Origin of the sequence: Acinetobacter sp. TGL-Y2, assembly GCF_001612555.1 — a bacterium.
GTDB lineage: Bacteria > Pseudomonadota > Gammaproteobacteria > Pseudomonadales > Moraxellaceae > Acinetobacter.
In genome coordinates this window covers 1-57,671 of record NZ_CP015110.1, presented here as the reverse complement: position 1 = coordinate 57,671, position 57,671 = coordinate 1, and the positions used below count along the sequence as shown (strand labels likewise).

28 protein-coding genes, 2 tRNA genes, 3 rRNA genes and 1 pseudogene (1 of these 34 running past the window's edge) are annotated in these 57,671 nt (G+C 44.6%); 8 read left to right on the top strand and 26 right to left on the bottom strand.

The annotated features are described in order from the left end of the window. Both AMD27_RS00170 and AMD27_RS18945 read right to left on the bottom strand, forming a co-directional pair. On the bottom strand, positions 1 to 6,526 hold the 5' portion of the coding sequence (locus AMD27_RS00170) for a YadA-like family protein (RefSeq protein WP_322843240.1). It extends 2,615 nt beyond the left edge of the window; the window shows 6,526 of its 9,141 coding nt (coding positions 1–6,526); it begins with the start codon at positions 6,524 to 6,526; the stop codon falls past the left edge of the window. Positions 6,527 to 6,577: 51 nt separating this feature from the next. After that, entirely contained in the window at positions 6,578 to 18,121 is an 11,544-nt protein-coding gene (locus tag AMD27_RS18945; RefSeq protein ID WP_067654711.1) for an ESPR-type extended signal peptide-containing protein, read from the bottom strand. A 458-nt stretch (positions 18,122 to 18,579) separates the two neighbouring features. Between AMD27_RS18945 and fmt the strand changes: the two genes are divergently transcribed. Both fmt and rsmB read left to right on the top strand, forming a co-directional pair. Continuing rightward, a complete protein-coding gene (gene fmt / locus AMD27_RS00160; RefSeq protein WP_067654708.1) occupies positions 18,580 to 19,542 on the top strand; it encodes a methionyl-tRNA formyltransferase in 963 nt (320 codons plus the stop codon). Next, a complete protein-coding gene (gene rsmB / locus AMD27_RS00155; RefSeq protein ID WP_067654705.1) occupies positions 19,539 to 20,840 on the top strand; it encodes a 16S rRNA (cytosine(967)-C(5))-methyltransferase RsmB in 1,302 nt (433 codons plus the stop codon). The genes fmt and rsmB overlap by 4 nt, the downstream gene beginning before the upstream one ends. Positions 20,841 to 20,972: 132 nt before the next feature. Here rsmB and zupT read toward each other — a convergent pair. From zupT to AMD27_RS00095, 13 genes and pseudogenes are all read right to left on the bottom strand, one after another. After that, positions 20,973 to 21,790, bottom strand: a pseudogene (zupT, locus tag AMD27_RS00150) (zinc transporter ZupT). A gap of 96 nt (positions 21,791 to 21,886) precedes the next feature. Then, on the bottom strand, positions 21,887 to 21,997 hold the full coding sequence (locus AMD27_RS17910) for a methionine/alanine import family NSS transporter small subunit (RefSeq protein ID WP_081405892.1): 111 nt from the start codon (positions 21,995 to 21,997) through the stop codon (positions 21,887 to 21,889). Positions 21,998 to 22,008: 11 nt separating this feature from the next. Then, positions 22,009 to 23,487: a sodium-dependent transporter gene (locus AMD27_RS00145; RefSeq protein ID WP_067654702.1), complete on the bottom strand. Its 1,479-nt coding sequence runs from the start codon at positions 23,485 to 23,487 to the stop codon at positions 22,009 to 22,011. A gap of 383 nt (positions 23,488 to 23,870) precedes the next feature. Continuing rightward, positions 23,871 to 24,428 (bottom strand): DUF1287 domain-containing protein, encoded by a 558-nt coding sequence (locus tag AMD27_RS00140; RefSeq protein WP_228140730.1) that lies wholly within the window; start codon positions 24,426 to 24,428, stop codon positions 23,871 to 23,873. Positions 24,429 to 24,549: 121 nt separating this feature from the next. Beyond that, the gene (locus tag AMD27_RS00135) at positions 24,550 to 26,001 is read right to left on the bottom strand and encodes an aldehyde dehydrogenase family protein (protein WP_067654697.1); all 1,452 of its coding nucleotides are present in this window, start codon (positions 25,999 to 26,001) and stop codon (positions 24,550 to 24,552) included. Between the two features lie 370 nt (positions 26,002 to 26,371). Then, the gene (locus AMD27_RS00130) at positions 26,372 to 27,721 is read right to left on the bottom strand and encodes an aromatic acid/H+ symport family MFS transporter (protein WP_067654693.1); all 1,350 of its coding nucleotides are present in this window, start codon (positions 27,719 to 27,721) and stop codon (positions 26,372 to 26,374) included. A gap of 354 nt (positions 27,722 to 28,075) precedes the next feature. After that, a 5S ribosomal RNA gene (gene rrf / locus AMD27_RS00125) occupies positions 28,076 to 28,190 on the bottom strand. Between the two features lie 165 nt (positions 28,191 to 28,355). Then, positions 28,356 to 31,250 (bottom strand): 23S ribosomal RNA (locus tag AMD27_RS00120). A gap of 479 nt (positions 31,251 to 31,729) precedes the next feature. Then, positions 31,730 to 31,805: transfer RNA gene (locus AMD27_RS00115), tRNA-Ala, on the bottom strand. Between the two features lie 73 nt (positions 31,806 to 31,878). After that, a tRNA-Ile gene (locus AMD27_RS00110) sits at positions 31,879 to 31,955 on the bottom strand. Positions 31,956 to 32,016: 61 nt separating this feature from the next. Then, positions 32,017 to 33,554, bottom strand: a 16S ribosomal RNA gene (locus AMD27_RS00105). Together the 16S, 23S and 5S rRNA genes with 2 tRNA genes alongside form the textbook arrangement of a ribosomal RNA operon. A gap of 432 nt (positions 33,555 to 33,986) precedes the next feature. Beyond that, entirely contained in the window at positions 33,987 to 34,553 is a 567-nt protein-coding gene (locus AMD27_RS00100) for a peptidylprolyl isomerase (protein WP_067654690.1), read from the bottom strand. A 265-nt stretch (positions 34,554 to 34,818) separates the two neighbouring features. Then, positions 34,819 to 35,889 carry an alpha/beta hydrolase gene (locus tag AMD27_RS00095; RefSeq protein ID WP_067654687.1) on the bottom strand — a complete coding sequence of 357 codons (1,071 nt, stop codon included), beginning with the start codon at positions 35,887 to 35,889 and terminating at the stop codon, positions 34,819 to 34,821. A gap of 198 nt (positions 35,890 to 36,087) precedes the next feature. Here AMD27_RS00095 and AMD27_RS00090 point away from each other — a divergent pair, with 198 nt between their 5' ends. Then, a complete protein-coding gene (locus AMD27_RS00090; RefSeq protein WP_067654684.1) occupies positions 36,088 to 36,564 on the top strand; it encodes a hypothetical protein in 477 nt (158 codons plus the stop codon). Positions 36,565 to 36,790: 226 nt separating this feature from the next. Here AMD27_RS00090 and AMD27_RS00085 read toward each other — a convergent pair whose 3' ends face one another. After that, positions 36,791 to 37,054: a hypothetical protein gene (locus AMD27_RS00085; RefSeq protein WP_067654681.1), complete on the bottom strand. Its 264-nt coding sequence runs from the start codon at positions 37,052 to 37,054 to the stop codon at positions 36,791 to 36,793. Between the two features lie 801 nt (positions 37,055 to 37,855). Between AMD27_RS00085 and grpE the strand changes: the two genes are divergently transcribed. The 3 genes from grpE (at position 37,856) to AMD27_RS00070 (ending at position 40,973) form a co-directional block, all read left to right on the top strand. Continuing rightward, the gene (gene grpE, locus AMD27_RS00080) at positions 37,856 to 38,404 is read left to right on the top strand and encodes a nucleotide exchange factor GrpE (RefSeq protein WP_067654678.1); all 549 of its coding nucleotides are present in this window, start codon (positions 37,856 to 37,858) and stop codon (positions 38,402 to 38,404) included. A 152-nt stretch (positions 38,405 to 38,556) separates the two neighbouring features. Then, positions 38,557 to 40,497, top strand: coding sequence for a molecular chaperone DnaK (dnaK, locus tag AMD27_RS00075; RefSeq protein ID WP_067654675.1), 1,941 nt, complete (start codon positions 38,557 to 38,559; stop codon positions 40,495 to 40,497). A 113-nt stretch (positions 40,498 to 40,610) separates the two neighbouring features. Next, entirely contained in the window at positions 40,611 to 40,973 is a 363-nt protein-coding gene (locus AMD27_RS00070; RefSeq protein ID WP_067654672.1) for a MerR family transcriptional regulator, read from the top strand. Positions 40,974 to 41,396: 423 nt separating this feature from the next. Here the strand turns inward: AMD27_RS00070 and AMD27_RS00060 are convergent, their stop codons facing one another. Continuing rightward, on the bottom strand, positions 41,397 to 43,334 hold the full coding sequence (locus AMD27_RS00060) for an ATP-binding cassette domain-containing protein (protein ID WP_067654669.1): 1,938 nt from the start codon (positions 43,332 to 43,334) through the stop codon (positions 41,397 to 41,399). A 157-nt stretch (positions 43,335 to 43,491) separates the two neighbouring features. Then, on the bottom strand, positions 43,492 to 44,724 hold the full coding sequence (gene tyrS / locus AMD27_RS00055; protein WP_171254760.1) for a tyrosine--tRNA ligase: 1,233 nt from the start codon (positions 44,722 to 44,724) through the stop codon (positions 43,492 to 43,494). A gap of 63 nt (positions 44,725 to 44,787) precedes the next feature. On the opposite strand from tyrS, the gene AMD27_RS00050 reads away from it, so the two are divergent. Both AMD27_RS00050 and AMD27_RS00045 read left to right on the top strand, forming a co-directional pair. Continuing rightward, entirely contained in the window at positions 44,788 to 45,915 is a 1,128-nt protein-coding gene (locus AMD27_RS00050) for an anhydro-N-acetylmuramic acid kinase (protein WP_067654666.1), read from the top strand. Between the two features lie 248 nt (positions 45,916 to 46,163). After that, positions 46,164 to 47,015: an alpha/beta fold hydrolase gene (locus AMD27_RS00045; RefSeq protein WP_067654664.1), complete on the top strand. Its 852-nt coding sequence runs from the start codon at positions 46,164 to 46,166 to the stop codon at positions 47,013 to 47,015. Between the two features lie 67 nt (positions 47,016 to 47,082). On the opposite strand, the gene erpA is transcribed toward AMD27_RS00045, so the two are convergent. The 8 genes from erpA to dnaA all read right to left on the bottom strand — a co-directional run bounded on the left by erpA (position 47,083) and on the right by dnaA (position 57,571). Then, positions 47,083 to 47,418: an iron-sulfur cluster insertion protein ErpA gene (gene erpA / locus AMD27_RS00040; protein WP_067654660.1), complete on the bottom strand. Its 336-nt coding sequence runs from the start codon at positions 47,416 to 47,418 to the stop codon at positions 47,083 to 47,085. 141 nt (positions 47,419 to 47,559) lie between these two features. After that, positions 47,560 to 48,564, bottom strand: coding sequence for a putative solute-binding protein (locus AMD27_RS00035; protein WP_067654657.1), 1,005 nt, complete (start codon positions 48,562 to 48,564; stop codon positions 47,560 to 47,562). Between the two features lie 289 nt (positions 48,565 to 48,853). After that, positions 48,854 to 49,861 carry a putative solute-binding protein gene (locus tag AMD27_RS00030; protein ID WP_067654654.1) on the bottom strand — a complete coding sequence of 336 codons (1,008 nt, stop codon included), beginning with the start codon at positions 49,859 to 49,861 and terminating at the stop codon, positions 48,854 to 48,856. A 155-nt stretch (positions 49,862 to 50,016) separates the two neighbouring features. Then, positions 50,017 to 51,036, bottom strand: a complete 1,020-nt coding sequence (locus AMD27_RS00025) for a putative solute-binding protein (RefSeq protein WP_067654651.1) — start codon at positions 51,034 to 51,036, stop codon at positions 50,017 to 50,019. Between the two features lie 257 nt (positions 51,037 to 51,293). Beyond that, positions 51,294 to 53,765 carry a DNA topoisomerase (ATP-hydrolyzing) subunit B gene (gene gyrB / locus AMD27_RS00020; protein ID WP_067654648.1) on the bottom strand — a complete coding sequence of 824 codons (2,472 nt, stop codon included), beginning with the start codon at positions 53,763 to 53,765 and terminating at the stop codon, positions 51,294 to 51,296. 51 nt (positions 53,766 to 53,816) lie between these two features. Further along, complete coding sequence (gene recF, locus AMD27_RS00015; protein WP_067654645.1) at positions 53,817 to 54,899, bottom strand: DNA replication/repair protein RecF; 1,083 nt, start codon at positions 54,897 to 54,899, stop codon at positions 53,817 to 53,819. A gap of 27 nt (positions 54,900 to 54,926) precedes the next feature. Continuing rightward, complete coding sequence (gene dnaN / locus AMD27_RS00010) at positions 54,927 to 56,075, bottom strand: DNA polymerase III subunit beta (protein WP_067654642.1); 1,149 nt, start codon at positions 56,073 to 56,075, stop codon at positions 54,927 to 54,929. A 107-nt stretch (positions 56,076 to 56,182) separates the two neighbouring features. Then, positions 56,183 to 57,571 (bottom strand): chromosomal replication initiator protein DnaA, encoded by a 1,389-nt coding sequence (gene dnaA / locus AMD27_RS00005; RefSeq protein WP_067654639.1) that lies wholly within the window; start codon positions 57,569 to 57,571, stop codon positions 56,183 to 56,185. Positions 57,572 to 57,671: the final 100 nt, after the last annotated feature.

Here is a 57,671-nt window from a genome sequence, read left to right as displayed (position 1 = left end):
GTCCACCCACAATCGTTAAGCCATCGGTATTGAGAAGGCTATCGCCTGCAGTCACGCTGTCTAAACTGATGTCTTTGTTCAGTGCAATCGCTGCTTGGCCTTGGCTCACGGTGGTGGTGATGTTGCTGTCCCCCACAATCGCCAATTCGCTGCCCAATGGATTGATCGAACTGCCGCTCGCTGCATCTTTAAAGGTCAGTGGTTTGTTCACCGCTGTGTTTAAGCTGTCCAGCGCATCGCCAACATTGCTCGCCGTGTTCGCAGTACCTGTGGTTGGATCGTTGGTGATGTAGCTTGGTGCACTGAGCGCACCTGTGCTTGAGTCGTATGTCGCACCACCGCCTAAGTTCGCAGCCGTGCTGTTGCCCAAGGCATCGGTGTTTTGTGTTGCGCCCGCTTGTACGCTATCCAATTGGTCTTTGTTGACCGCATCTTTGCCCGCCACACCATCTTTGACATTGCTAATGGTGTTGCCTGCCGCATCAATGCCCGTTTTGGTAATGCTTGGTCCACCCACAATCGTTAAGCCATCGGTATTGAGAAGGCTATCGCCTGCAGTCACGCTGTCTAAACTGATGTCTTTGTTCAGTGCAATCGCTGCTTGGCCCTGGCTCACGGTGGTGGTGATGTTGCTGTCACCCACAATCGCCAATTCGCTGCCCAGTGGATTGGTTGAACTGCCGCTCGCTGCATCTTTGAAGGTCAGTGGTTTGTTCACCGCTGTGTTTAAGCTGTCCAGCGCATCGCCAACATTGCTCGCCGTGTTCGCAGCACCTGTGGTTGGATCATTGGTGATGTAGCTTGGTGCACTGAGCGCACCTGTGCTTGAGTCGTATGTCGCACCACCGCCTAAGTTCGCAGCCGTGCTGTTGCCCAAGGCATCGGTGTTTTGTGTTGCACCCGCTTGTACGCTATCCAATTGGTCTTTGTTGACCGCATCTTTGCCCGCCACACCATCTTTGACATTGCTAATGGTGTTGCCTGCCGCATCAATGCCCGTTTTGGTAATGCTTGGTCCACCCACAATCGTTAAGCCATCGGTATTGAGAAGGCTATTGCCTGCAGTCACGCTGTCTAAACTGATGTCTTTGTTCAGTGCAATTGCTGCTTGGCCCTGGCTCACGGTGGTGGTGATGTTGCTGTCCCCCACAATCGCCAATTCGCTGCCCAGTGGATTGGTTGAACTACCGCTCGCTGCATCTTTAAAGGTCAGTGGTTTGTTCACCGCTGTGTTTAAGCTGTCCAGCGCATCGCCAACATTGCTCGCCGTGTTCGCAGTACCTGTGGTTGGATCGTTGGTGATGTAGCTTGGTGCACTGAGCGCACCTGTGCTTGAGTCGTATGTCGCACCACCGCCTAAGTTCGCAGCCGTGCTGTTGCCCAAGGCATCGGTGTTTTGTGTTGCACCCGCTTGTACGCTATCCAATTGGTCTTTGTTGACCGCATCTTTGCCCGCCACACCATCTTTGACATTGCTAATGGTGTTGCCTGCCGCATCAATGCCCGTTTTGGTAATGCTTGGTCCACCCACAATCGTTAAGCCATCGGTATTGAGAAGGCTATCGCCTGCAGTCACGCTGTCTAAACTGATGTCTTTGTTCAGTGCAATCGCTGCTTGGCCTTGGCTCACGGTGGTGGTGATGTTGCTGTCCCCCACGATCGCCAATTCGCTGCCCAGTGGATTGATCGAACTACCGCTCGCTGCATCTTTAAAGGTCAGTGGTTTGTTCACCGCTGTGTTTAAGCTGTCCAGCGCATCGCCAACATTGCTCGCCGTGTTCGCAGTACCTGTGGTTGGATCGTTGGTGATGTAGCTTGGTGCACTGAGCGCACCTGTGCTTGAGTCGTATGTCGCACCACCGCCTAAGTTGGCTGCGGTGCTGTTGCCCAAGGCATCGGTGTTTTGTGTTGCACCCGCTTGTACGCTGTCCAATTGGTCTTTGTTGACCGCATCTTTGCCCGCTGTGCCTGCTTCTAATCCGCTGATTTTATTGGTACTGCTGTCAACCGTCACATTGCCTACAGTGACTTTATCTGTTGTCACTCCAGCCCCATTGATGACGGTATTGCCTGCAGTCACGCTGTCTAAACTGATGTCTTTGTTCAGTGCAATCACTGCTTGGCCTTGGCTCACGGTGGTGGTGATGTTGCTGTCCCCCACGATCGCCAATTCGCTGCCCAGTGGATTGATCGAACTACCGCTCGCTGCATCTTTAAAGGTCAGTGGTTTGTTCACCGCTGTGTTTAAGCTGTCCAGCGCATCGCCAACATTGCTCGCCGTGTTCGCAGTACCTGTGGTTGGATCGTTGGTGATGTAGCTTGGTGCACTGAGCGCACCTGTGCTTGAGTCGTATGTCGCACCACCGCCTAAGTTCGCAGCCGTGCTGTTGCCCAAGGCATCGGTGTTTTGTGTTGCACCCGCTTGTACGCTGTCCAATTGGTCTTTGTTGACCGCATCTTTGCCCGCTGTGCCTGCTTCTAATCCGCTGATTTTATTGGTACTGCTGTCAACCGTCACATTGCCTACAGTGACTTTATCTGTTGTCACTCCAGCCCCATTGATGACGGTATTGCCTGCAGTCACGCTGTCTAAACTGATGTCTTTGTTCAGTGCAATCGCTGCTTGGCCTTGGCTCACGGTGGTGGTGATGTTGCTGTCCCCCACGATCGCCAATTCGCTGCCCAGTGGATTGATCGAACTACCGCTCGCTGCATCTTTAAAGGTCAGTGGTTTGTTCACCGCTGTGTTTAAGCTGTCCAGCGCATCGCCAACATTGCTCGCCGTGTTCGCAGTACCTGTGGTTGGATCGTTGGTGATGTAGCTTGGTGCACTGAGCGCACCTGTGCTTGAGTCGTATGTCGCACCACCGCCTAAGTTCGCAGCCGTGCTGTTGCCCAAGGCATCGGTGTTTTGTGTTGCACCCGCTTGTACGCTGTCCAATTGGTCTTTGTTGACCGCATCTTTGCCCGCTGTGCCTGCTTCTAATCCGCTGATTTTATTGGTACTGCTGTCAACCGTCACATTGCCTACAGTGACTTTATCTGTTGTCACTCCAGCCCCATTGATGACGGTATTGCCTGCAGTCACGCTGTCTAAACTGATGTCTTTGTTCAGTGCAATCACTGCTTGGCCTTGGCTCACGGTGGTGGTGATGTTGCTGTCCCCCACGATCGCCAATTCGCTGCCCAGTGGATTGATCGAACTACCGCTCGCTGCATCTTTAAAGGTCAGTGGTTTGTTCACCGCTGTGTTTAAGCTGTCCAGCGCATCGCCAACATTGCTCGCCGTGTTCGCAGTACCTGTGGTTGGATCGTTGGTGATGTAGCTTGGTGCACTGAGCGCACCTGTGCTTGAGTCGTATGTCGCACCACCGCCTAAGTTGGCTGCGGTGCTGTTGCCCAAGGCATCGGTGTTTTGTGTTGCACCCGCTTGTACGCTGTCCAATTGGTCTTTGTTGACCGCATCTTTGCCCGCTGTGCCTGCTTCTAATCCGCTGATTTTATTGGTACTGCTGTCAACCGTCACATTGCCTACAGTGACTTTATCTGTTGTCACTCCAGCCCCATTGATGACGGTATTGCCTGCAGTCACGCTGTCTAAACTGATGTCTTTGTTCAGTGCAATTGCTGCTTGGCCCTGGCTCACGGTGGTGGTGATGTTGCTGTCCCCCACAATCGCCAATTCGCTGCCCAGTGGATTGGTTGAACTACCGCTCGCTGCATCTTTAAAGGTCAGTGGTTTGTTCACCGCTGTGTTTAAGCTGTCCAGCGCATCGCCAACATTGCTCGCCGTGTTCGCAGTACCTGTGGTTGGATCGTTGGTGATGTAGCTTGGTGCACTGAGCGCACCTGTGCTTGAGTCGTATGTCGCACCACCGCCTAAGTTCGCAGCCGTGCTGTTGCCCAAGGCATCGGTGTTTTGTGTTGCACCCGCTTGTACGCTGTCCAATTGGTCTTTGTTGACCGCATCTTTGCCCGCTGTGCCTGCTTCTAATCCGCTGATTTTATTGGTACTGCTGTCAACCGTCACATTGCCTACAGTGACTTTATCTGTTGTCACTCCAGCCCCATTGATGACGGTATTGCCTGCAGTCACGCTGTCTAAACTGATGTCTTTGTTCAGTGCAATCACTGCTTGGCCTTGGCTCACGGTGGTGGTGATGTTGCTGTCCCCCACGATCGCCAATTCGCTGCCCAGTGGATTGATCGAACTACCGCTCGCTGCATCTTTAAAGGTCAGTGGTTTGTTCACCGCTGTGTTTAAGCTGTCCAGCGCATCGCCAACATTGCTCGCCGTGTTCGCAGTACCTGTGGTTGGATCGTTGGTGATGTAGCTTGGTGCACTGAGCGCACCTGTGCTTGAGTCGTATGTCGCACCACCGCCTAAGTTCGCAGCCGTGCTGTTGCCCAAGGCATCGGTGTTTTGTGTTGCACCCGCTTGTACGCTATCCAATTGGTCTTTGTTGACCGCATCTTTGCCCGCCACACCATCTTTGACATTGCTAATGGTGTTGCCTGCCGCATCAATGCCCGTTTTGGTAATGCTTGGTCCACCCACAATCGTTAAGCCATCGGTATTGAGAAGGCTATCGCCTGCAGTCACGCTGTCTAAACTGATGTCTTTGTTCAGTGCAATCGCTGCTTGGCCTTGGCTCACGGTGGTGGTGATGTTGCTGTCCCCCACGATCGCCAATTCGCTGCCCAGTGGATTGATCGAACTACCGCTCGCTGCATCTTTAAAGGTCAGTGGTTTGTTCACCGCTGTGTTTAAGCTGTCCAGCGCATCGCCAACATTGCTCGCCGTGTTCGCAGTACCTGTGGTTGGATCGTTGGTGATGTAGCTTGGTGCACTGAGCGCACCTGTGCTTGAGTCGTATGTCGCACCACCGCCTAAGTTCGCAGCCGTGCTGTTGCCCAAGGCATCGGTGTTTTGTGTTGCACCCGCTTGTACGCTGTCCAATTGGTCTTTGTTGACCGCATCTTTGCCCGCTGTGCCTGCTTCTAATCCGCTGATTTTATTGGTACTGCTGTCAACCGTCACATTGCCTACAGTGACTTTATCTGTTGTCACTCCAGCCCCATTGATGACGGTATTGCCTGCAGTCACGCTGTCTAAACTGATGTCTTTGTTCAGTGCAATCACTGCTTGGCCTTGGCTCACGGTGGTGGTGATGTTGCTGTCCCCCACGATCGCCAATTCGCTGCCCAGTGGATTGATCGAACTACCGCTCGCTGCATCTTTAAAGGTCAGTGGTTTGTTCACCGCTGTGTTTAAGCTGTCCAGCGCATCGCCAACATTGCTCGCCGTGTTCGCAGTACCTGTGGTTGGATCGTTGGTGATGTAGCTTGGTGCACTGAGCGCACCTGTGCTTGAGTCGTATGTCGCACCACCGCCTAAGTTGGCTGCGGTGCTGTTGCCCAAGGCATCGGTGTTTTGTGTTGCACCCGCTTGTACGCTGTCCAATTGGTCTTTGTTGACCGCATCTTTGCCCGCTGTGCCTGCTTCTAATCCGCTGATTTTATTGGTACTGCTGTCAACCGTCACATTGCCTACAGTGACTTTATCTGTTGTCACTCCAGCCCCATTGATGACGGTATTGCCTGCAGTCACGCTGTCTAAACTGATGTCTTTGTTCAGTGCAATCGCTGCTTGGCCTTGGCTCACGGTGGTGGTGATGTTGCTGTCCCCCACGATCGCCAATTCGCTGCCCAGTGGATTGATCGAACTACCGCTCGCTGCATCTTTAAAGGTCAGTGGTTTGTTCACCGCTGTGTTTAAGCTGTCCAGCGCATCGCCAACATTGCTCGCCGTGTTCGCAGTACCTGTGGTTGGATCGTTGGTGATGTAGCTTGGTGCACTGAGCGCACCTGTGCTTGAGTCGTATGTCGCACCACCGCCTAAGTTGGCTGCGGTGCTGTTGCCCAAGGCATCGGTGTTTTGTGTTGCACCCGCTTGTACGCTATCCAATTGGTCTTTGTTGACCGCATCTTTGCCCGCTGTGCCTGCTTCTAATCCGCTGATTTTATTGGTACTGCTGTCAACCGTCACATTGCCTACAGTGACTTTATCTGTTGTCACTCCAGCCCCATTGATGACGGTATTGCCTGCAGTCACGCTGTCTAAACTGATGTCTTTGTTCAGTGCAATCACTGCTTGGCCTTGGCTCACGGTGGTGGTGATGTTGCTGTCCCCCACGATCGCCAATTCGCTGCCCAGTGGATTGATCGAACTACCGCTCGCTGCATCTTTAAAGGTCAGTGGTTTGTTCACCGCTGTGTTTAAGCTGTCCAGCGCATCGCCAACATTGCTCGCCGTGTTCGCAGTACCTGTGGTTGGATCGTTGGTGATGTAGCTTGGTGCACTGAGCGCACCTGTGCTTGAGTCGTATGTCGCACCACCGCCTAAGTTGGCTGCGGTGCTGTTGCCCAAGGCATCGGTGTTTTGTGTTGCACCCGCTTGTACGCTGTCCAATTGGTCTTTGTTGACCGCATCTTTGCCCGCTGTGCCTGCTTCTAATCCGCTGATTTATGGTACTGCTGTCAACCGTCACATTGCCTACAGTGACTTTATCTGTTGTCACTCCAGCCCATTGATGACGGTATTGCCTGCAGTCACGCTGTCTAAACTGATGTCTTTGTTCAGTGCAATTGCTGCTTGGCCCTGGCTCACGGTGGTGGTGATGTTGCTGTCCCCCACAATCGCCAATTCGCTGCCCAGTGGATTGGTTGAACTACCGCTCGCTGCATCTTTAAAGGTCAGTGGTTTGTTCACCGCTGTGTTTAAGCTGTCCAGCGCATCGCCAACATTGCTCGCCGTGTTCGCAGTACCTGTGGTTGGATCGTTGGTGATGTAGCTTGGTGCACTGAGCGCACCTGTGCTTGAGTCGTATGTCGCACCACCGCCTAAGTTCGCAGCCGTGCTGTTGCCCAAGGCATCGGTGTTTTGTGTTGCACCCGCTTGTACGCTGTCCAATTGGTCTTTGTTGACCGCATCTTTGCCCGCTGTGCCTGCTTCTAATCCGCTGATTTTATTGGTACTGCTGTCAACCGTCACATTGCCTACAGTGACTTTATCTGTTGTCACTCCAGCCCCATTGATGACGGTATTGCCTGCAGTCACGCTGTCTAAACTGATGTCTTTGTTCAGTGCAATCACTGCTTGGCCTTGGCTCACGGTGGTGGTGATGTTGCTGTCCCCCACGATCGCCAATTCGCTGCCCAGTGGATTGATCGAACTACCGCTCGCTGCATCTTTAAAGGTCAGTGGTTTGTTCACCGCTGTGTTTAAGCTGTCCAGCGCATCGCCAACATTGCTCGCCGTGTTCGCAGTACCTGTGGTTGGATCGTTGGTGATGTAGCTTGGTGCACTGAGCGCACCTGTGCTTGAGTCGTATGTCGCACCACCGCCTAAGTTCGCAGCCGTGCTGTTGCCCAAGGCATCGGTGTTTTGTGTTGCACCCGCTTGTACGCTATCCAATTGGTCTTTGTTGACCGCATCTTTGCCCGCCACACCATCTTTGACATTGCTAATGGTGTTGCCTGCCGCATCAATGCCCGTTTTGGTAATGCTTGGTCCACCCACAATCGTTAAGCCATCGGTATTGAGAAGGCTATCGCCTGCAGTCACGCTGTCTAAACTGATGTCTTTGTTCAGTGCAATCGCTGCTTGGCCTTGGCTCACGGTGGTGGTGATGTTGCTGTCCCCCACGATCGCCAATTCGCTGCCCAGTGGATTGATCGAACTACCGCTCGCTGCATCTTTAAAGGTCAGTGGTTTGTTCACCGCTGTGTTTAAGCTGTCCAGCGCATCGCCAACATTGCTCGCCGTGTTCGCAGTACCTGTGGTTGGATCGTTGGTGATGTAGCTTGGTGCACTGAGCGCACCTGTGCTTGAGTCGTATGTCGCACCACCGCCTAAGTTCGCAGCCGTGCTGTTGCCCAAGGCATCGGTGTTTTGTGTTGCACCCGCTTGTACGCTGTCCAATTGGTCTTTGTTGACCGCATCTTTGCCCGCTGTGCCTGCTTCTAATCCGCTGATTTTATTGGTACTGCTGTCAACCGTCACATTGCCTACAGTGACTTTATCTGTTGTCACTCCAGCCCCATTGATGACGGTATTGCCTGCAGTCACGCTGTCTAAACTGATGTCTTTGTTCAGTGCAATCACTGCTTGGCCTTGGCTCACGGTGGTGGTGATGTTGCTGTCCCCCACGATCGCCAATTCGCTGCCCAGTGGATTGATCGAACTACCGCTCGCTGCATCTTTAAAGGTCAGTGGTTTGTTCACCGCTGTGTTTAAGCTGTCCAGCGCATCGCCAACATTGCTCGCCGTGTTCGCAGTACCTGTGGTTGGATCGTTGGTGATGTAGCTTGGTGCACTGAGCGCACCTGTGCTTGAGTCGTATGTCGCACCACCGCCTAAGTTGGCTGCGGTGCTGTTGCCCAAGGCATCGGTGTTTTGTGTTGCACCCGCTTGTACGCTGTCCAATTGGTCTTTGTTGACCGCATCTTTGCCCGCTGTGCCTGCTTCTAATCCGCTGATTTTATTGGTACTGCTGTCAACCGTCACATTGCCTACAGTGACTTTATCTGTTGTCACTCCAGCCCCATTGATGACGGTATTGCCTGCAGTCACGCTGTCTAAACTGATGTCTTTGTTCAGTGCAATCGCTGCTTGGCCTTGGCTCACGGTGGTGGTGATGTTGCTGTCCCCCACGATCGCCAATTCGCTGCCCAGTGGATTGATCGAACTACCGCTCGCTGCATCTTTAAAGGTCAGTGGTTTGTTCACCGCTGTGTTTAAGCTGTCCAGCGCATCGCCAACATTGCTCGCCGTGTTCGCAGTACCTGTGGTTGGATCGTTGGTGATGTAGCTTGGTGCACTGAGCGCACCTGTGCTTGAGTCGTATGTCGCACCACCGCCTAAGTTGGCTGCGGTGCTGTTGCCCAAGGCATCGGTGTTTTGTGTTGCACCCGCTTGTACGCTATCCAATTGGTCTTTGTTGACCGCATCTTTGCCCGCTGTGCCTGCTTCTAATCCGCTGATTTTATTGGTACTGCTGTCAACCGTCACATTGCCTACAGTGACTTTATCTGTTGTCACTCCAGCCCCATTGATGACGGTATTGCCTGCAGTCACGCTGTCTAAACTGATGTCTTTGTTCAGTGCAATTGCTGCTTGGCCCTGGCTCACGGTGGTGGTGATGTTGCTGTCCCCCACAATCGCCAATTCGCTGCCCAGTGGATTGGTTGAACTGCCGCTCGCTGCATCTTTGAAGGTCAGTGGTTTGTTCACCGCTGTGTTTAAGCTGTCCAGCGCATCGCCAACATTGCTCGCCGTGTTCGCAGCACCTGTGGTTGGATCGTTGGTGATGTAGCTTGGTGCACTGAGCGCACCTGTGCTTGAGTCGTATGTCGCACCACCGCCTAAGTTGGCTGCGGTGCTGTTGCCCAAGGCATCGGTGTTTTGTGTTGCACCCGCTTGTACGCTATCCAATTGGTCTTTGTTGACCGCATCTTTGCCCGCCACACCATCTTTGACATTGCTAATGGTGTTGCCTGCCGCATCAATGCCCGTTTTGGTAATGCTTGGTCCACCCACAATCGTTAAGCCATCGGTATTGAGAAGGCTATCGCCTGCAGTCACGCTGTCTAAACTGATGTCTTTGTTCAGTGCAATTGCTGCTTGGCCCTGGCTCACGGTGGTGGTGATGTTGCTGTCCCCCACAATCGCCAATTCGCTGCCCAGTGGATTGGTTGAACTACCGCTCGCTGCATCTTTAAAGGTCAGTGGTTTGTTCACCGCTGTGTTTAAGCTGTCCAGCGCATCGCCAACATTGCTCGCCGTGTTCGCAGTACCTGTGGTTGGATCGTTGGTGATGTAGCTTGGTGCACTGAGCGCACCTGTGCTTGAGTCGTATGTCGCACCACCGCCTAAGTTCGCAGCCGTGCTGTTGCCCAAGGCATCGGTGTTTTGTGTTGCACCCGCTTGTACGCTGTCCAATTGGTCTTTGTTGACCGCATCTTTGCCCGCTGTGCCTGCTTCTAATCCGCTGATTTTATTGGTACTGCTGTCAACCGTCACATTGCCTACAGTGACTTTATCTGTTGTCACTCCAGCCCCATTGATGACGGTATTGCCTGCAGTCACGCTGTCTAAACTGATGTCTTTGTTCAGTGCAATTGCTGCTTGGCCCTGGCTCACGGTGGTGGTGATGTTGCTGTCCCCCACAATCGCCAATTCGCTGCCCAGTGGATTGGTTGAACTACCGCTCGCTGCATCTTTAAAGGTCAGTGGTTTGTTCACCGCTGTGTTTAAGCTGTCCAGCGCATCGCCAACATTGCTCGCCGTGTTCGCAGTACCTGTGGTTGGATCGTTGGTGATGTAGCTTGGTGCACTGAGCGCACCTGTGCTTGAGTCGTATGTCGCACCACCGCCTAAGTTCGCAGCCGTGCTGTTGCCCAAGGCATCGGTGTTTTGTGTTGCACCCGCTTGTACGCTATCCAATTGGTCTTTGTTGACCGCATCTTTGCCCGCCACACCATCTTTGACATTGCTAATGGTGTTGCCTGCCGCATCAATGCCCGTTTTGGTAATGCTTGGTCCACCCACAATCGTTAAGCCATCGGTATTGAGAAGGCTATCGCCTGCAGTCACGCTGTCTAAACTGATGTCTTTGTTCAGTGCAATCGCTGCTTGGCCTTGGCTCACGGTGGTGGTGATGTTGCTGTCCCCCACGATCGCCAATTCGCTGCCCAGTGGATTGATCGAACTACCGCTCGCTGCATCTTTAAAGGTCAGTGGTTTGTTCACCGCTGTGTTTAAGCTGTCCAGCGCATCGCCAACATTGCTCGCCGTGTTCGCAGTACCTGTGGTTGGATCGTTGGTGATGTAGCTTGGTGCACTGAGCGCACCTGTGCTTGAGTCGTATGTCGCACCACCGCCTAAGTTCGCAGCCGTGCTGTTGCCCAAGGCATCGGTGTTTTGTGTTGCACCCGCTTGTACGCTGTCCAATTGGTCTTTGTTGACCGCATCTTTGCCCGCTGTGCCTGCTTCTAATCCGCTGATTTTATTGGTACTGCTGTCAACCGTCACATTGCCTACAGTGACTTTATCTGTTGTCACTCCAGCCCCATTGATGACGGTATTGCCTGCAGTCACGCTGTCTAAACTGATGTCTTTGTTCAGTGCAATCACTGCTTGGCCTTGGCTCACGGTGGTGGTGATGTTGCTGTCCCCCACGATCGCCAATTCGCTGCCCAGTGGATTGATCGAACTACCGCTCGCTGCATCTTTAAAGGTCAGTGGTTTGTTCACCGCTGTGTTTAAGCTGTCCAGCGCATCGCCAACATTGCTCGCCGTGTTCGCAGTACCTGTGGTTGGATCGTTGGTGATGTAGCTTGGTGCACTGAGCGCACCTGTGCTTGAGTCGTATGTCGCACCACCGCCTAAGTTGGCTGCGGTGCTGTTGCCCAAGGCATCGGTGTTTTGTGTTGCACCCGCTTGTACGCTGTCCAATTGGTCTTTGTTGACCGCATCTTTGCCCGCTGTGCCTGCTTCTAATCCGCTGATTTTATTGGTACTGCTGTCAACCGTCACATTGCCTACAGTGACTTTATCTGTTGTCACTCCAGCCCCATTGATGACGGTATTGCCTGCAGTCACGCTGTCTAAACTGATGTCTTTGTTCAGTGCAATCGCTGCTTGGCCTTGGCTCACGGTGGTGGTGATGTTGCTGTCCCCCACGATCGCCAATTCGCTGCCCAGTGGATTGATCGAACTACCGCTCGCTGCATCTTTAAAGGTCAGTGGTTTGTTCACCGCTGTGTTTAAGCTGTCCAGCGCATCGCCAACATTGCTCGCCGTGTTCGCAGTACCTGTGGTTGGATCGTTGGTGATGTAGCTTGGTGCACTGAGCGCACCTGTGCTTGAGTCGTATGTCGCACCACCGCCTAAGTTGGCTGCGGTGCTGTTGCCCAAGGCATCGGTGTTTTGTGTTGCACCCGCTTGTACGCTATCCAATTGGTCTTTGTTGACCGCATCTTTGCCCGCTGTGCCTGCTTCTAATCCGCTGATTTTATTGGTACTGCTGTCAACCGTCACATTGCCTACAGTGACTTTATCTGTTGTCACTCCAGCCCCATTGATGACGGTATTGCCTGCAGTCACGCTGTCTAAACTGATGTCTTTGTTCAGTGCAATTGCTGCTTGGCCCTGGCTCACGGTGGTGGTGATGTTGCTGTCCCCCACAATCGCCAATTCGCTGCCCAGTGGATTGGTTGAACTGCCGCTCGCTGCATCTTTGAAGGTCAGTGGTTTGTTCACCGCTGTGTTTAAGCTGTCCAGCGCATCGCCAACATTGCTCGCCGTGTTCGCAGCACCTGTGGTTGGATCGTTGGTGATGTAGCTTGGTGCACTGAGCGCACCTGTGCTTGAGTCGTATGTCGCACCACCGCCTAAGTTGGCTGCGGTGCTGTTGCCCAAGGCATCGGTGTTTTGTGTTGCACCCGCTTGTACGCTATCCAATTGGTCTTTGTTGACCGCATCTTTGCCCGCCACACCATCTTTGACATTGCTAATGGTGTTGCCTGCCGCATCAATGCCCGTTTTGGTAATGCTTGGTCCACCCACAATCGTTAAGCCATCGGTATTGAGAAGGCTATCGCCTGCAGTCACGCTGTCTAAACTGATGTCTTTGTTCAGTGCAATTGCTGCTTGGCCCTGGCTCACGGTGGTGGTGATGTTGCTGTCCCCCACAATCGCCAATTCGCTGCCCAGTGGATTGATCGAACTACCGCTCGCTGCATCTTTAAAGGTCAGTGGTTTGTTCACCGCTGTGTTTAAGCTGTCCAGCGCATCGCCAACATTGCTCGCCGTGTTCGCAGTACCTGTGGTTGGATCGTTGGTGATGTAGCTTGGTGCACTGAGCGCACCTGTGCTTGAGTCGTATGTCGCACCACCGCCTAAGTTGGCTGCGGTGCTGTTGCCCAAGGCATCGGTGTTTTGTGTTGCACCCGCTTGTACGCTGTCCAATTGGTCTTTGTTGACCGCATCTTTGCCCGCTGTGCCTGCTTCTAATCCGCTGATTTTATTGGTACTGCTGTCAACCGTCACATTGCCTACAGTGACTTTATCTGTTGTCACTCCAGCCCCATTGATGACGGTATTGCCTGCAGTCACGCTGTCTAAACTGATGTCTTTGTTCAGTGCAATTGCTGCTTGGCCCTGGCTCACGGTGGTGGTGATGTTGCTGTCCCCCACAATCGCCAATTCGCTGCCCAGTGGATTGGTTGAACTACCGCTCGCTGCATCTTTAAAGGTCAGTGGTTTGTTCACCGCTGTGTTTAAGCTGTCCAGCGCATCGCCAACATTGCTCGCCGTGTTCGCAGTACCTGTGGTTGGATCGTTGGTGATGTAGCTTGGTGCACTGAGCGCACCTGTGCTTGAGTCGTATGTCGCACCACCGCCTAAGTTCGCAGCCGTGCTGTTGCCCAAGGCATCGGTGTTTTGTGTTGCACCCGCTTGTACGCTGTCCAATTGGTCTTTGTTGACCGCATCTTTGCCCGCTGTGCCTGCTTCTAATCCGCTGATTTTATTGGTACTGCTGTCAACCGTCACATTGCCTACAGTGACTTTATCTGTTGTCACTCCAGCCCCATTGATGACGGTATTGCCTGCAGTCACGCTGTCTAAACTGATGTCTTTGTTCAGTGCAATCGCTGCTTGGCCTTGGCTCACGGTGGTGGTGATGTTGCTGTCCCCCACGATCGCCAATTCGCTGCCCAGTGGATTGATCGAACTACCGCTCGCTGCATCTTTAAAGGTCAGTGGTTTGTTCACCGCTGTGTTTAAGCTGTCCAGCGCATCGCCAACATTGCTCGCCGTGTTCGCAGTACCTGTGGTTGGATCATTGGTGATGTAGCTTGGTGCACTGAGCGCACCTGTGCTTGAGTCGTATGTCGCACCACCGCCTAAGTTCGCAGCCGTGCTGTTGCCCAAGGCATCGGTGTTTTGTGTTGCACCCGCTTGGACGCTGTCCAATTGGTCTTTGTTGACCGCATCTTTGCCCGCTGTGCCTGCTTCTAATCCGCTGATTTTATTGGTACTGCTGTCAACCGTCACATTGCCTACAGTGACTTTATCTGTTGTCACTCCAGCCCCATTGATGACGGTATTGCCTGCAGTCACGCTGTCTAGATCCAAGTTACGGTTTAAGCTTACTGCTACGCCATCAACCGTTGCAGCTGTTACAATGTTTGTATCACCAGTGATCGCAACCGCATCACCCAACTTTTTAATGCCAGTCGTACCACTGTCTCCATTAAAAGTCAGACCTTTGGTCGCAATGTCTGTACTCGCTGTCACGCCTTGTTGAATTTGATTTTTGGTTGCCGTCGAAAGGTCTAGATCATAAGCAGTATTGCCATTACTATCTTTTGTTCCTTTGCTTACTGCAAGTGTACCTGAGCTCGTGGTCACACTCGCTGAGTCAGCATCAATGGTATAGCTATCACTTCCCGTTGTTGGATCTGTTGTTTTGGTAACGGTCGTATTTTTGCCTTGTACAACGGTAGTTTTCGAAGCTACCGCCGCCGCTTGCACATCGCCTATATTTGCTGCATTCGTCACAGTCGAACCACCACTAGCTACGTTGCTGATGGTCTGACCACTAGCATCAAAACCATTGGCTTTTACTTGTCCAGCGAAAACAGGTGCATCGATGACATTATATTTATAAGTGTTTGTCGCTGGATCATAAACAGCTGTGGTATTTGTACCATTTGCAAAGTTAACCGTTTCTCCAAGTCCAACTTTATCTGCTGGCGCTGTACCATTTACAGTAAAATTTAAACCTTTTTGTGCTTCAGTTAGTGCACTATTTGCTGTGGTATTTGCTGTATTTGCTGTAGTATTTGCTGTATTCGCTGTATTTTGTGCTGCTACCGCTTTGCCATCTGCTGTCGCAGCATTCGCTAGGGCATTATTTGCTGTCGTTTGTGCCGTACTTACATTTGTATTCGTTGTAAATAACTGACCACCATTTACTGCTTCTTTTGACCCCGATGCAACTGTCCCATCCTGAAGACCTGTAATTTTTTGATTATTTAAATTCGCCCCACCATTTAAATTACTCATGCCTGTAACTGTCTGAGTACCAGTAACAGTACTGTTGCCATTTACTTGCAAACCTGTAGATGTCACTGTTCCTGCAAATGTAGGCGCATCAACCACATTATATTTATAAGTGTTTGTCGCTGGATCATAAACAGCTGTGGTATTTGTGCCATTTGCAAAGTTAACCGTTTCTCCAAGTCCAACTTTATCTGCTGGCGCTGTACCATTTACAGTAAAATTTAAACCTTTTTGTGCTTCAGTTAGTGCACTATTTGCTGTGGTATTTGCTGTATTCGCTGTATTTTGTGCTGCTACCGCTTTGCCATCTGCTGTCGCAGCATTCGCTAGGGCATTATTTGCTGTCGTTTGTGCCGTACTTACATTTGTATTCGTTGTAAATAACTGACCACCATTTACTGCTTCTTTTGACCCCGATGCAACTGTCCCATCCTGAAGACCTGTAATTTTTTGATTATTTAAATTCGCCCCACCATTTAAATTACTCATGCCTGTAACTGTCTGAGTACCAGTAACAGTACTGTTGCCATTTACTTGCAAACCTGTAGATGTCACTGTTCCTGCAAATGTAGGCGCATCAACCACATTATATTTATAAGTGTTTGTCGCTGGATCATAAACAGCTGTGGTATTTGTGCCATTTGCAAAATTAACAGTTTCTCCAAGTCCAACTTTATCTGCTGGCGCTGTACCATTTACAGTAAAATTTAAACCTTTTTGTGCTTCAGTTAGTGCACTATTTGCTGTGGTATTTGCTGTATTTGCTGTAGTATTTGCTGTATTCGCTGTATTTTGTGCTGCTACCGCTTTGCCATCTGCTGTCGCAGCATTCGCTAGGGCATTATTTGCTGTCGTTTGTGCCGTACTTACATTTGTATTCGTTGTAAATAACTGACCACCATTTACTGCTTCTTTTGACCCCGATGCAACTGTCCCATCCTGAAGACCTGTAATTTTTTGATTATTTAAATTCGCCCCACCATTTAAATTACTCATGCCTGTAACTGTCTGAGTACCAGTAACAGTACTGTTGCCATTTACTTGCAAACCTGTAGATGTCACTGTTCCTGCAAATGTAGGCGCATCAACCACATTATATTTATAAGTGTTTGTCGCTGGATCATAAACAGCTGTGGTATTTGTGCCATTTGCAAAATTAACAGTTTCTCCAAGTCCAACTTTATCTGCTGGCGCTGTACCATTTACAGTAAAATTTAAACCTTTTTGTGCTTCAGTTAGTGCACTATTTGCTGTGGTATTTGCTGTATTTGCTGTAGTATTTGCTGTATTCGCTGTATTTTGTGCTGCTACCGCTTTGCCATCTGCTGTCGCAGCATTCGCTAGGGCATTATTTGCTGTCGTTTGTGCCGTACTTACATTTGTATTCGTTGTAAATAACTGACCACCATTTACTGCTTCTTTTGACCCCGATGCAACTGTCCCATCCTGAAGACCTGTAATTTTTTGATTATTTAAATTCGCCCCACCATTTAAATTACTCATGCCTGTAACTGTCTGAGTACCAGTAACAGTACTGTTGCCATTTACTTGCAAACCTGTAGATGTCACTGTTCCTGCAAATGTAGGCGCATCAACAATTTGAATATCAACATTATCGTTCGTCACAACTGTTTTAACATTTGCATTTGAACTAGCCGCTGTAGCCCCACCCTTAATATTTAATGCCGATCCTAGTTTCTGCGCACTTGTACCTGAATTTCCAGCAAAGGTTATCGGTTGGTTAATTGCTGTATCCAAACCAATTAAAGCAGCTGCAACTGTATTTACATCACCTGTTTTTGTAGCCGCTGATGGATTCGTGGTTACATTATATTTAGGTGCAATATACGTATCTGTTGCAGGATCATAAGCTGCTCCTCCACCTAATGCAGTCGTATTTCCAACCGCTCGATTATTTACATCTTTTAATTGTGCAATAGTCACGGCATCTGAGTCTTCAGCACCATCTGCTAAATTTTGAATACGACGTTTTTGCGTGTCAGAACCCACAGAAACTACGCCTACAGCAGCCGATGTTGCCTGATTTGTTAGATATGCCGCTTTTGACATCGCTATTGTTTTTGAGTTATTTCCTAACGCAACTGAATTATTTAAACTCGCGTTTGCACTATTACCAACTGCTATGCCGCTTTGGATAGTACCAACTGTTGCATCATTACCAATTGCAATACCGCCATCTGTACGTAAATATCCAGCATTATCAGCGTTTGCTCCAGTACCTAGTGCAATACTATACGCATACGCTTTTGTATCTTTACCTATCGCTGTTGCATTAACATCCAAGATTCCACCTGACCGACCTGCATCAGCATTTGCTCCAAGTGCAATGCTGTTATTAGAAATAGCACCGGCATTCGTTCCAATTGCAATTGAATCAGTTGCACTAGAAATTGATCCCGCCATCAACGCCAATGCATGGTTTCCTGTAGCCACAGCACCATTTAAGCTATTACTACTCGTAGTACCATCACCACTCGAACCAATCGCTACAGAACCTATACCATTAGCCATAGGACTCTTTAAGGTAGTAGTTAAACCACTCCCCACTGCAACACCACCTAGCCCCGTGGAAGTCGTGATATTCACATTGTAATTTGAACCAATAATTACAGATTGATCACCATTACCTGTAATATCATTACCAATAACTGTCGACTGAAATCCATTTGCACGTGTAGTTGCACCTATTGCAATTGCTTCTCCCCCATTTGCACCAACAGTAGCAGAACCGACATTACCATTCCCTATTGCAATACCTGAACTTCCAGCCCCAAAAAGCGGTGTTGTTCCACCACCAGCAGTATAAGCCGCCCCCACACCTGAGCTAAACGTCACCATCAATCCAATCGTCGCAGTTCCAACAATGGCTTTTATTTTAGAAGACTTTGTTTTACCTTTTGCGAGTTCTGAAACAGCCACCCACGTTCCTAAAGCAGCATTCCAAATCACCTTATAGATTTTGTTCATTTTTTATTCCCGTGGTGCTGTTTATTTGTATGCTTTTATTGCTTTTTATTCTTAAAAATCAATAAAAGAGGCTGTTTAAATTTCATCTAAGAATATTTAACATTAACCATACATTTTTATCAATCAAAAAAATGTAATGCAGTTCACACTCTAAAAAAACAATAGCCAGGTATATCTCCATTACTGCAAGTAATGTGATTTTTATTAAATATCATATGTTTGAATTATGTAGAATAGATTCACAATTTTTGAAGAAAAATAAACAAACCAAAAAGTGTCACATCTGATCATTATTTGTACGTTAAATTATTTTTTTAAGCTGAATTTACATGAAATAGACCTCATTTAATTACATAAATACTCTTTTAAAATGAACTTAACAATGAAGTCATCGAATTGTTAAACAGTCAGGTAGAGCTTTGCTATAATGGCGGGTTAAATGTTAAAGAGTTCCAATATTGAAAATCATCTTTGCGGGTACACCTGAATTTGCAGCAAGTGCTTTAGCCGCATTGCTCAGCACTACACATGAAATTGTCGCTGTGTATACTCAGCCAGACCGTAAAGCTGGACGCGGACAAAAACTGAGTGCCTCTGCGGTTAAACAATTGGCACTTGAGCATAACCTTCCTGTTTATCAACCCCTGCACTTTAAAGCATCGACTGAAGAGGGTTTGGCTGCACAGAAGGAGCTAGCGGCTTTGCAGGCAGATGTCATGGTGGTGGCAGCTTATGGTTTAATTCTCCCTCAAACTGTTTTAGATATGTCGAAGTATGGTTGTCTAAATATCCATGGTTCACTGCTTCCTCGCTGGCGCGGTGCAGCACCGATTCAACGTGCGATTAGTTCAGGTGATTCTGAAACGGGCATCACCATTATGAGAATGGCGGCAGGACTCGATACTGGCGACATGATGTTTAAAACCATTTGCCCGATTGAAGCTACAGATACCTCAGCCACTTTGCATGATAAATTGGCGATCCAAGGTGCTCAGGCATTGCTTCAAGTTTTGGAAACCGAGCAAACACTACAACAGTATTTAGACACCCGTGAAGTACAAGATGAGCACTTCACAGTGTACGCCCACAAACTATCGAAAGCGGAAGCGCAGATTAACTGGCAGCTTCCTGCTGTAGAGATCGATCGTAATATTCGTGCGTTTAACCCTTGGCCTGTCGCTTTCACAGCCCTAAATGACATTGAAAATTTACGTATTTGGCAGTCATCCTTGTCTGAATTGAATTCCGAGACCGCTACTCCCGGTGAAATCATTGCTTTAGATAAACACGGCGTCCATGTCGTCTGTGGTGATCAAAAAGCGGTCTGCTTGTCATTATTACAGTGGCCTGGCGCTAAGCCCTTAAACCCAGTTCAAATTTATCAAACTCAAAAATTGCATGTAGGACATATTTTCGCATGAGTCATAGCCCATCTTCGAAAAATCTAAATTTACGTGCACAAGTGGTGAAAACACTTTTGGCTGTACAAAACGGTCAATCTCTTGCTTCTGTATTAAATCAACACATCAATATTGTCTCTGAGCGTGATCGTGGTTTGTACCATGAACTGACTTTGGGCTGTTTACGTCAATGGCATGCACTTAAAGCAATTACTTTGCCCTTGCTGACCAAGCCCCTTGAAAATGGCACAGTAGAAAGCTGTTTGTATTTGGGTCTTTACCAAATTTTATGTACCCGTGTACCTGCGCATGCGGCGATTTCAGAAACTGTGACTGCTGCAAAGCAACTCGGTTTTGAACCCTTAAGTGGTTTGGTGAATGCCATCCTGCGCCGTGTTTCACGTGAAACTGAAGAATTCAGCCTTGCTCTTGAACATGCCCATGGTTTACCCAGCTGGTTGTTTAAACGTTTGAAAAAAGATTGGGCAGATCAGCTTCCTGAAATTTCGTACAATTTAAAGCAAATTGCGCCACTGACTTTACGTGTCAACGTCAATCAAGTCAGCCGCGCTGAATACCTTGAGATTCTAGAAGAAGAAGGTTTTGAAGCACGTCCTTGTGAAATATCGGATGTCGGTATTGTACTTGAACAAAATGTACATATTCCGAACTTACCCGGTTTTGAAGAAGGCGGTTTCTCAGTTCAAGACGAACACGCTCAGTTATGCGCAACCCTTGTACCGAATTTAGAAGGCAAAGTGGTGGTCGATGCCTGTGCAGCTCCTGGTGGAAAAACAGCGCATATTTTAGAAAAATATAGCCCGAAAAAACTGTATGCTCTCGATCATGATGCCAAACGCTTGGTTCGCGTGGCGGAAAACTTAGAGCGTTTAGGCTTGAATGAATATGCAGATGTGGAAATTCTCACCGCAGATGCAACAACTTGGACGGCGCCTGAACCGATCGATTGTATTGTGCTGGATGCGCCATGTTCAGCGATCGGTGTAATGCGTCGTCATCCTGATATTCGCCTGCTGCGTCACTCGACTGACATTGCCAAAACAGTTACATTGCAAAAAGAAATTTTAAGCAACATGTGGCAGCAGCTTAAAGTGGGCGGGACTCTACTTTACATTACCTGTTCGATTTTAAAAGTTGAAAATGAACAGCAAATGATTCAATTCTTTGCTGAACATGCCGATGCAACCGAAGTGAAAATTGATGCTGAATGGGGCATTGAACAAATTCATGGTCGTCAGTTATTCCCTGAAAATGACCGTGGTGATGGTTTCTACTACTGCCGTATTCAAAAGAGCTAAGTTGTTTTCTGGTTAAAAAAGTGGCTTCGGCCACTTTTTTTGTTTATGGATATTGATTCCCTATTTTATTGGCATATTGTATTGAAATAATTTCTTTAAATGGTCAAGTGAAAGAGTGAACTGGAGGTTGATCTAAACGGTTGAACTGGCAAATTTAAACATGACTAAACTGCTAGCCAAAATCGCCATACCAGACACCAAGCCATAGAGCGTTTCATGTCCTTGGGCGTAACGCTTCGCAGTCGGTAATAATTCATCCAGTGCCAAATACACCATGACCCCACCAATGATTCCAAACACGATGCCGTAGACATTTGCTCCCATATACGGCTGCAAAATGAAGTAACCCAGTGCAGCACCAAACGGTTCAGCCAAACCTGAAATTAAACTTGCGCTCATCGCAAGCTTCTTACTGCCTGTGGCCATATATACGGGTAAGGCAATCGCTACCCCTTCTGGAATATTATGAATGGCAATCGCAACTGCAAGTGGTGCACCTAAAGTTGGACTGGACAATGTTGCAAAAAAAGTCGCTAAACCTTCAGGCATATTGTGGGCTGTGATGGCAAATAAAGTCAGAAGTGCGGTACGCCTGAGTTGCTGCTGACTCATGTCTTTTCCAATCTGTTGTTCTATTTTTTCATGCGGATTGGGAATAAAACGGTCAAGCAATAAAACCAATACCACACCCGCTAAAAAGGAAAATGTGCCATACGCATAAGCATATTGTTCGATGTAGATTTCTGCAAAGGATGATATGGATTTATTTACAATCTCAGTTAAAGAAATATAAATCATTGCACCTGCGGAAAATGCCAAACCAAAGGCCAGCATTCGTGCACTGGGTTTTCTTAAAAAAAAATCAAAGCACCACCCAGCACCGTGGCAAGCCCAGCCAAAAAGGTCACTGTAAATGCAAGCCAAACACTATTTTGAGCAAAGCTTTCCATGATTTTGCGTCATTTCAAAACAAGAAAGTCATTATCACAAATGATAATGACTTTCATTTGCATATTCTTTTACGAATATTTCCAATTTTTTATAGATTAGTCATCAAGTGATTCGGGATGCTTCATCAAATGTAAAATGGCTAAAATCAGTCCACCCCATAAGAATACAATGGAGATAATCATCATGATAATTGCAGATGTATTCATAGCGAATTCCCCTATCGGTCTTTAAGTCTAGAAAATAAAATAGCGCCGAGTACGCAAAAAATAATACTGCCCCAACCGAACCACATTTGTAGACCAAATGAATAGTCACCATAGCCTTTGGTCAGTAATGCATACACAGTTAAAAGCAAAGTACTGAGCAGAACTCCTGGGGTGATAATGGTTAAGGTCAATTCCCACGTACGGCCCAATTGAACTGTTGAAATCCCATTAATATGTAATTCCAACTCTTTCATGATCGAACGTTTGAACCATGACACCATGATAATTGAGATCAATGCACCTGTTACGATACCAATGTTATTGATGAAGTGATCAATGATATCAACCAATTTAATGGCATTGGTGGTTGAAAATAGGAAGATAGATACAAGACCTGTTCCCCCGCCCACAGCACTCACTGCCTTTTTACGGCTCCATTTTAATTTGTCCTGTAGGCCTGCAATTGGCACTTCCAGAATACTGACCATGGAGGTAATACCAGCAACAAAAAGCGAGGTGAAGAACAAGATACCAAATAAATCTGCACCTGCACCTAAACTTGAGATCAGTTTCGGGAAGGCAATAAATGCCAGACCAATACCACCACTGACCACTTCCTCTACAGTGCTGCCCGCTGAATGTGCCATAAAGCCCAATGCAGCAAATACGCCAATACCCGCTAAAATTTCAAATGATGAATTGGCAAATCCAACAATTAAACCTGAACCCGTTAAGTTGGTTTTCGGTTTAAGATAAGATGCGTAGGTCACCATGATGCCGAAGCCCACAGATAAACTGAAGAAGATATGCCCATAGGCAGCCAACCAGACTTTATAGTCCATCATGGCTGTCCAGTTCGGGGTAAAGAAGGCATTTAAGCCATCGGCTGCACCGGGTAAACGTAACGCCTGAATCACCAAAATAGAAAATAAAACAATCAATAACGGCATAAAGATTTTGTTGGAAAGCTCAACGCCTTTTTTAACACCACCGTACAAAATGAACAGTACTCCAGCCCAAACGGCAACCAGTGGCCAGAACAAATGACTGACAAAAGTCATGTCAAAGCCAGCTTCCGATGAGGTCTGTAGATACTGTTTAAAGAAGAAGGCTTCTGGGTCTGAGCCCCACATTTGACCCATAGAGAAGTAAACATAACTTCCCGCCCAAGTTAGAACGCCTGCGTAGTACAAACCAATAATTAAACAAACACAGACTTGCCACCAGCCGAGTGTTTCGGCTTTCTTCATGAGTCGTTTATAGGCTTTTGGTGGTGAACCACTACTGCGATGACCCACGGCATAATCTAAAAACAGCAGCGGTAAACCTGCGGTCAATAAGGCAATTAAATACGGAATTAAAAATGCGCCACCGCCGTTTTCATAGGCCACGTATGGAAAACGCCAAATATTTCCCAAGCCCACAGCAGAACCAATTGCGGCGATAATAAAGCCTGATCGGGCAGACCAGTTTTCACGAGTATCTGTCATAAAACACCTAATTCGAAATAGGGAAAATCATTACGGCTGTTGTGTTTGTTGTCTTGCGCGTAAAAATTACCGTTAAAATATTGTTGTTTGAATAGGAATAATGCCTTTTGGGCATATTTTTTCGAATCACAAACCAATTATTGTTAAAGTCTCTTGGTTAAAGATTTACTTAAAAATAACTGTTTAATGACATAACAATAACGCTTTTAAATCGCTTTTTCTTTAATTAATTCTCGAAAAATCTATTTTAAAGCTAAGCTTTACATCTTTTGATTACTTTTAGTACAACTTATCCTTCAATATCCATCACCTAGCTGTCAAATGAACACCTTTGTAAGCTTAATTTAACCTTCACTCATCTCACTCATATTATGCTGAACGTGTTATCTCACATGCTGAGGAATTCGATAATGTCCAATCATTTTAAACTGATGCAAAATATTATTTTCTTGCGTACCTTGACCTATGTTATGAATCACCAATGGCGTATTTGAGCCAACTGATTTTCGATCTGACAATATACCAATATGCACCAAACCTTTGCCCAAATCCCAAGTCACAATATCACCAGCTAAATACTGCTGATTTTTTACCGTATAATTTTGGCGTTTAAAATAGGTCATGATATTGGGTACACGACGATGATCAATATTCCGATCCGTGGTTTTTAAGCCCCATTTTTTCGGATAAGCACTAAAATTCTTCTTCATATCCTCATGAATGCGCTGTTGCAGATCTATACCTTGCAAACGCAGTGCGCGAATAATCACATCGGTACACACGCCTTTGACCAAAGGCACATCACCCATTGGATATTTGAGTGAGGTATAGGCAGGATCATAATATAAGGTCTTTCCGATTTGTTGCCGTGCATCTGTTACCAATTTTTGCGGTTCTAAAGCCCAACTTTGTTGAACCAGTACAAACATGGCTACGATCATACTCAAATGTTTTAAAATCAGTTTGATCAAGTTTTTCATCGTTTAATGGCTCAATTTTTAGTTATTATTTTGAAACATGGGATGAGGAAGAGCATAGGCTCTCCCCCCCAATCGAATCACATTATTGCTTGATCGCAAGTAATCGCTCCTCTTGCATATCACGAATTGCTGACTGGATGCCTTCACGACCTAGACCTGAATCTTTCACGCCACCATACGGCATGTTGTCGACTCTAAAAGACGGAATATCATTAATGATTACCCCACCTACATGCAAATGATCCCATGCATAGAGCATTTTATTGAGGTTTTGCGTGTACAGCCCCGCCTGTAAACCAAAGCGACTGCTATTAATCTTCGCGATGCCTTTTTCAAAGTCTTTATATTTTTCTATGATTGCTACTGGACCGAATACTTCGTCTTTATACACTTCTAATTTTTCATCAACATTTTCAAGTAAAGTTGGTTCAAATAGTACGCCATTGACAGTGCCGCCAGCTAAAACCTTAGCACCTTTTTTGACTGCTTTATCAACCCATTTTTTTAAACGAAGTGCCTCATCCTGTTTAATCATGGGGCCGACCAAAGTGCTGTCCAAACTCGGATCTGCGGCGTTAAGACCTTTGAGTTTAGCCACGAGTTTTTTCTTAAATTCGCTATATAGATCCGCATGAATCAAAATTCGTTGCACACTAATACAGACCTGACCTGCATGCCCATAAGCCCCACCAATCAGGCGATCAAATAAAGCATCCGTCAGCACCGTATCAGGCTCGATCATCACCGCTGCATTTCCGCCCAGCTCTAAGGTGACTTTCTTACGTCCTGCACGCGCTTTCATGTCCCAACCCACCACATCAGAGCCGGTAAAACTGAGTAATTTAAAGCGATCATCGGTGACCAAAATATCCGCTTGTTCTCGTGGGCACGGCAGCACCGAAAATGCCCCTTTAGGTAAATCTGTTTCCGCAAGCACTTGCGCAATTTTTAAGGCTGAAATAGGGGTTAAGCTCGCCGGTTTTAAGACAAAAGGACAACCCGCCGCTATTGCAGGGGCAATTTTATGTGCCGTTAAATTTAAGGGGAAATTAAACGGACTAATCAGCGAGACCGCCCCTATCGGCACATGTTTTACCATACCCCGGTACGCCGCGGCGGCTTCCGTGACCGCCAGCGGCATCATGCGACCTTCATCCATTTGGGTCACTGCATCTGCTGCTATTTGGAAGGTATTAATTAAACGTTCAACTTCAGCTGCCGCAGCTTTACGCGGTTTACCTCCTTCTGCTATTAAGATTTCAGTCATTTCTTCACGCATTTCATTGAAACGTCTAACGCAGTGCAGCAGTATTTTTTGTTTTTGAAAAGGTTTAAGTGCAGCCATTTCGGACTCAGCCTTCACCGCAGCTTGAATCGCTTTTTCTAAAGTCTTGGCATCGGCTAAAGCGACCCGTGCATATACCTCTTGGCTAAACTTATGCTTCACCTCAAGCCATTGCCCAGTAAATGTCGCTTTTGACGCCACATAAAGTGGATAATCTTGTCCATTTGCAGCTGCTGTTGCTACCACCATGATTGAGTCCTTTTGATTGTCTACCCATACTTTTGAATATTTATATCATGCCCAGATGTGAAGACGTGCATTTGCATATTTAACGATACAAAACAAAAATTGAAGCCAATAGAGCGATTTACATTTTAGGTTTTTGAAATGTATATGTACTTCAACGTTATTAAAGTGATTCTATATTTGCGATCTATGCGTAAAGCTTAGAATTATGAGGAGCTACACAGAAGCTTAAGCAGGCTATTTAGGCCGAAGTATTCAGATATTTCAATTTGGAACTTATTCTGAAATGTCTCTTTGAAATCAGTAATCAGAATCAAATCTAGAAGACATAAAAAAGCCCCCAATGATTGGAGGCTTTAACCAACTGCTAAAACTAAGCTTTAACTGCAACATGTGTACTGGTTTTAATCTTATCTGCTTCATCGTTACTCATAATGAAAGCCACAGCAAGTGCAGTAATCAGTACCGGAAAACCGACAGCAATAAAGTTAAAATATGCGGGGAAATTCATGCCCAGTAGCGCACCAATTAAGATTGGACCCACAATCGCACCCATACGACCAATCGCTGAAGCCCAACCAATGCCTGTCGAACGTACAGCAAGGGGATAGAACTGCGCAACATAACTATAGAGTAACATTTGTGAACCAATAGACGCAGCACCAGCCAAAAACACCAAAATATAGAGCAGGAATTGATTCGATTGGAAGCCCATTAAGCTCATGACAATCGCACCCATAATACCAAGGCACATCAGCACAGGTTTTAAATGGAAACGATCCGCTAAAATCCCTCCCCCTACAATGCCGACCACAGCACCGACGTTCATCACCATCATAAACATCAAGCTGTTATCCATTGAGTACCCTGCAGCCATCATGAGCTTCGGTAACCAACTGCTCAGCGCATACATGGTCAATAAACAGCTAAAGAATGCAATCCAAAACAAGATTGTATTTACAGCACGACCACGACGGAACAGGCTCACCACATTAGCAGCTTCAGGAACATCAACTTTATTCAGTTGAAATATAGTTTCTTTTGTCACTGTCATTTCAGGCGCTAAACGACGCACGATTTGACGTGCTTGATCTTGCTGCCCTGCTTTGACAATAAAACTTAAAGATTCAGGTAAAAATTTCCAAATCACAGGTAACAACAACAAAGGAATACCTGCAATAAAGAACATGATTTCCCAACCAAAATTTGGCGTAAACCATGAACCCAATAGTGCGGCCATTACACCACCTACAGCATAACCACTGAACATAGTGGTTACCAAGGTGCTACGTTTACGTAAGGGTGCATATTCCGAAGTCAGTGCAACAAGGTTCGGCATTACCCCACCAATCCCAAGACCAGCCAAAAAACGCAAAATACCAAACTCTGTTGGGTTAGAGGCAAAACCACCTGCAGCGGTGAGACCACTAAACAACACAATACAAATCATGATGACTTTTTTACGACCAATTTTATCAGCCAAAGAGCCAAAAATCATTGCGCCGAACATCATGCCAGCAAGCGCTGTACTTGCGAGCATACCTGCTTGAACTGCTGACAGTCCCCATTCATCCATAAGCAAGGGTAAAACCACACCATTGATGGCTAAATCATAACCATCAAATAGAATGATCAGTAAACACCATGCAACCACATTAAAATGAAAGGGTGTAAATTTTGCGTGATCAATGACATCATTGACGTTCACTGCTTGATGTGTCATTCCTCACCTCCTGTGAGCTTGTATTTCGGGTAAATTGAATAGCGATCCATCAAGTGAAGAATTTAATTTTCATTACTTACTCATCTAAACTTGGATACTGAAGTAGATGATGTAACTTTCACACAATTAATCAGAAATAAAAATTAAACATTAGTATAAAAAATGATAAATATTAGCTACTTATATATAAAAAACATAACTCTTATACACAAAATATATTAATAAAATTAAGTCTTAGATCATTAGGGTTATTCAATATACCTAATCACTGTTTTAAATGATTAAGGCTTATAACATAAGCAAAAAAACACCCCCTTCATCATTAAGATGAAGGGGGTGTTTTAGGAATTAATGAGCTGGCGATGACTTACTCTCACATGGGTAACCCCACACTACCATCAGCGCGAAGAGGTTTCACTTCTGAGTTCGGGAAGGGATCAGGTGGTTCACTCTTGCTATTGTCGCCAGCACAACTGTTTATGGATACTTGCATTGGTCTTATTTAGATGCCAAGGCGTTCTACCAAAAGAGTTATTAACAGAATAATATTTGAGTTGCAGTTTAGGTACTTGCGATTACTAAATCAAGGTTTTTGTATCAATTAGATCAACAACACCAACTGTTTGGGTGTTGTATAGTCAAGCCTCACGAGTAATTAGTATTGGTCAGCTTCACATATCACTATGCTTCCACATCCAACCTATCAACGTTGTAGTCTTCAACGGCTCTTTAGAGGACATATAGTCCTAGGGAAATCTAATCTTGAGGTAGGCTTCCCGCTTAGATGCTTTCAGCGGTTATCCCTTCCGAACATAGCTACCCGGCGATGCGACTGGCGTCACAACCGGTACACCAGAGGTTCGTCCACTCTGGTCCTCTCGTACTAGGAGCAGATCCTCTCAAATTTCCAACGCCCACGGTAGATAGGGACCGAACTGTCTCACGACGTTCTAAACCCAGCTCGCGTACCTCTTTAAATGGCGAACAGCCATACCCTTGGGACCTGCTTCAGCCCCAGGATGAGATGAGCCGACATCGAGGTGCCAAACACCGCCGTCGATATGAACTCTTGGGCGGTATCAGCCTGTTATCCCCAGAGTACCTTTTATCCGTTGAGCGATGGCCCTTCCATACAGAACCACCGGATCACTAAGACCTACTTTCGTACCTGCTCGACTTGTGGGTCTCGCAGTTAAGCGCGCTTTTGCCTTTATACTCTACGCGTGATTTCCGACCACGCTGAGCGCACCTTCGTACTCCTCCGTTACTCTTTAGGAGGAGACCGCCCCAGTCAAACTACCCACCAGACATGGTCCTCGCTCCAGATTATGGAGCAGAGTTAGAACCTCAATATTACCAGGGTGGTATTTCAAGATTGGCTCCACTTGAACTAGCGTCCAAGTTTCAAAGCCTCCCACCTATCCTACACAAGTAAGATCAAAGTTCAATGTCAAGCTGCAGTAAAGGTTCACGGGGTCTTTCCGTCTAGCCGCGGGTACACCGCATCTTCACGGCGAATTCGATTTCACTGAGTCTCTGCTGGAGACAGCGCCCCCATCATTATGCCATTCGTGCAGGTCGGAACTTACCCGACAAGGAATTTCGCTACCTTAGGACCGTTATAGTTACGGCCGCCGTTTACTGGGGCTTCGATCAAGAGCTTCGCTTACGCTAACCCCATCAATTAACCTTCCAGCACCGGGCAGGCATCACACCCTATACGTCCACTTTCGTGTTTGCAGAGTGCTATGTTTTTAATAAACAGTTGCAGGGGCCTGGTTTCTGTGGCTATCAATAGCTCAGGAAGTAAATTCCATCACCGTCGACAGCGTACCTTCTCCCGAAGTTACGGTACCATTTTGCCTAGTTCCTTCAGCAGAGTTCTCTCAAGCGCTTTGGTCTACTCGACCTGACCACCTGTGTCGGTTTAGGGTACGATTCCTGTGTAACTGAAGCTTAGAGACTTTTCCTGGAAGTATGGTATCAGCCACTTCGCTAATAAATTAGCTTGCTATCAGTTCTCAGCATAGAGCACCCCGGATTTGCCTAAGATGCATGCCTACTACCTTTCACCTGGACAACCAACGCCAGGCTGACTTAACCTTCTCCGTCCTCTCATCGCATTACACAGAAGTATTGGAATATTAACCAATTTCCCATCGACTACGCCTCTCGGCCTCGCCTTAGGGGTCGACTCACCCAGCCCCGATTAACGTTGGACTGGAACCCTTGGTCTTTCAGCGAACGAGTTTTTCACTCGTTTTGTCGTTACTCACGTCAGCATTCGCACTTCTGATACCTCCAGCAGACTTCTCAATCCACCTTCATCGGCTTACAGAACGCTCCCCTACCACTTGCAATAAATTGCAAATCCGCAGCTTCGGCATATAGTTTTAGCCCCGTTACATCTTCCGCGCAGGCCGACTCGACTAGTGAGCTATTACGCTTTCTTTAAAGGATGGCTGCTTCTAAGCCAACCTCCTAGCTGTCTATGCCTTCCCACATCGTTTCCCACTTAACTATAATTTTGGGGCCTTAGCTGGCGGTCTGGATTGTTTTCCTCTTGACTACGGACGTTAGCACCCGCAGTCTGTCTCCCGGATAGTACTCATTGGTATTCGGAGTTTGCATCGGTTTGGTAAGTCGGGATGACCCCCTAGCCGAAACAGTGCTCTACCCCCAATGGTATTCGTCCGAGGCGCTACCTAAATAGCTTTCGGGGAGAACCAGCTATCACCAGGCTTGATTAGCCTTTCACCCCTATCCACAAGTCATCCCCTGGCTTTTCAACGACAGTGGGTTCGGTCCTCCAGTTAGTGTTACCCAACCTTCAACCTGCTCATGGATAGATCGCCTGGTTTCGGGTCTACACCCAGCAACTAAACGCCCTATTAAGACTCGATTTCTCTACGGCTCCCCTATTCGGTTAACCTTGCTACTGAATGTAAGTCGCTGACCCATTATACAAAAGGTACGCAGTCACCGGACTCAATGCCGGCTCCCACTGCTTGTATGCATGCGGTTTCAGGATCTATTTCACTCCCCTCACAGGGGTTCTTTTCGCCTTTCCCTCACGGTACTGGTTCACTATCGGTCAGTCAGGAGTATTTAGCCTTGGAGGATGGTCCCCCCATATTCAGACAAGGTTTCACGTGCCCCGCCCTACTCGACATCATCATATAAGCCCTTTCGTGTACAGGACTATCACCCACTACGGTTGCACTTCCCAGAGCATTCCACTAGAACTTATATGACTTAATGGGCTTTTCCCCGTTCGCTCGCCGCTACTAAGGGAATCTCAATTGATTTCTTTTCCTAAGGGTACTGAGATGTTTCACTTCCCCTCGTTCGCCTTGCAACACTATGTATTCATGTTGCAATACCTACCTTATGGTAAGTGGGTTTCCCCATTCAGAAATCTCCGGATCACAGGATATTTGCCGCCTCCCCGGAGCTTATCGCAGGCTATTACGTCTTTCATCGCCTCTGACTGCCAAGGCATCCACCACATGCACTTAATTACTTGACTATACAACCCCAAACAGTCGTAGTACTTTACAAGCAGTACTAGGACAGAAGTCACTTACGTTACTTCATACAGTTCGTTGTTTCGTGTATTTAAACACTATATAGCTTCAATCTAATTCATATACCAAAACGCTTGATTCAGTTAATCGCTAGTTTCTCATCACTTCACTTTCATTCAATCGTTTCACTTGCGTGTAACAATTCAATGTCAATTTAGTTCTGAGCCTTAAACAATTTATTTCAACTCAAATATATTCTGTTAATGATTGCTCTAGCCTTCGTCAGGTCTAGAAACTGTGATAAATCACAGAGATTACCAAGTCCGCATATCTTAATGCTTGTACTTGTTAATCTCTATAAGCTATCTAGCTGTTTGCTTGTTTTGCATTCGAACATCGCTTCGTTTGATTAAAGCCTGCGCGAAGCATAGCTTCTTGCTTTAAATTTCAAGGAAAAGCATGCTTTTCTTGTCTTGAAATTTGGTGGAGACTAACGGAGTCGAACCGTTGACCTCCTGCGTGCAAAGCAGGCGCTCTACCAACTAAGCTAAGTCCCCAGCTTATCATATAGATTCGATATATCTTCTTATCCTTCACTCCGATGAATTGCTTCATCTTCGTTCGTTAGATTGGTGGGTCTGACAAGATTTGAACTTGTGACCCCACGCTTATCAAGCGTGTGCTCTAACCAACTGAGCTACAGACCCTCAGATACATCTTCATGAAGAACAACTTGTTGTGGATTCTTACCGATCGTCAATCTTTCGTTAAGGAGGTGATCCAGCCGCAGGTTCCCCTACGGCTACCTTGTTACGACTTCACCCCAGTCATCGGCCACACCGTGGTAAGCGTCCCCCCTAAGGTTAGACTACCTACTTCTGGTGCAACAAACTCCCATGGTGTGACGGGCGGTGTGTACAAGGCCCGGGAACGTATTCACCGCGGCATTCTGATCCGCGATTACTAGCGATTCCGACTTCATGGAGTCGAGTTGCAGACTCCAATCCGGACTACGATCGGCTTTTTGAGATTAGCATCCTATCGCTAGGTAGCAACCCTTTGTACCGACCATTGTAGCACGTGTGTAGCCCTGGTCGTAAGGGCCATGATGACTTGACGTCGTCCCCGCCTTCCTCCAGTTTGTCACTGGCAGTATCCTTAAAGTTCCCGGCTTAACCCGCTGGCAAATAAGGAAAAGGGTTGCGCTCGTTGCGGGACTTAACCCAACATCTCACGACACGAGCTGACGACAGCCATGCAGCACCTGTATCAGAGTTCCCGAAGGCACCAATCCATCTCTGGAAAGTTCTCTGTATGTCAAGACCAGGTAAGGTTCTTCGCGTTGCATCGAATTAAACCACATGCTCCACCGCTTGTGCGGGCCCCCGTCAATTCATTTGAGTTTTAGTCTTGCGACCGTACTCCCCAGGCGGTCTACTTATCGCGTTAGCTGCGCCACTAAAGTCTCAAAGACCCCAACGGCTAGTAGACATCGTTTACGGCATGGACTACCAGGGTATCTAATCCTGTTTGCTCCCCATGCTTTCGTACCTCAGTGTCAGTATTAGGCCAGATGGCTGCCTTCGCCATCGGTATTCCTCCAGATCTCTACGCATTTCACCGCTACACCTGGAATTCTACCATCCTCTCCCATACTCTAGCCAACCAGTATCGAATGCAATTCCTAAGTTAAGCTCAGGGATTTCACATTTGACTTAATTGGCCACCTACGCACGCTTTACGCCCAGTAAATCCGATTAACGCTTGCACCCTCTGTATTACCGCGGCTGCTGGCACAGAGTTAGCCGGTGCTTATTCTGCGAGTAACGTCCACTATCTCAGAGTATTAATCCAAGTAGCCTCCTCCTCGCTTAAAGTGCTTTACAACCAAAAGGCCTTCTTCACACACGCGGCATGGCTGGATCAGGGTTCCCCCCATTGTCCAATATTCCCCACTGCTGCCTCCCGTAGGAGTCTGGGCCGTGTCTCAGTCCCAGTGTGGCGGATCATCCTCTCAGACCCGCTACAGATCGTCGCCTTGGTAGGCCTTTACCCCACCAACTAGCTAATCCGACTTAGGCTCATCTATTAGCGCAAGGTCCGAAGATCCCCTGCTTTCCCCCGTAGGGCGTATGCGGTATTAGCAGTCGTTTCCAACTGTTGTCCCCCACTAATAGGCAGATTCCTAAGTATTACTCACCCGTCCGCCGCTAAGTTAGGTAGCAAGCTACCTTCCCCCGCTCGACTTGCATGTGTTAAGCCTGCCGCCAGCGTTCAATCTGAGCCATGATCAAACTCTTCAGTTTAATATTGCTTAGTACCTTAAAGGGTACCAATCTTGGCTCATCAATCTTCTGACAAATATTTCTCAAATAAACTTCGAGTAATTTCTACCAGTAAATCAATGAAAATAATTTCGATCGATCAATCAGTAAAAATCCACACAAGTTGTTCTTCATAATCTCTTAATGATCTTTCTAACACCTCGTCAGTGCTAGAAGCTGGACTTCAATAAACTTAACAACTCAGCCAATCAGCTTCGTTCGCTTCCGTCTATCTCGTCGGTATGGGTGCATTCTAGAGGATTTCAGAATCATTGCAAGCGCTTTTAACTGATTGTTTTATTGAGTGTTCTATTTTTATGCACCATAATGGTTCATTATTATACTAAGATTAAGCTAAACCTATAATTATAAAGCAGAAATATGACAAAAATATTTCTGCTTTATTTTCCAATTTTATTTCTTCACGGGTGCATTCATGGTCACACGTAGGATTTTTACTGGATTTTTGGGTACATCTTGATGCATTCCATAACGACCAGTCGGGACTTTCACGATTTTATCCACCACATCCATACCCTTTGTCACTTTTGCAAATACTGCATACCCTGCATTTCCAGGTGCTTTATTTAAAAAGTCATTGTTTGCCACATTAATAAAGAACTGACTGCTTGCAGAGTTTGGGTTATTGGTACGTGCCATGGCCAAAGTACCACGCTCATTCTTCAAACCGTTATTTGATTCATTTTGAATAGGTGCTTTGGTTTGCTTCTCAATCATTTTCGCATCCATTCCCCCACCCTGCACCATAAAACCAGGAATCACACGATGAAAGATCGTGCCATTATAGAAGTTGGATTGAACATAGCTTTTAAAGTTCTTCACAGAAATCGGCGCTTTGTCATCCAACAGTTCAATGTCGATGTTGCCCATGGTGGTTTTAATTTGCATCTGCGTATTGGCAGCCATCAGCATTGAACTACTGATGGCTACGGTCAGCCCTAAAGCCAGTTTATTTAACATATACATTGCCTATTCAAATTTTAAGATTTTCTTATCTTATCGATTTAGCTTTGAAAATAAAGCGTGCTTTTGTTTTCATCACTATTTTTATCATTTTGTTCATCATCATTGTTTTCTTTATTTAGTATTCGACAGATCAAAGCTATATAGATAAAAAAGACGCACGTGGGGTCATCCATGTGCGTCTTTAAAATCGCATACCTTTATAACACCGACATCAGAAATTTAAGGTTTGATCTTACTAACCATTGAGTCTCTATATACCTTAACTCACCTTGTCCCAAAATTTTCTAAACTCACGACCGATTTCAATGACATTCTTTTTGGCCTTACTTGAAATCAAGGTCATATTGATAAAGCCATGGGTTTGATCTTCGTAATCTTGATAAATCACTTTAGTGCCGTTCTGACGCAATTTATACGCGTATATTTTGCCTTCATCATGCAGAACATCATGTCCTGCAGTAATCACATAAGCTGGTGGCTGTTTTTTCAAATTGCCATTGATTGGAGAAATCAGCGGATCATCTAAAGCCACCTGATGACGTGTAACATAGTAGTCAGTAACAAAGTCGATATCTGTACCCGTGAGCACCAAACCATCTTTATAAGCATAAAAAGAAGGATGACGACTTTTAAAATCCACAGCCGGATAAATCAATAATTGCGCTTGCGGTGCATAACTGGCAGAGGCAGCTCTTTGAGACACTACAGCACTAATATTACCCCCCGCACTGTCACCTGCAACCGCAATTCTATTTTTTAGAATTTTGAATTGACGGCGATTTTGATAGACCCATGCCAGCGCATCTTCACACGATTGGATCAACGCTTTAGGTGAAACTTCGGGAGCAAGTGGATACTCAATACTCAAGACTTGGGCTTTCGCATGAACAGCAAGTAGGCGACAGACCTCGTCATGGGTATTAACGCTACCCACAACAAAACCACCGCCATGATAAAACACGATCATAGGTAATTTTTTAGTAGGTGCAGGATGATAATGCCGGGCAAAAATACTACCGCTTTGCAAAGGTAAACGCAGATCTTCGATATACGCCACGTCCGTTGACTGATGTGTGAGCGATTTGATCTGAGCTTCGAAGGCTTTACGTGAATAATCAACATTTTCACCAATAAAACCAGATTTGCCTTGTTTGAGTTGGGCTGCCATCAAACATTTGGTAAAACTGTCTAATTCTGGATATTGATAAGGGTAGCCGAGTAGTTTCACCAAAGACTCTTGAGCCAATTGTGGTAGTCGATCGAGTGCGCGTCCTGCAGCCCCCTGTCCATTTTCTAATAAGTGTTGTAGTTTTTTATTGATTGAACCCATGTTGACCCTACCCTTACTCTTCATATTTTCTACATGATCAGGATTTGACTGACTATATTGTTATATAAGTCTATATATGAATATACAAACACAAAACTAAGATACGCTAATCTGACCCTAGCAGTCTTGTCATTGACTATATATTTAAATATCAGGTTTTTTTTGTTATTCCTGATCATCCATATAAAGGTGAACGCTATGGCGATTAAAGCACTATTTATTTCGTTAGCAACAGCTGTCCTTGCGGTGGGATGTGTCGCATTCCCTGATGATGGTCCTTATTATTCAGATGGTTATGATCGCTCCGACCGAAATTATGATCGTAACTACGATAGAGATAATGACCGCAATCGTTATGAACGTGAGCGTGCGCAACGTCTTCATCAAGCGCGGTTAGAACAAGAACGTCGCCAACGTGAATACAACCAAACCCGAAATCAGCGTGATCAAGCTGAACGTCGTAAACAAGCTCAACGTGAGCAAGATCGTCGTAAACAAATTGAGCAACGTCAACGTGAGCTTCAAAAAGAGCGCCAACAAGGACAAAACCGTTGGAATCAAAATGACCGAGCAAAACCAGCTGCGGATAACGACAGAAAACGTTGGGAACAAAATCGTGAAAAACGCAATGATCAGCGTAAAAAACAGCGCGACCGTGACCGTAAAGACGATTAAGCTGGTCTAAAGTTTGATACGTAAAGCCTAGTATCATGACTGGGCTTTTTTAGCTCTGAACTTTATGTCTACTCGGTTAAAACATTGAAAGAGACTAATAGTTTCAAATTAAAACTTTAGATGATTGATAAATAAAAATAGACAGTAGAGGCATCCAACCTACTGTCTATGCTTTAAGTTCAATCACTTAGATTAAACATTATTCTTCCAGCATCGCTTAAAAGCGTTATTGAACAGGTTGTGTTGACTCAGGAACATCGCCCATAGGACTCACTTGCACCGGTTCAGCCTGTTCTAAGCTTGGATCTGCTTGTACAGCAACGCCATTTTGAGTATTAGATTCAATTGAAGAACTTTGTGCCGCAGAATGATCTAGGCTTTCTGTCTGTGGCGTTGATTGTGCTGATTCAGGAGACTGGGTTGATGCACAGCCCACCATGGTTAAACTTGCACTGGCTAATACTAAAGATAAAAGACCAAATTTATTCATCGCAATATTCCTTTAATCAATACATCAAAATAAATACATCAAAGCTTGCTTCAGCTTCGAGTGCCTATCATTACTAAGTTTGTTTTTTTTTGCGTGTAGAATTGGTCCGTCTTTTAACGTGATCCCGTTAAGAAACCCTCAAAAATGTAAAATAGGAATTTTGAGATCAAATCAATTCAAAGCATTCTGGTAAACGTTTATTTAAACTTGAAATAATAGAGAAATTTGTAGAGTTTATGGTAGATAAAATAGTCCGAATGGCACTGATAGCAATAACATTGGTAATATTTCACCCCTATATGCTTACAATGTAATCTTAAAAACCATAGACAAAAAAAGCTCATCCAAGGAGGTCGGACGAGCTATGAAAATGCAAAAGCAAAAAATAAATAGAAACTACAGCGTGAGTATCTGGTTAAAGATAATACAGCTGCTCATCATTTAACTGAAAGACTTGTTTTATCTGTTTTTATATTTTTTTTATATACATAATCTGCTTTTCACTTTGAACAATGAAATTATGTGATACACATCACGTAAATCAAACAGATTCAGCTATTTATCGTTTTAACATATTACTCTGATCGTATTAAACACTAAAACACCTATAAAAGGTTTTTAGGTCGGCTTGTGCATTCTATTTATGAAATAAACCGTTTATTAACTTGAATTATTCTGAGTCGCCCACATTTCTTGTGTATTGATGAATTAAACACTCATGGCAGTTCAGCATTAACTTGGTTAACACTGATGCCTTAAGGACTGTACATGTTTAAAAACCCATTTAAGCGGAGATCTTCCATGGCAAATGAGCAAACCGATCAGACTCAAGATATTCAAGCTCAAGACATTCAAGCGGATAACGTAGAACATCAATCTACTACAGAACAACCTGAAGTGAATGTTGAAGATTTACAAGCTCAAATTACAACATTGACTGAAAATCTGAAATACGAAAAAGCGGTTGCTGCAAATGCTAAATATGAAGCAGAAAAAACCAAAGAGCGTTTAGAGCGTGAAGCAGATACATCGAAAAAATTTGCTTTAGAGAAAATTGCAAAAGAGCTTTTGGATACAGTCGACAACCTTGAACGCGCAATTGCTGCAACGGGCGGCGAAAAAACAGCACTTTCCGAAGGTGTTGAACTGACATTGAAATCACTAATTACCACTTTAGAGAAGTTTGGTGTAGTCGTAGTCGATACTGACCATGGTTTTAATGCAGATTTTCATCAAGCCGTAGGGATTGCTCCTGATGCAAAAGCGGGTGAAGTCGGCACTGTATTGCAAAAAGGCTATACCCTAGCGGGTCGTTTACTTCGTCCTGCCATGGTTTTAGTGGGTCAATAAATTGTGTTTAGCCAAGTTAAACTTGGCTAAATGCTAAAGAATTCGAGAGTTTTTCATTTTTTTTAACAATTTTACTTGAAAAATTTTGAATGGCTCTCATATCGGATAACAAGCATAAACAATTGCAAAAATATTTTTGAGGAAACATCCAAATGGCTAAAATCATTGGTATCGATTTAGGTACAACAAACTCTTGTGTTGCTGTTCTTGAAGGCGACAAAGTTAAAGTCATCGACAACGCTGAAGGCGCACGTACAACCCCTTCTATTGTTGCGTATAAAGATGGTGAAATCCTTGTAGGTCAATCTGCGAAGCGTCAAGCAGTGACCAACCCGAAAAACACACTATTCGCAATCAAGCGTTTGATCGGTCGTAAGTACCAAGACCAAGCTGTTCAAAAAGATATCGGTCTTGTGCCTTATAAAATCATCAAAGCTGACAATGGCGATGCTTGGGTTGATGTTAACGATAAAAAATTCGCGCCACAGCAAATCTCTGCTGAAATCTTGAAAAAGATGAAAAAGACAGCTGAAGATTATTTAGGCGAAACAGTGACAGAAGCCGTGATTACTGTTCCGGCTTACTTTAACGATGCTCAACGTCAAGCAACTAAGGATGCAGGTAAAATTGCAGGCTTAGAAGTTAAACGTATCATTAACGAACCAACTGCTGCGGCGTTAGCGTTCGGTATGGACAAAAAAGAAGGCGACCGTAAAATCGCGGTTTACGACTTGGGTGGTGGTACTTTTGACGTATCCATCATTGAAATCGCTGACCTTGATGGCGACCAACAAATCGAAGTATTGTCAACCAACGGTGATACATTCCTAGGTGGTGAAGATTTCGATAACACGTTAATCGAGTACTTGGTTGAAGAGTTCAAGAAAGAGCAAGGCTTTAACTTAAAGCAAGATCCACTGGCACTTCAACGTTTAAAAGAAGCGGCTGAAAAAGCGAAGATCGAACTTTCTTCTTCGAATGCAACTGAAATCAACCTACCTTACATCACGGCTGATGCGACGGGTCCTAAGCATTTAGTGATCAACGTTACTCGTTCTAAGCTTGAAGGTTTGGTTGCTGATTTGGTTGCTCGTACCATTGAACCATGTAAGATTGCGCTTAAAGATGCTGGTCTTTCGACTTCAGACATCTCTGACGTGATTTTGGTGGGTGGTCAATCACGTATGCCACTTGTACAACAAAAAGTACAAGAATTCTTTGGTCGTGAACCACGTAAAGACGTGAACCCTGACGAAGCTGTAGCTGTAGGCGCTGCGATTCAAGGTGCTGTATTGTCTGGCGACAAAACTGACGTACTTCTTCTTGACGTGACTCCGCTTACACTTGGTATCGAAACCATGGGCGGCGTGTTAACTGCAATCATTGAGAAAAACACCACGATTCCTGCGAAGAAATCTCAAGTGTTCTCAACTGCTGCTGACAACCAACCTGCTGTAGACATTTCTGTGTTCCAAGGTGAACGTAAAATGGCTCAGCAAAACAAATTGCTCGGTAACTTCCAATTGGGTGACATCCCACCTGCTCCACGTGGCGTGCCACAAATTGAAGTGTCTTTCGACATCAACGCTGATGGTATCTTGAAAGTATCTGCGAAAGACAAGAGCACAGGTAAAGAGCAATCGATTCAAATTAAAGCAAACTCAGGTTTGTCTGATGCTGAAATCGAAGCGATGATCAAAGATGCTGAAGCGAATGCTGAAGAAGATCGTAAATTTGAAGAGCTTGCAAAAGCACGTAACGAAGCTGATGCTTTAGTTTCATCTTCACAAAAAGCGATTAAGGATCTTGGCGAACAAGTGACTGCTGACGAAAAAACAGCGATTGAAACTGCGGTTGCTGAGCTTGAAGCGTCGACTAAAGAAAATGACGTTGATGCAATCAAAGCGAAAACTGAAGCGCTGCAAAACATCATCATGCCAATTAGCCAACGTGCGTATGAAGCTGCACAAGGTCAAGGTGGTGCTGAAGGTTTTGATCCTAACGCTTTCCAAGGCGGTGAAGGTCAAGCTCAGAAAGCAGACGATGGCGTTGTAGATGCTGAGTTCACTGAAGTTAAAGATGACAAAAAATAATTTGTTGCTTTAACCTAACTCGAAAGAGTTAACAAAAGACCGCGCGAAAGCGCGGTTTTTTTGTAATAGTATTTTTATAAGACTAAAACAATGCTATTACAGAGGATGACTCCATGCTCATTTCAGATGTTGCCAAGCAAACGGGCTTATCTATTCATACACTTCGCTATTATGAAAAAGAAGGCTTACTCAAAAATATCTACCGTAATCCATCAGGAAGACGCGAATATGATCATCGTGATTTAGAATGGTTAACTTGGATTAAGCGGCTCAAATCTACTGGAATGCCATTGAATCAAATCAAAAAGTTTTCATCCTTTAGACAACAAGGTAATCAAACACTGCATTTAAGAAAGCAAATTTTAGTTGAACATTCTAAAATTTTGAATGAGGAAATAAAGCGACTTAATACAGAACTAGAAATTGTGAAATACAAAATTGAGCTTTATGAAGAAAAAAAGCTTGAGCTAGAGTGAACTCTACTTGATAGCATTTTTATTCACTGATCAATAAGGAACATAAAAATGCTAACTTCTGGCTTTTATATTACAGCCGAATTAAAAATTACGGACCAAAATAAAATTGATGAAACAATTCAAGCTTTGAAAAACCTATGTAAACAAACTATTTCGGAATCTGGATGTACCCTCTTTCAACTACATTATTGTTTAGATCAACCAACTCGACTATTACTTTAGGAGAGATATAATACAGAGTTTGATTATCAATACCATTTTGAGCAAGCATATACGAAAGCATATTTAGCACTTAATCTGACCGAAGTAGTTCAATATTTTAAATCAGACATTCTTCAATAAAACTATTCGTATTAATTAAAAATACCAAGATAAAAAGAAGCCCAATTTTCATTGGGCTTCTTTTTACGTTCGTTTAAAAGATTAATCTTCTAAAGAAGCCTCTAGCTCTTCGAGTTCCATCATCAGTTCAAGCATTTTCTCTTCAGCTTTCTCTAACTTGGCTTTCAGTTCAGTTTGCTCAGTCATCAGCTTTAATAAATCATTTTTACGAGATGCTTCATACAATCCCGAATCACCGAGTAAAACTTCGATTTCAGCCAAGCGCGGTTGAATTTTCGCAATTTCAGCATCTAATTTTTCAATATTTTTGCGTACAGGACGACTGAGTTCACGGCGACGCGCCGCTTCTTTACGTTGCGCTTCCTTGTCACCTTTTGAGGCCACAGGCTTTGTCACAACTTGAGATTTGACTGGTGCAGCAGGTTGTTGACCATTTTTCATCATATCAATACGTGCTTGGCGTAACCAATCTGCATACGCGCTCAAGTCACCATCAAATTCACGGCTTTGACCACCATGAACCAGAATCAACTCATCACATACACTGGCAATCAGTTGACGTTCATGCGATACCAGAACCACTGCTCCTTCAAAATCGGTCAATGCCATGGTTAAGGCATGACGCATATCCAAGTCCAAATGGTTGGTTGGCTCATCGAGAATGAGTACGTTTGGACGTTGCCATACAATTAAAGCCAAGGCTAAACGGGCACGCTCACCACCGGAGAAGCTTTCACTTGGGGTATCCATACGTTCGCCACTAAACCCAAAGCTACCCAAGAATGAACGTAGGCTTGCTTCACTAATTTTCTTGTCTGCGATACGTGCCAATTGCAACATTGGGCTGGCATTACCATCCAAAGCATCCATCTGATGCTGTGCAAAGTAACCGATGTTTAAAAGCTCTGAATCGTTGCGTGTACCTTGAATAAGCTGTAAATCACCGACTAAAGATTTAATCAGGGTCGATTTACCCGCACCATTCATCCCCAATAAACCAATACGGCTGGTCGGGGTGATCTGTAAACTCACATTGGTCACGATCAGCTTGTCGCCATAACCGATGTCAGCATGCTCAAGTTCAAGTAATGGCGAACTCATTTTGGTCGGTTCACGGAAACTAAAGGTAAACGGCGTATCGACATGCGCAGCAGAAAGTTCCTGCATACGTTCAAGTTGTTTAATACGACTTTGCGCTTGTTTCGCTTTGGTCGCTTGTGCTTTAAAACGGTCAATATACTTTTGCAAATGCGCACGAGTTTCCAACTGCTTTTCATAGGCTTGTTGTTGCTGTGCTAAGCGTTCACTACGGGTACGTTCAAAAGTCGAATAGTTACCCGTATACATGATTAATTCTTGGTTTTCGATATGTAGAATATGATCGGTAATGGCATCTAAGAAGTCACGGTCATGCGAAATCAGGATCAATGTACCTTCATAGGCTTTCAGCCAATCCTCTAACCACAGGATCGCATCTAAGTCCAAATGGTTGGTCGGTTCATCAAGAAGCAGTAAGTCTGAACGGCTCATCAGTGTACGAGCCAAATTCAGACGCATACGCCAACCGCCCGAGAAACTAGATACATCTAGTTGAGACTGATGTTCAAAGAAACCCAAACCTGCCATTAATTGTGATGCTTTAGATGGTGCGGTATAACCATTAATTTCGTCAAAACGACCATATAAATGAGCAAGCTCATCATCAGACAATGTATCAGGTTGATCAAGTTTGTTTTGAATGTCCCAAAACTCTTCATCACCTGACAATACAAAATCAATCGCTTTCATATCTAAAGCTTTGATTTCCTGCGCCATATGCGCAACTGTCCAAACTGCTGGACGAGTCAATGAACCACTGTCAGATTCCATTCCACCCAATAGTGCATTGAAGAGCGTAGATTTACCTGCGCCATTTACGCCAGTTAAACCGATTTTCCAACCTGGATGAAGTTGCATTGACGCTTTTTGAAATAAAACACGTCCACCGCGGCGTATAGAAAGTTGGTCTAACTGAATCATGAATCTTCAAACTATTGAGTACTGGATGCGGCATTTTAAAGGATAAACACGGTCAGAACCAAAAATTATCAAATTTATTAAAAAATAGTCATTTTTAAAAATTATGCCATAAAAAAGCCATCTCTAAGGATGGCTTTTTTAATCGAGGTATTATGAATTAATCTGTGAACGTCACTTTGGCAATGGCTTTCTTACCCGCTTGCACAATCACGGTTTTATTTTCTTTCACTGAGTAAGAAGCATCAACCACGTCCCAATCGACCTTAACGGCTCCACGTGAAACAGCATCTTTGGCTTGCGCTGCATTGCTGGTTAAACCCGCTGCACGCACGATCGATGCGATAAACATTTCACCACCAAACTCACCACGTGAAATGGTCACTTCAGGTGTACCTTCAGGCAGTTCACCTTCGGTAATAATATTGCCTGCACCTTTATGCGCATTGGCAGCAGCATCGCTTCCGTGGAAACGTTCAACCAACTCAAGCGCAAGAATTTTTTTCACTTCTTGAGGGTTACGCCCTTCAGCTACTTCTTTTAATAACACTTCAATCTCTTCAACAGATTTAAAGCTGAGTAGATCAAAATAACGTTCAATCAAGGAGTCAGGCATGGAAAGCACTTTTTGATACATTGCACCCGGTGCATCAAAGACACCAATGTAGTTCCCTAAAGATTTAGACATTTTGTTGACGCCGTCTAAACCTTCAAGAATCGGTACAGTAATACACACTTGTGGTTCTTGGTTATAACGACCTTGTAATGTACGACCCATTAACAAGTTAAAGGTTTGGTCTGTGCCACCGAGTTCAACATCTGCCTCAAGCGCAACTGAGTCATAGCCTTGTACCAGTGGATACAAGAATTCATGAATCGCAATTGGCTGATGACTGTTATAACGTTTGGTGAAATCATCACGCTCAAGCATCCGTGCAACCGTTTGCTGAGAAGCCAATTGGATTAAATCAGCCGCAGTTTTTTGTGCAAACCATTCAGAGTTAAACACCACTTTGGTTTTATTTGGGTCCAAAATTTTAAAGACTTGTTCTTGATAGGTTTTGGCATTTTCTAACACTTGTTCACGTGACAACGGCGGACGTGTTGCACTCTTGCCTGACGGATCACCAATCATTGCGGTGTAGTCACCAATCAAAAAAAATACCTCATGACCTAGGTCTTGAAATACTTTGAGTTTATTAATCAGAACCGTATGACCAAGATGTAAGTCAGGCGCTGTCGGGTCAAAACCCGCTTTGATTTTAAGAGGACGATTTTGTTTTAATTTATTCAGAAGGTCTTCTTCAGAAATAATTTCATGCGTGCCTCGTTGAATGAGGGCAAGTTGTTCTTCAGCTGCGAGGAAATTTGACATTACAAAACCCAAATACATCAGTTGTTCAATTTGTGCGATATACTAACACTTTTTCAGCATATTGCAGGCTTTAGAATCATCATGACAGCGATCTATATTGGGGTAATGACAGGCACGAGCATGGACGGTGTCGACATTGTTGCTGCTTCTTTCGATCCACTCAAGCTCCATGCAGCGCTGACCTTAGCGTTTGATCCTGATCTGCGTGATGAGTTGATGGCCCTGACGCTCCCGGATGACAATGAAATTGATCGGATGGGCAAAGCCGATGTGGCTTTGGCGCAAATGATTGGTCAGGGTATCAATCAGCTCATCACTGAAAATAAACTGGATAAAACGCAAATCAAAGCCATCGGCTCACACGGCCAAACCATTCGTCACCGCCCTGAACATGGTTTTACCTTACAAATTGGTGATCCGAATATTATTACTGAAATTACGCAAATTCCGGTGATTTCAGATTTTCGTCGCCGTGATATGGCGGCAGGCGGTCAAGGTGCACCTCTTGTGCCCGCTTTTCATCAAGCCTTGTTTCAACATGAATCAATTCATCGGGTCATTTTAAACTTGGGCGGCATAGCCAATGTCAGCATGTTGCCCGCTGGAAATCCTCAAGGTGTCTATGGTTTTGACACTGGCCCGGCCAATATCTTAATGGATGCTTGGTGTCATCGTTATACCGGTCAACCTTATGATGAAAATGGCAGTTGGGCAGCCTATGGTCAACCCATACGCGCTCTACTTGATCGCCTACAAGAACACGAATTTTTCTCTAAAGAACCCCCAAAAAGTACGGGGCGTGAAGACTTCAATTTGGAATGGCTCGATGAACAAATTTTAGATTGGCGTAACGATTCAGAATATGAAGAACTTGAAGATACCCCTGAAAACGTTCAAGCCACCTTGTTAAAAGTGACGACGCGTGCCATTAAAAAAGCCATTTACCGTTCGGGTATGGATACAGGCGAAGTTTATGTCTGTGGTGGCGGTGCATACAACTCACACTTACTTGAACAACTGCGCTGGCGTTTACGCAAACACCACTGGTCTGTTCAAACCACTTCAGATCTAGGTTTAGCGCCGACATGGGTAGAAGGCACGGCATTCGCATGGCTCGCAATGCGTTTCATGCACCAGCTGAGTGGCAACTTACCCCAAGTGACGGGTGCCAAAGATTACCGCATATTGGGCACAATCACGGCGGTTTAGTTTAATCCAGAAATTTTGTCTACACATTTAAGACTTCAGATGCCAAACCATGTGTTTGGCTTTTTATTGTCTGTGACTTTAACTTGTCTGCTGACTTTAGATTATCTGCTGACTATAGATTAAGCATGATCATGAATCGTATGAGATCGTTTTCGACCTCATTTCACGGCCAATTGACCTGTAATGCGCTGTTATCATCTGCAAATAGCAGCAAGATAAAAGATAAACATCAATTTTAAAATCAAATCATGAACTTAAAACAACAGAGAATCGACCAGTTCCAACGTGATGGCCTTACTTTTGATGTCATCGACTCTGGACCTTTAGACGGAAAACCTACCGTACTACTTCATGGTTTTCCTGAAACAGCACAAAGCTGGACAGACACCGCAACTTATTTGAATGCACATGGGTTTCGTACCTATGCCATCAACCAACGTGGTTATAGCTTAGGTGCACAGCCAAAAAGCCGCTCTGCATATCGAAGTGCTAAATTGGTTGCAGATGTGCATGCTTTTCTAAACATGATCAATGAACCTGTCTATTTGGTCGGGCATGATTGGGGTGCAGTGGTGGCATGGGACGTTGCACTTAGCCATCCCAATCAAATTCAACATTTGACTGCTATTTCAGTACCGCATAAAGCAGCATTCTTAAAATCTATGCTGAGCAGTAATCAACTGTTTAAGTCTTATTATATGGGACTCTTTCAACTGCCAAAGATTCCTGAACTTTTATTTGAGAAATTTCCGCATATTGGCCGCTCATTACTCAAATCTACAGGAATGACCGAACATCAGCTGAATGATTTTCAGAAAGATATCGTCGGTGCAAAACGGCTAACAGGTGCTTTAAATTGGTATCGGGGGATACCTTTTAGCTCAAACCGATCGTTAAAACAGAAGGTGACGGTGCCTACCTTGTTTATTTGGGGTAAATATGATTCGGCGGTGGGTCAAAAAAGTGTGGAACTGAATAAAGATTATATGGATGCGCCGTATACAGAGATTATTCTTGATGCGACGCACTGGATTCCAACGCAAAATGCTAAGCAGTTGTCTGAACTTATTATTGAAAATATAACTAAAACTCAAAACTAAGCTAGCCAAAACATAAACTAAAAATCCCTCAACATTTGAGGGATTTTTAGTGTTTCATATTTGGTTTTTAGATAGAGAAAGATGAACCACAACCACATGTAGTTGTTGCATTCGGGTTTTGCACGACAAAACGTGACCCTTCTAAACCTTCAATATAATCAACTTTAGAGCCAACAAGATATTGGTAGCTGAGTGAGTCGACCAACATCTTAACATCGCCATTTAAAAACTCAGCATCATCTTCATTTTGGCTTTCTGCGAAATTAAATCCGTAGGAAAAACCAGAACAACCACCACCTGTTACATAAACACGTAGCATAAGATCCTGATTTCCTTCGCTGTCACGAAGTTGACGGACTTTATTCGCAGCATTGTCAGTCAGCTCAAGTACTTGGGCAGTCATGGGGATTTCCTCAAAATAAAAATTGGCTTCAAAATAAAAAGACCATAGATCAAGTATAACATACTCAATATATGGTCATAACTCGAACTTTAAAGATTATTCAGAGTGAATTTGTCAGGATTAATCCTGAAACACTCAGACTTATTTGTAGTTCTCGTCTTGTAAGCTACATTCAAAGTTGCTTGGCTCATTTTTACAGCGGAATTGCCAAAGAAGTTTCATCATCTGTTTGTTGTAGACGCCCTGCTTGGTCAAACTAATACGCGCTTCACGCATTAATTTTTGATAGCCTGGTTTATCGCCTGCTGGGACATTCATCCAATATTTTGCAGGAATATCTGCCTTCATTTTACCTAAAATTGAATTGGCACGTGGTAACTGGGATTTGATCCAATCACGCGATTTTTGACCATATCCTGCTGGAAATTTATCATGGCGAATAATCAAATTTCCGGTCACTTGTAAAATCGGATAGTTCACAATCGCACCTTTCGTGCCTAAACCTTTATGTAGCTCTAAAGGTCTAAACACTGCAGCCGGTGCGCCAATAATATCGACCTGACCATTGTTAAATTTACTGCCGAAGTTGGTGACATCCGCACTCACCGCTTGCGCACCAATTTGTTGAACCATAATCTTTTGGGCTTGGTCGTAATCTAATACTGCAATTTTTTTACCTGCAGCTTTAGCAACCGTATTGATACTACGGTCACGTACCATCAGGTAAGCATCACCGACTGGTACAACGCCAACGACTTCGTAATTACCACTTTTCATATATTTGCCAAAGGTTGGACTGGCCATCCCTTGCATCACTTTGACTGCAAGATTTAAATCTGTAATAGCACCAATGGCATCGAGTGATCCGGTAAATTTGTTAAATTGACGACCGCGCATACCCGTAATACTCACCGCATCGCATTTGCCTGCTTTAAAATCTTCTGCAATTACACCTTCATTTTGCCCGACTCTAAGCTCAATATCTGCGCCCCACTGTTTGGCAGCCAACTGATAATCTTTCATGAGGGCATACACGTCGCCACTTTTACCCACCAGATCAAATACACACATGACTTGCTTAGCTTGAGCAACAGATGTTACTGCCATTAATCCTGCGGCGCAGGCGATTGTTTTTGACCAATTCATTTTTCGTATCCTTCATTCATCTTATTTATTCTGATCTGGACAGAATCCAATCGTCAGATATGTGCAATTGGCATACCCCCAATTGCGTCCTTTTTAGGTTGTTATATGTTTCACTGATTAAAAAAAGATCTGAATATTCACATAACCTGATCATCATTCCAATTCAGTAACTATCATTTATTGTGAAATAAGCATACTTTTTATCTATAAATCTACAATGGCAGAAATGACATAAAATTTAAAAAAAAAATCCTAGAACGAATCTAGGATTTTTTGTTATTTATCAAAGTTATTCACCGCCAAGTGAACACTCAAAATTGGATTTATCGACAGAGCAACGTGCTTTTTTCAACACCGACATCATGCCTGGATCATAAATACCTTGCTTGGTTAAGTCTAAACGACCTTCACGGAGCATTTTTTGATATTTAAGTTTGTCTTCTGCGCTTAAGTTCATTTTGTATTTGGCTGGAATTTCATTTTCTAAGCGCTTAATCATATTAAAGCTCTTAGGCAAATTCTTCACAAACCAATCACGCGATTTCTGACCAAATCCGGCTGGGAATTTCTCAGGGCGTAGCACCAGATCAGCGGTAATTTGAAGAACTGGGAAATTAAACATTGCACCATTCGTACCTAAACCTTTGTAAATTTCCAAAGGCTTATAGGCATAAGCGGGTGCGCCGACCATATCGACCTGACCGTTGTTAAATTTGGCAACGAAGTTTGATATATCCGATGGAACTGCTTGTGCACCAACACGCTGCACCATAATTTTTTGCGCTGCATCATAGCTCAGAACAGCAAACTTTTTACCTGCAGCTTTTTCAATAGAATTAATTTTTTTGTCGCGTACAAATATGAACGCTGAGCCTAGCGGTGCAATGCCGCCAATTTCATACTTTTTTCCGCCTAAGTTGGTGACCATTTTTGCTGCATTACGGTTATCCAAAGCAAAAGTAATGGCTTTTTGTGCGATGGCATTGCTTGGCGCACCCCCTAATGAGTCAATTGAGCCAACAAATTTGTTGTATTGACGAGCGCGCATTGCGGTCATAAATACAGCATCACATTTGCCTGCTTTAAAGTCATTATCAGCCACGGCTTCATCTTGGCGAGGAACGAGATTAATATCTCCGCCCCAAGCTTTGGCAGCCAGTGCCCACTCTTGAGCCATCTGAAAAGATTCACCCGATTTACCCAGTAAATCGAATACACAAACATCTATTTTTGCTTGGGCAGTGGAGACCATACCTACTGTTGAAGCAGCAAATAGCGCGAGCGTTATTTTTTTCATTGTCGCATCCTTCATTTTTTTGTGAGGAAATTCATGTTTTCCATAACCTGTATATTAAGCACAATTTCTGTAAAAAAATAGAGCTATTACTCTATTTTTTTTGTGTCTAAAAATCCTGTTTAATTTCAATATGTAAAACTAATCTCACGAATTATTTATTCACCGCCCAAGCTACATTCAAAATTAGTGCGCTCAACTGCACAGCGTGCACGCTTTAAAACACGCATCATGCTTGGATCATAAATACCACGCTGAGTGAGTTCAATACGTCCATCTCTCAGTAATTTTTGGTAGCGCATTTTGTCTTCTGCAGATACATTCAATTTATATTTAGCTGGGATTTCAGCTTCAATTCGCTTTAAAATGGCATACGTTTTTGGCAACTGGCGTAACGACCAAGCGCGTGATTTTTGTCCAAAACCTTCAGGGAATTTGGCTTGTCTAAGAATTAAATCTCCTGTGACATTCACCACTGGAAAAGTAAACATTGCACCTTTATTGCCCAAACCTTTATAAATTTCTAAGGGTTTAAATGCATAGGCCGGCGCTGCAATCGAATCAACTTCACCTGAATTAAATTTGCGTGCAAAATTAGAAATATCAGAAGGTACGCCAATCGCACCCACCCGCTCTACTGCCATTTTCTGGGCAATATCGTAATGTAAGTACGCAAATTTTTTCCCAATGCCCTTTTCAATAGTGTCCATGGAACGATCACGGACAAAAATATAAGCAATGCCCAAAGGGCTAATGGCTGCAACTTCGTACTTTTCTCCCTTAATGGTCGTCACCAATCGTTTGGCATTACGTTCATCCAGTACATACGTGATCGCTTTTTTGGAAATTTCATTACTCGGGACACCGCCGAGTGCATCAATTGATCCTGCAAATTTATTGTATTCACGAGACCGCATCGTAGTCATAGCAACCGCATCGCATTTGCCATTTTTAAAATCTTTATCTGCCAGTTCTTCTTTTTGATAAACCAGCAGTTTAATGTCAGCGCCCCAAGCCTTTGCTGAAAGTGCCCATTCTTCCATGAGTTTATAAGACTCACCTGCCCGACCCAGTAAATCAAAGATACACACTGTTTGCTGGGTATTGGCTAAAGCGGATTGACTCCATAGCGCACTCAAGATTGAGGCAAAAAAAAGAGTTTTCACGTTCATTTTCATTTTCCATAATGTCGTTTTTATTGTTTGAGTTTAAGTAACTGACCCATGAGCTAAATTACATCTTTAATTTTGTCTACTTAATGATTATCAATTCAGAAATTATCGATCAGAAAAACTTAAATGTTGCTGGTTTGTGTTTACCTTAACCCATTCTTTTCGTTTTGATAAATACGATTTTGTAAATTCGGATATAACGTCAATTTGAGTTATTTTGACCTAAAAAAACACCCCGAAGGGTGTCTTTTTATTTTAAACGATTAAGCATCGATATCCGCATTTAATGCATTTTCTTCAATAAAGGCACGGCGTGGTTCTACGTCATCCCCCATTAAGCAAGAGAACATACGATCTGCTTCGATTGCATCGTTGATGGTCACTTGAAGCATGTTGCGGTTTTCAGGATCCATAGTGGTCTCCCAAAGTTGATCCGCATTCATCTCACCCAAACCTTTGTAGCGTTGAATCATCATACCGCGACGTGAGTCAGACAAGATATGTTGCCAAGCATCATGGAAAGTCGTGACGTTAATACGTTTATCGCCTTTCTGTAAATAAGCACCTTCTTCAAGCAAGCTGAACCAGCTCTTCGAATTTTGCAGTAAACGCTTATATTCACCTGACGCCAATAATGCCTGATCGAGCAAATAGTGATGCGGTAAATTATGTACATAGACCGTCAAACGCGGCCAGAAATGCGTCAGAGTTGACCCATCCGCATGTTCTTTCTCGAATGACTCTAATGACAGTTCCGGACGCAAACTCGGTTGATACTTCGCAATAGACCGTTGTAGCTGTTCAGCCCATTGTTGCACATAAGCTTCATCATGGTTTTGATCCAATTTGAATGCTTCTAGACCCAATAAACCATCCAGTAAACTTGCAGGATAACGAAGCGTTAAACGATTCAAACTTTTTTGAGAAATCTGATAATCGGCAATCACTTTCGCCAACGACTCACCACGAATGGCAGGTGCTTCTGCACTCACATGGAGTTCAAGCTCATCAATTGCATTTGAAATGAGATAAGTTTCAAGCGCATCATTGTCTTTTAAATACTGTTCTTGCTTGCCCTTTTTCAGCTTATATAGCGGTGGCTGTGCAATATAAATATAACCGCGTTCCACAAGTTCAGGCATTTGACGGAAGAAGAAGGTCAATAGCAGCGTACGAATGTGCGAACCATCGACGTCGGCATCCGTCATGATGATAATTTTGTGATAACGCAATTTATCAGGATTATATTCTTCGCGGCCAATACCACAGCCGAGCGCGGTAATCAGTGTGCCGACTTCAGCTGATGAAATCATTTTGTCGAAACGTGCACGCTCAACGTTTAGGATTTTACCTTTTAACGGTAAAATCGCTTGCATCTTACGGTTACGCCCTTGCTTGGCTGAACCGCCTGCAGAGTCACCCTCGACCAAGTAAAGCTCAGATAAAGCTGGATCTTTTTCTTGGCAATCTGCAAGTTTACCTGGCAGACCGGCAATATCTAATACACTTTTACGACGCGTTAATTCACGTGCTTTACGCGCAGCATCACGTGCACGTGCAGCATCAATAATTTTGCCTGCAATGGATTTTGCAGCAGCAGGATTTTCCAATAAATATTCAGAGAATGATTTATTCATCGCCTGCTCAACTGCCGTTTTCACTTCACTCGAAACCAATTTTTCTTTGGTTTGCGAAGAGAATTTCGGATCAGGCACTTTCACTGACACAATCGCGGTTAAACCTTCACGTGCATCATCACCGGTGACAGCCACTTTTTCTTTTTTTAGAATGTTTTCGCTGTCTAAGTAATTATTCAGACCACGTGTTAACGCCGCACGAAAACCGGCCAAATGCGTACCACCATCCTTTTGCGGGATGTTATTGGTAAAACAACGTACGTTTTCTTGGTAGCTGTCATTCCACTGCAACGCCACTTCTACCGTGATACCCGTTTCAGGCACTTCATTGGTGAAATGGAAAATATCATTTAAATGCGTTTTGCCTTGGTTAATATATTTAACAAACTCAGACAAACCGCCTTCATAGTCAAAAATATGTTCAGCTGCAACACGATCATCACGCAACACAATACGAACGCCAGCGTTTAAGAACGAAAGTTCACGTAAACGACGCGCTAAAATATCGACATTGAATATGGTTTGAGAAAAGGTCAATTCGCTTGGATAGAATCGAACCGTTGTACCCGACTCTTCAGTATCGCCAATTTCACGCAGTTTATAAACCGGATCACCATGGCAATATTCTTGTTCAAACACTTTACCCGCACGACGGATATTCAGCAGTAATTTACTCGATAACGCATTTACAACGGATACACCTACACCGTGCAAACCGCCAGACACTTTATAGCTGTTGTCATCAAACTTACCACCCGCATGCAGAATAGTTAAAATCACTTCTGCTGCAGAGACACCTTCTTCAGGGTGAATATCGGTGGGAATACCACGACCGTTATCAGAAACACTGACAGACTCATCTTCATGAATGGTCACTAAAATTTCGTCGCAATGTCCCGCAAGTGCTTCATCAATCGCGTTGTCAACCACCTCAAACACCATGTGGTGTAGACCTGAACCGTCGTCAGTATCACCAATATACATGCCTGGGCGTTTACGAACAGCATCAAGGCCACGTAATACTTTGATACTAGAGGAATCATAAGCCTTTTCAGTGGTTTGTTCTGTTTGAGAAGTCGCTTGTTCTTCTGAACTCATGGTTGCTCCCTAGTGAAAAAAGGTCTATCCAAAATGGGGAAATTGTCAAAACTATTGCACAACAACTTGAACTTGACCATTTTCAACATTGAATAATTGGTATGAAATCGCTAAATCATGTAAATGCTTTTTTACAGATTCGTGGTCTAAAGTGGTTAAAAAAACCTGACTGCCAAGTTGGCTCAATCGCTCTATTAAACGCTGCTGCGCAGTTAAATCTAATTCTGCTGTTACATCATCTAATAATACCACAGTTTCCTTATTACAAGAATGAAGCATTGCAATCTGAGACAGTTTTAAGGCCACGATGAGCAGTTTCTTTTGCCCACGCGACAGCACCACATCAGCATCTCCCGTGGGAGTTTTTAAGCGGATATCAGCGCGATGTGGGCCATATTCGGTAGAACGTCGATCAACGTCTTTTTGATGATATTGTAGCAAGTCTTCAGCCAAACCCTGCTCAGTATGAAAGCCTGGCCAATATTCCATTTCGATTTTGAGATCAGGCAATAATTTGGCTAAATCTTCTTGAAAATATAGTTTCCACTGCTCCACAATTTCAACCCGCTGTGAATGCAATATTTCGCCATAATCGCTCAGCATTTTGTTCCAAGGTTCAAGATCAATCAGACTTAAATTTCGCTTAGATTTAAGTAAACTATTACGCTGCTTTAAAGCCCGGGAATAATACTGCCACGCATGATAAAATTCTGGTTCCACGTGAAACATAAGCCAGTCTAAAAGTTGACGCCTTGGTTTAGCACCGTGATCAATAATATCTGTACTGAGCGGATCTATGAGCTGCAAAGGCAAAATTTTCGCCAACTGACCTTGCGTGGCCACACTGTCGCCATTCACTTTGATCACCTGCTCACCCGACATCAGCTTTTGCATGCCTATTTTTTCTGTCGCGGATTGGGCAAACACAATTGCGTCGGCGGTGTCATTTTGAATGTAATGTTTGGGTATATGGGTCCGAAAAGATCGACCTGTAGCAAGCAAATGAATCGCTTCTAAAACTGAAGTTTTGCCTGATCCGTTTTCGCCATAAAAAACATTAAACGGCTGCAACTCATGGAGTGCAACCGTTTTTAGATTTCGTACACGCTGTATACTTAAACGCGCAATATGCATGCTGTGTTCTGACTGGCCTTTGCTGACTTAAACACGCATCGGCATCACAACATAGGTCTGATCTTGTTGTAAAGGATCTTGCACGAGTACTGACTGATTCGCTTCTGTCATGGTCATCAGAACATCGTCACCATCCAACACACCCAGTACTTCTAAAATGTACTGCGCATTAAATGACATTTCCATTGGGGTATTGGCATATTGAATCGCTAAGTCTTCAACGGCTTCATCTTGCTCAGGGTTATTGGCACGAAGTTGCAAAGAATCGGCACCAAAGTTTAAGAATACGCCACGTAATTTTTCATTACTTAAAATTGCGACACGCTGCAACGATTGTTTAAATACATCATGCGCAATGGTCACCATTTTGTCGCCACCACGTGGAATCACACGACGATAATCTGGGAATTTACCATCGATCAGTTTCGTGCTAATACGTACCGTAATATTGGCTTGTTCTTTATCACGCTGTGGAATTTGTAAAGTCACATTTAACAGTTCACGACCAATCAAAAGTGCCAATTGATTATCTTCAATGCTGAGTAAACGTTGCAATTCGCCCACGGCTTTACGTGGAACAATCGCTTGCACCAACTGCGTTGCAGTCGATTGCGCCAAAGTCTCACACAGTGCCAAGCGATGACCATCCGTGGTTACAGCACGTAATTGGTTTTGGTCAATCTCAAGTAAAGTGCCCGTCAAATAAAAGCGTACATCTTGCACGGCCATCGCAAATGAGGTTTTTTCAAACAAACGTTTCAGTTCACGCTCAGTCACTTGGACTTGTGTACCTTGGCTATTTTCAGTGCTGAGTAATGGATAATCTTCGGCTGGAAGTGTACCTAGTACAAAACGGCTGTTGCCTGATTTTAAAATACAACGCTGATCTTCAGTAATTTGCAAATCAATCAAAGCTGCATTTGGCAGTGACTTACAAATATCGACCAATTTGCGTGCTGGAACAGTGGTTTCCCCAGCTTGTAGACATGCACCTTCAATGAGGGGGGTACTTGCCACCAATTCAACTTCTAAATCTGAACCCGTAATGGTTAAAGCCTGTTCAGTCACTTGAATTTTTACGTTTGAAAGAATGTTCAAGGTATGACGACGCTCAACGGCACCGACCACATGAGATAAAACATTCACTAAGCTTTCTTTCGCGATTTTCAAACGCACGGTGGATTTCCTCTAAAAAACAAAATATTTACAAATAAAAATTAATTTTTAGCCATGTACTATGCGGCAGATTATACCGCATTGCAAGACGAGATTTTAATCAAAAATCAGCTTTGAAGTAAGCGCATGAGGTTCTTGTAATCCTCATTAAAAATAGGATCTTCGGCTCTTAAACTCTGTACTTTCTCACAGGCATGCATAACCGTACTGTGGTCACGACCACCGAAAGCCATACCAATCTCAGGGAAGCTATCACCAGTTAATTCGCGAGCTAGACCCATTGCCATTTGACGAGGACGCGCAAAAATACGAGTCCGCTTTGGACCGACTAATTCTTTTAATGGAATACGGAAATACTCACTCACCACACGCTGAATATTTTCAGTGCTGATGGTCCGTGCACGAATAGCGAGTACATCTTTGAGTGATTCACGAACGACTTCTAAGTCAATCGGTGTACCTTTGAAACGCGAAATCGCCACCACTTTGTTTAAAGCGCCTTCAAGTTCACGAACATTTGCAACCACTTGTTGTGCAATGAACAATGCACAGTTACGCGGCAATTCAATCGCATTGCTTTCTGCCTTTTTCAGCAAAATCTCAATACGGGTTTCAATATCAGGCGGTTCAACACCAACCGAAAGTCCCCAAGAAAAACGCGAGACTAAACGCGGATCAAGTTCTGTCAATTCTTTTGGATAACGGTCTGAGGTTAAAATAATTTGTTTCGATTCATCAAGCAGTGCGTTGAAGGTATAGAAAAATTCAACCAAGCTGGCTTCTTTACCTGCCAAAAGATGAATATCATCGACCAACAATAAATCCAGTGAACGGCAATTTTTCTTGAACTCTTCAACCTTGCCCTTTTGCAATGAACTGACAAAATCTTGCACAAAACTTTCTGCGGTCATGTACATCACACGAGCATTGGGCTTGGCTTGTAATAACGCATTACCTACGGCTTGCATTAAATGCGTTTTACCCAAACCGGTAGGTCCATATAAAAACAGTGGATTGTGCTGTGACTCACCCAACTGGGTTAACACTTTGCGACAGGTTTCAGCCGCCATTTGGTTAGAGCGGCCTTCGACAAATAAAGCAAAATTAAACAAGGGATTGAGCAGACGTTTTTTTGCATTCTTGGCTGGGATAAGCTCTTGATGTTCTTTTTTTGATTTGTAATGCGTCGTTTGACTGGGTACTGACTCTAAAGCTGACGTTGTCGTTGCAGGCTGTTCAGCAGCAGATAAAATCGCACCTGGGCGTGAATCCACCAAAATTTCGACTTTACGCACCCGACCTTCAGACATTTGCTCGGCCAAAATAGTAATCAGTTCAAGATGGTGTTCTTGGATATAACGTGTCCAATAGGGATTTGGCGCATACAGTTTGAGTACACCTTCCACCTCTTCAGCGACCAATGGACGAATCCACATCGCAAAGACGTTATCAGAGAGTTCTTGTCGTAAGCGATTTAAGCAGTCCGTCCACAGCATGTGAAACCCCTCATTCCATTTAAATTTAAAAACACCCCGGTACACATAGGGGTGGCAATCATAACTAAGTTATCCACATCTGTCATGACTATTTAATCTA

What these genes read in the sequence shown, in the direction of transcription:
- AMD27_RS00085 (WP_067654681.1), bottom strand. Translation starts at nt 37,054, where the DNA reads ATGAATAAATTTGGTCTTTTATCTTTAGTATTAGCCAGTGCAAGTTTA.
- AMD27_RS00090 (WP_067654684.1), top strand. Translation starts at nt 36,088, where the DNA reads ATGGCGATTAAAGCACTATTTATTTCGTTAGCAACAGCTGTCCTTGCG.
- AMD27_RS00145 (WP_067654702.1), bottom strand. Translation starts at nt 23,487, where the DNA reads ATGACAGATACTCGTGAAAACTGGTCTGCCCGATCAGGCTTTATTATC.
- AMD27_RS00050 (WP_067654666.1), top strand. Translation starts at nt 44,788, where the DNA reads ATGACAGCGATCTATATTGGGGTAATGACAGGCACGAGCATGGACGGT.
- AMD27_RS00095 (WP_067654687.1), bottom strand. Translation starts at nt 35,889, where the DNA reads ATGGGTTCAATCAATAAAAAACTACAACACTTATTAGAAAATGGACAG.
- AMD27_RS00025 (WP_067654651.1), bottom strand. Translation starts at nt 51,036, where the DNA reads ATGAAAATGAACGTGAAAACTCTTTTTTTTGCCTCAATCTTGAGTGCG.
- AMD27_RS00045 (WP_067654664.1), top strand. Translation starts at nt 46,164, where the DNA reads ATGAACTTAAAACAACAGAGAATCGACCAGTTCCAACGTGATGGCCTT.
- AMD27_RS00060 (WP_067654669.1), bottom strand. Translation starts at nt 43,334, where the DNA reads ATGATTCAGTTAGACCAACTTTCTATACGCCGCGGTGGACGTGTTTTA.
- tyrS (WP_171254760.1), bottom strand. Translation starts at nt 44,724, where the DNA reads ATGTATTTGGGTTTTGTAATGTCAAATTTCCTCGCAGCTGAAGAACAA.
- AMD27_RS17910 (WP_081405892.1), bottom strand. Translation starts at nt 21,997, where the DNA reads ATGAATACATCTGCAATTATCATGATGATTATCTCCATTGTATTCTTA.
- gyrB (WP_067654648.1), bottom strand. Translation starts at nt 53,765, where the DNA reads ATGAGTTCAGAAGAACAAGCGACTTCTCAAACAGAACAAACCACTGAA.
- AMD27_RS00100 (WP_067654690.1), bottom strand. Translation starts at nt 34,553, where the DNA reads ATGTTAAATAAACTGGCTTTAGGGCTGACCGTAGCCATCAGTAGTTCA.
- dnaK (WP_067654675.1), top strand. Translation starts at nt 38,557, where the DNA reads ATGGCTAAAATCATTGGTATCGATTTAGGTACAACAAACTCTTGTGTT.
- rsmB (WP_067654705.1), top strand. Translation starts at nt 19,539, where the DNA reads ATGAGTCATAGCCCATCTTCGAAAAATCTAAATTTACGTGCACAAGTG.
- AMD27_RS00135 (WP_067654697.1), bottom strand. Translation starts at nt 26,001, where the DNA reads ATGGTGGTAGCAACAGCAGCTGCAAATGGACAAGATTATCCACTTTAT.
- AMD27_RS00130 (WP_067654693.1), bottom strand. Translation starts at nt 27,721, where the DNA reads ATGACACATCAAGCAGTGAACGTCAATGATGTCATTGATCACGCAAAA.
- recF (WP_067654645.1), bottom strand. Translation starts at nt 54,899, where the DNA reads ATGCATATTGCGCGTTTAAGTATACAGCGTGTACGAAATCTAAAAACG.
- AMD27_RS00070 (WP_067654672.1), top strand. Translation starts at nt 40,611, where the DNA reads ATGCTCATTTCAGATGTTGCCAAGCAAACGGGCTTATCTATTCATACA.
- AMD27_RS00140 (WP_228140730.1), bottom strand. Translation starts at nt 24,428, where the DNA reads ATGATCGTAGCCATGTTTGTACTGGTTCAACAAAGTTGGGCTTTAGAA.
- erpA (WP_067654660.1), bottom strand. Translation starts at nt 47,418, where the DNA reads ATGACTGCCCAAGTACTTGAGCTGACTGACAATGCTGCGAATAAAGTC.
- AMD27_RS18945 (WP_067654711.1), bottom strand. Translation starts at nt 18,121, where the DNA reads ATGAACAAAATCTATAAGGTGATTTGGAATGCTGCTTTAGGAACGTGG.
- dnaA (WP_067654639.1), bottom strand. Translation starts at nt 57,571, where the DNA reads ATGCTGTGGACGGACTGCTTAAATCGCTTACGACAAGAACTCTCTGAT.
- AMD27_RS00035 (WP_067654657.1), bottom strand. Translation starts at nt 48,564, where the DNA reads ATGAATTGGTCAAAAACAATCGCCTGCGCCGCAGGATTAATGGCAGTA.
- grpE (WP_067654678.1), top strand. Translation starts at nt 37,856, where the DNA reads ATGGCAAATGAGCAAACCGATCAGACTCAAGATATTCAAGCTCAAGAC.
- AMD27_RS00030 (WP_067654654.1), bottom strand. Translation starts at nt 49,861, where the DNA reads ATGAAAAAAATAACGCTCGCGCTATTTGCTGCTTCAACAGTAGGTATG.